This is a genomic window from Streptomyces sp. NPDC101132 (genome assembly GCF_044759225.1).
Taxonomy (GTDB): Bacteria; Actinomycetota; Actinomycetes; order Streptomycetales; family Streptomycetaceae; genus Streptomyces.
This window is the reverse complement of record NZ_JBIVYX010000012.1, coordinates 25989-81234: the sequence shown is the minus strand read 5'-3', so window position 1 is coordinate 81234 and position 55246 is coordinate 25989. Positions and strand designations below refer to the sequence as shown.

At 73.4% G+C, this 55246-nt stretch carries 56 protein-coding genes and 1 pseudogene (1 of these 57 running past the window's edge); 32 read left to right on the top strand and 25 right to left on the bottom strand.

Translation table 11 applies throughout. The features are described from left to right. The 5 genes from ACIQUR_RS26025 to ACIQUR_RS26005 all read right to left on the bottom strand — a co-directional run. On the bottom strand, window positions 1–935 hold the 5' portion of the coding sequence (locus ACIQUR_RS26025) for an ABC transporter ATP-binding protein (RefSeq protein ID WP_403668737.1). It extends 196 nt beyond the left edge of the window; the window shows 935 of its 1131 coding nt (coding positions 1–935); the start codon lies at window positions 933–935; the stop codon falls past the left edge of the window. Continuing rightward, window positions 932–2020: an ABC transporter ATP-binding protein gene (locus ACIQUR_RS26020; RefSeq protein ID WP_403668735.1), complete on the bottom strand. Its 1089-nt coding sequence runs from the start codon at window positions 2018–2020 to the stop codon at window positions 932–934. Before ACIQUR_RS26020 ends, ACIQUR_RS26025 begins: the two co-directional genes overlap by 4 nt. Before the next feature lie 11 nt (window positions 2021–2031). After that, the gene (locus ACIQUR_RS26015; protein ID WP_403668732.1) at window positions 2032–3009 is read right to left on the bottom strand and encodes an ABC transporter permease; all 978 of its coding nucleotides are present in this window, start codon (window positions 3007–3009) and stop codon (window positions 2032–2034) included. Window positions 3010–3109: 100 nt separating this feature from the next. Continuing rightward, on the bottom strand, window positions 3110–4918 hold the full coding sequence (locus ACIQUR_RS26010; protein ID WP_403668729.1) for an ABC transporter substrate-binding protein: 1809 nt from the start codon (window positions 4916–4918) through the stop codon (window positions 3110–3112). A gap of 47 nt (window positions 4919–4965) precedes the next feature. Continuing rightward, a complete protein-coding gene (locus ACIQUR_RS26005) occupies window positions 4966–5997 on the bottom strand; it encodes an ABC transporter permease (protein ID WP_403668726.1) in 1032 nt (343 codons plus the stop codon). Window positions 5998–6539: 542 nt separating this feature from the next. Between ACIQUR_RS26005 and ACIQUR_RS26000 the strand changes: the two genes are divergently transcribed. The 4 genes from ACIQUR_RS26000 to ACIQUR_RS25985 all read left to right on the top strand — a co-directional run bounded on the left by ACIQUR_RS26000 (window position 6540) and on the right by ACIQUR_RS25985 (window position 10506). Beyond that, entirely contained in the window at window positions 6540–6734 is a 195-nt protein-coding gene (locus tag ACIQUR_RS26000) for a hypothetical protein (protein ID WP_399944978.1), read from the top strand. A 24-nt stretch (window positions 6735–6758) separates the two neighbouring features. Then, complete coding sequence (mshB, locus tag ACIQUR_RS25995) at window positions 6759–7652, top strand: N-acetyl-1-D-myo-inositol-2-amino-2-deoxy-alpha-D-glucopyranoside deacetylase (protein ID WP_403668723.1); 894 nt, start codon at window positions 6759–6761, stop codon at window positions 7650–7652. Then, window positions 7649–8023: a DUF6113 family protein gene (locus ACIQUR_RS25990; RefSeq protein ID WP_403668720.1), complete on the top strand. Its 375-nt coding sequence runs from the start codon at window positions 7649–7651 to the stop codon at window positions 8021–8023. The genes mshB and ACIQUR_RS25990 overlap by 4 nt, the downstream gene beginning before the upstream one ends. Before the next feature lie 335 nt (window positions 8024–8358). After that, window positions 8359–10506: a peptidoglycan binding domain-containing protein gene (locus ACIQUR_RS25985; protein ID WP_403668717.1), complete on the top strand. Its 2148-nt coding sequence runs from the start codon at window positions 8359–8361 to the stop codon at window positions 10504–10506. 89 nt (window positions 10507–10595) lie between these two features. Here ACIQUR_RS25985 and ACIQUR_RS25980 read toward each other — a convergent pair whose 3' ends face one another. Next, window positions 10596–11456, bottom strand: coding sequence for an alpha/beta fold hydrolase (locus ACIQUR_RS25980; RefSeq protein ID WP_403668714.1), 861 nt, complete (start codon window positions 11454–11456; stop codon window positions 10596–10598). Between the two features lie 98 nt (window positions 11457–11554). Here ACIQUR_RS25980 and ACIQUR_RS25975 point away from each other — a divergent pair, with 98 nt between their 5' ends. Continuing rightward, window positions 11555–12127, top strand: coding sequence for a CGNR zinc finger domain-containing protein (locus ACIQUR_RS25975; RefSeq protein WP_403668711.1), 573 nt, complete (start codon window positions 11555–11557; stop codon window positions 12125–12127). Window positions 12128–12146: 19 nt separating this feature from the next. Here ACIQUR_RS25975 and ACIQUR_RS25970 read toward each other — a convergent pair whose 3' ends face one another. Together ACIQUR_RS25970 and ACIQUR_RS25965 are read right to left on the bottom strand one after the other, a co-directional pair. Next, the gene (locus ACIQUR_RS25970) at window positions 12147–12962 is read right to left on the bottom strand and encodes a transglutaminase-like domain-containing protein (protein ID WP_403668708.1); all 816 of its coding nucleotides are present in this window, start codon (window positions 12960–12962) and stop codon (window positions 12147–12149) included. Beyond that, window positions 12959–13963 (bottom strand): GNAT family N-acetyltransferase, encoded by a 1005-nt coding sequence (locus ACIQUR_RS25965; protein ID WP_403668705.1) that lies wholly within the window; start codon window positions 13961–13963, stop codon window positions 12959–12961. Before ACIQUR_RS25965 ends, ACIQUR_RS25970 begins: the two co-directional genes overlap by 4 nt. A 117-nt stretch (window positions 13964–14080) precedes the next feature. Here ACIQUR_RS25965 and fdxA point away from each other — a divergent pair, with 117 nt between their 5' ends. Then, window positions 14081–14410 carry a ferredoxin gene (gene fdxA / locus ACIQUR_RS25960; protein WP_399945004.1) on the top strand — a complete coding sequence of 110 codons (330 nt, stop codon included), beginning with the start codon at window positions 14081–14083 and terminating at the stop codon, window positions 14408–14410. A gap of 113 nt (window positions 14411–14523) precedes the next feature. Beyond that, window positions 14524–15630: a succinyldiaminopimelate transaminase gene (gene dapC / locus ACIQUR_RS25955; RefSeq protein WP_403668702.1), complete on the top strand. Its 1107-nt coding sequence runs from the start codon at window positions 14524–14526 to the stop codon at window positions 15628–15630. A gap of 74 nt (window positions 15631–15704) precedes the next feature. On the opposite strand, the gene ACIQUR_RS25950 is transcribed toward dapC, so the two are convergent. Further along, entirely contained in the window at window positions 15705–16073 is a 369-nt protein-coding gene (locus ACIQUR_RS25950; RefSeq protein WP_403668699.1) for an ATP-binding protein, read from the bottom strand. Window positions 16074–16366: 293 nt separating this feature from the next. After that, on the bottom strand, window positions 16367–17278 hold the full coding sequence (locus ACIQUR_RS25945) for a hypothetical protein (protein ID WP_403668697.1): 912 nt from the start codon (window positions 17276–17278) through the stop codon (window positions 16367–16369). A gap of 207 nt (window positions 17279–17485) precedes the next feature. Between ACIQUR_RS25945 and dapE the strand changes: the two genes are divergently transcribed. Next, entirely contained in the window at window positions 17486–18565 is a 1080-nt protein-coding gene (dapE, locus tag ACIQUR_RS25940) for a succinyl-diaminopimelate desuccinylase (RefSeq protein WP_403668694.1), read from the top strand. Window positions 18566–18634: 69 nt separating this feature from the next. Further along, window positions 18635–19390, top strand: a complete 756-nt coding sequence (locus tag ACIQUR_RS25935) for a TIGR00730 family Rossman fold protein (protein WP_403668691.1) — start codon at window positions 18635–18637, stop codon at window positions 19388–19390. Window positions 19391–19448: 58 nt separating this feature from the next. Here ACIQUR_RS25935 and folP read toward each other — a convergent pair whose 3' ends face one another. Continuing rightward, a complete protein-coding gene (gene folP / locus ACIQUR_RS25930; protein ID WP_403668688.1) occupies window positions 19449–20309 on the bottom strand; it encodes a dihydropteroate synthase in 861 nt (286 codons plus the stop codon). 89 nt (window positions 20310–20398) lie between these two features. On the opposite strand from folP, the gene ACIQUR_RS25925 reads away from it, so the two are divergent. Together ACIQUR_RS25925 and ACIQUR_RS25920 are read left to right on the top strand one after the other, a co-directional pair. Then, entirely contained in the window at window positions 20399–20770 is a 372-nt protein-coding gene (locus ACIQUR_RS25925) for a DivIVA domain-containing protein (RefSeq protein WP_403669103.1), read from the top strand. Next, window positions 20767–21336: a DNA-3-methyladenine glycosylase I gene (locus ACIQUR_RS25920; RefSeq protein WP_403668685.1), complete on the top strand. Its 570-nt coding sequence runs from the start codon at window positions 20767–20769 to the stop codon at window positions 21334–21336. Before ACIQUR_RS25925 ends, ACIQUR_RS25920 begins: the two co-directional genes overlap by 4 nt. A gap of 60 nt (window positions 21337–21396) precedes the next feature. Here the strand turns inward: ACIQUR_RS25920 and ACIQUR_RS25915 are convergent, their stop codons facing one another. Next, window positions 21397–22197 (bottom strand): enoyl-CoA hydratase/isomerase family protein, encoded by an 801-nt coding sequence (locus ACIQUR_RS25915; protein WP_403668682.1) that lies wholly within the window; start codon window positions 22195–22197, stop codon window positions 21397–21399. A gap of 346 nt (window positions 22198–22543) precedes the next feature. Between ACIQUR_RS25915 and ACIQUR_RS25910 the strand changes: the two genes are divergently transcribed. Continuing rightward, complete coding sequence (locus ACIQUR_RS25910; protein ID WP_006346801.1) at window positions 22544–22711, top strand: DUF3117 domain-containing protein; 168 nt, start codon at window positions 22544–22546, stop codon at window positions 22709–22711. 140 nt (window positions 22712–22851) lie between these two features. On the opposite strand, the gene ACIQUR_RS25905 is transcribed toward ACIQUR_RS25910, so the two are convergent. Continuing rightward, window positions 22852–23514, bottom strand: coding sequence for an O-methyltransferase (locus ACIQUR_RS25905; RefSeq protein ID WP_403668678.1), 663 nt, complete (start codon window positions 23512–23514; stop codon window positions 22852–22854). A gap of 142 nt (window positions 23515–23656) precedes the next feature. Between ACIQUR_RS25905 and sigE the strand changes: the two genes are divergently transcribed. The 5 genes from sigE to ACIQUR_RS25880 all read left to right on the top strand — a co-directional run bounded on the left by sigE (window position 23657) and on the right by ACIQUR_RS25880 (window position 28420). After that, a complete protein-coding gene (gene sigE / locus ACIQUR_RS25900) occupies window positions 23657–24415 on the top strand; it encodes an RNA polymerase sigma factor SigE (RefSeq protein WP_399945031.1) in 759 nt (252 codons plus the stop codon). Then, on the top strand, window positions 24412–25065 hold the full coding sequence (locus ACIQUR_RS25895) for an anti-sigma factor family protein (protein WP_403668675.1): 654 nt from the start codon (window positions 24412–24414) through the stop codon (window positions 25063–25065). The genes sigE and ACIQUR_RS25895 overlap by 4 nt, the downstream gene beginning before the upstream one ends. A 263-nt stretch (window positions 25066–25328) precedes the next feature. Continuing rightward, complete coding sequence (locus tag ACIQUR_RS25890; RefSeq protein WP_403668672.1) at window positions 25329–26990, top strand: S1C family serine protease; 1662 nt, start codon at window positions 25329–25331, stop codon at window positions 26988–26990. A 93-nt stretch (window positions 26991–27083) separates the two neighbouring features. Next, window positions 27084–27509 carry a sec-independent translocase gene (locus tag ACIQUR_RS25885; protein WP_403668669.1) on the top strand — a complete coding sequence of 142 codons (426 nt, stop codon included), beginning with the start codon at window positions 27084–27086 and terminating at the stop codon, window positions 27507–27509. 113 nt (window positions 27510–27622) lie between these two features. Then, entirely contained in the window at window positions 27623–28420 is a 798-nt protein-coding gene (locus ACIQUR_RS25880; protein ID WP_403668667.1) for a hypothetical protein, read from the top strand. A gap of 51 nt (window positions 28421–28471) precedes the next feature. Here the strand turns inward: ACIQUR_RS25880 and ACIQUR_RS25875 are convergent, their stop codons facing one another. The 3 genes from ACIQUR_RS25875 to ACIQUR_RS25865 are packed head-to-tail and all read right to left on the bottom strand — an operon-like array spanning window position 28472 to window position 31512. Then, on the bottom strand, window positions 28472–29632 hold the full coding sequence (locus ACIQUR_RS25875; protein ID WP_403668664.1) for an Mrp/NBP35 family ATP-binding protein: 1161 nt from the start codon (window positions 29630–29632) through the stop codon (window positions 28472–28474). A 43-nt stretch (window positions 29633–29675) separates the two neighbouring features. Beyond that, complete coding sequence (locus ACIQUR_RS25870; RefSeq protein ID WP_403669100.1) at window positions 29676–30224, bottom strand: DUF1003 domain-containing protein; 549 nt, start codon at window positions 30222–30224, stop codon at window positions 29676–29678. 16 nt (window positions 30225–30240) lie between these two features. After that, complete coding sequence (locus tag ACIQUR_RS25865; RefSeq protein WP_403668662.1) at window positions 30241–31512, bottom strand: magnesium transporter MgtE N-terminal domain-containing protein; 1272 nt, start codon at window positions 31510–31512, stop codon at window positions 30241–30243. A 181-nt stretch (window positions 31513–31693) separates the two neighbouring features. Here ACIQUR_RS25865 and ACIQUR_RS25860 point away from each other — a divergent pair, with 181 nt between their 5' ends. After that, on the top strand, window positions 31694–32452 hold the full coding sequence (locus ACIQUR_RS25860) for a hypothetical protein (RefSeq protein WP_403668659.1): 759 nt from the start codon (window positions 31694–31696) through the stop codon (window positions 32450–32452). Between the two features lie 85 nt (window positions 32453–32537). Further along, entirely contained in the window at window positions 32538–33053 is a 516-nt protein-coding gene (locus ACIQUR_RS25855) for a hypothetical protein (protein ID WP_403668656.1), read from the top strand. A 95-nt stretch (window positions 33054–33148) separates the two neighbouring features. Here ACIQUR_RS25855 and ACIQUR_RS25850 read toward each other — a convergent pair whose 3' ends face one another. Beyond that, entirely contained in the window at window positions 33149–33973 is an 825-nt protein-coding gene (locus ACIQUR_RS25850; protein ID WP_403668653.1) for a BTAD domain-containing putative transcriptional regulator, read from the bottom strand. Window positions 33974–34136: 163 nt separating this feature from the next. Beyond that, the gene (locus tag ACIQUR_RS25845; protein WP_403668651.1) at window positions 34137–35252 is read right to left on the bottom strand and encodes a magnesium and cobalt transport protein CorA; all 1116 of its coding nucleotides are present in this window, start codon (window positions 35250–35252) and stop codon (window positions 34137–34139) included. Window positions 35253–35741: 489 nt separating this feature from the next. On the opposite strand from ACIQUR_RS25845, the gene ACIQUR_RS25840 reads away from it, so the two are divergent. The 4 genes from ACIQUR_RS25840 (at window position 35742) to ACIQUR_RS25825 (ending at window position 38747) form a co-directional block, all read left to right on the top strand. Next, a complete protein-coding gene (locus ACIQUR_RS25840) occupies window positions 35742–36326 on the top strand; it encodes a suppressor of fused domain protein (RefSeq protein ID WP_403668648.1) in 585 nt (194 codons plus the stop codon). Between the two features lie 103 nt (window positions 36327–36429). After that, window positions 36430–37068: a DUF6758 family protein gene (locus ACIQUR_RS25835; protein ID WP_399945066.1), complete on the top strand. Its 639-nt coding sequence runs from the start codon at window positions 36430–36432 to the stop codon at window positions 37066–37068. 102 nt (window positions 37069–37170) lie between these two features. Then, complete coding sequence (locus tag ACIQUR_RS25830; RefSeq protein WP_403668644.1) at window positions 37171–38046, top strand: PHP domain-containing protein; 876 nt, start codon at window positions 37171–37173, stop codon at window positions 38044–38046. 95 nt (window positions 38047–38141) lie between these two features. Next, window positions 38142–38747, top strand: a complete 606-nt coding sequence (locus tag ACIQUR_RS25825) for a MarC family protein (protein ID WP_399945072.1) — start codon at window positions 38142–38144, stop codon at window positions 38745–38747. A 138-nt stretch (window positions 38748–38885) separates the two neighbouring features. On the opposite strand, the gene ACIQUR_RS25820 is transcribed toward ACIQUR_RS25825, so the two are convergent. Further along, on the bottom strand, window positions 38886–39038 hold the full coding sequence (locus ACIQUR_RS25820) for a hypothetical protein (RefSeq protein ID WP_399945074.1): 153 nt from the start codon (window positions 39036–39038) through the stop codon (window positions 38886–38888). Between the two features lie 292 nt (window positions 39039–39330). Between ACIQUR_RS25820 and ACIQUR_RS25815 the strand changes: the two genes are divergently transcribed. After that, window positions 39331–40167 carry an NYN domain-containing protein gene (locus ACIQUR_RS25815; protein WP_403669097.1) on the top strand — a complete coding sequence of 279 codons (837 nt, stop codon included), beginning with the start codon at window positions 39331–39333 and terminating at the stop codon, window positions 40165–40167. Between the two features lie 48 nt (window positions 40168–40215). On the opposite strand, the gene ACIQUR_RS25810 is transcribed toward ACIQUR_RS25815, so the two are convergent. Further along, window positions 40216–41076 (bottom strand): alpha/beta fold hydrolase, encoded by an 861-nt coding sequence (locus ACIQUR_RS25810; RefSeq protein ID WP_403668639.1) that lies wholly within the window; start codon window positions 41074–41076, stop codon window positions 40216–40218. A gap of 146 nt (window positions 41077–41222) precedes the next feature. Then, window positions 41223–43259 (bottom strand): annotated as a pseudogene (locus tag ACIQUR_RS25805) (DEAD/DEAH box helicase); the annotation flags it as partial. Between the two features lie 284 nt (window positions 43260–43543). On the opposite strand from ACIQUR_RS25805, the gene ACIQUR_RS25800 reads away from it, so the two are divergent. Then, window positions 43544–44311 carry a ferritin-like fold-containing protein gene (locus tag ACIQUR_RS25800; protein ID WP_403668637.1) on the top strand — a complete coding sequence of 256 codons (768 nt, stop codon included), beginning with the start codon at window positions 43544–43546 and terminating at the stop codon, window positions 44309–44311. Between the two features lie 122 nt (window positions 44312–44433). Here ACIQUR_RS25800 and ACIQUR_RS25795 read toward each other — a convergent pair whose 3' ends face one another. From ACIQUR_RS25795 to ACIQUR_RS25780, 4 genes are all read right to left on the bottom strand, one after another. After that, the gene (locus ACIQUR_RS25795) at window positions 44434–44706 is read right to left on the bottom strand and encodes a hypothetical protein (protein WP_399945086.1); all 273 of its coding nucleotides are present in this window, start codon (window positions 44704–44706) and stop codon (window positions 44434–44436) included. Between the two features lie 153 nt (window positions 44707–44859). Next, window positions 44860–45087, bottom strand: coding sequence for a DUF3107 domain-containing protein (locus ACIQUR_RS25790; protein ID WP_399945088.1), 228 nt, complete (start codon window positions 45085–45087; stop codon window positions 44860–44862). A gap of 169 nt (window positions 45088–45256) precedes the next feature. Beyond that, on the bottom strand, window positions 45257–45904 hold the full coding sequence (locus ACIQUR_RS25785) for a TetR/AcrR family transcriptional regulator (RefSeq protein WP_403668633.1): 648 nt from the start codon (window positions 45902–45904) through the stop codon (window positions 45257–45259). 181 nt (window positions 45905–46085) lie between these two features. Further along, the gene (locus tag ACIQUR_RS25780; protein WP_403668631.1) at window positions 46086–46301 is read right to left on the bottom strand and encodes a hypothetical protein; all 216 of its coding nucleotides are present in this window, start codon (window positions 46299–46301) and stop codon (window positions 46086–46088) included. 124 nt (window positions 46302–46425) lie between these two features. Between ACIQUR_RS25780 and ACIQUR_RS25775 the strand changes: the two genes are divergently transcribed. From ACIQUR_RS25775 to ACIQUR_RS25745, 7 genes are all read left to right on the top strand, one after another. After that, window positions 46426–47406, top strand: coding sequence for an alpha/beta fold hydrolase (locus tag ACIQUR_RS25775; protein ID WP_403668628.1), 981 nt, complete (start codon window positions 46426–46428; stop codon window positions 47404–47406). A gap of 8 nt (window positions 47407–47414) precedes the next feature. Next, a complete protein-coding gene (locus tag ACIQUR_RS25770; protein ID WP_403668625.1) occupies window positions 47415–49307 on the top strand; it encodes a DUF3152 domain-containing protein in 1893 nt (630 codons plus the stop codon). Between the two features lie 79 nt (window positions 49308–49386). Beyond that, a complete protein-coding gene (locus tag ACIQUR_RS25765; protein ID WP_399945102.1) occupies window positions 49387–49482 on the top strand; it encodes an Ms4533A family Cys-rich leader peptide in 96 nt (31 codons plus the stop codon). A gap of 208 nt (window positions 49483–49690) precedes the next feature. Further along, window positions 49691–51391: an ABC transporter substrate-binding protein gene (locus ACIQUR_RS25760; RefSeq protein WP_403669094.1), complete on the top strand. Its 1701-nt coding sequence runs from the start codon at window positions 49691–49693 to the stop codon at window positions 51389–51391. Next, a complete protein-coding gene (locus ACIQUR_RS25755) occupies window positions 51388–52371 on the top strand; it encodes an ABC transporter permease (RefSeq protein ID WP_403668622.1) in 984 nt (327 codons plus the stop codon). The genes ACIQUR_RS25760 and ACIQUR_RS25755 overlap by 4 nt, the downstream gene beginning before the upstream one ends. Continuing rightward, window positions 52368–53357, top strand: a complete 990-nt coding sequence (locus ACIQUR_RS25750) for an ABC transporter permease (protein ID WP_403668619.1) — start codon at window positions 52368–52370, stop codon at window positions 53355–53357. The genes ACIQUR_RS25755 and ACIQUR_RS25750 overlap by 4 nt, the downstream gene beginning before the upstream one ends. Next, window positions 53354–55066: a dipeptide ABC transporter ATP-binding protein gene (locus ACIQUR_RS25745; protein WP_403668616.1), complete on the top strand. Its 1713-nt coding sequence runs from the start codon at window positions 53354–53356 to the stop codon at window positions 55064–55066. Before ACIQUR_RS25750 ends, ACIQUR_RS25745 begins: the two co-directional genes overlap by 4 nt. The last annotated feature ends 180 nt before the right edge of the window (window positions 55067–55246 follow it).

The window sequence follows — 55246 nt, the reverse complement described above, 5'->3', positions numbered from 1 at the left end:
AACCGGCAGCCGGAGGGCGGCGCGAGGGGCGAGGGCACGTCGCCGGCCAGCCGGATCCGCTCCCGCCCCGCGTGCTCCTCCTCGTCGGTCAGCGCCGCCTCCGGCACCGCCGACAGCAGCGCGTGGGTGTACGGGTGGCGCGGCCGGGTGTGGATCGAGTCCCGGTCGCCCACCTCGATGATCTTGCCGAGGTACATCACCGCGATCCGCTGCGAGAAGTGCCGTACGACGGCCAGGTCGTGCGCGATGAAGAGGAACGCGATGCCCAGCTCCCGCCGGAGGTCCTGGAGCAGGTTGACCACCTGCGCCTGGATCGACACGTCCAGCGCGGAGACCGGCTCGTCCGCCACGATCAGCTTCGGCTCCAGGGCCAGCGCCCGGGCCACGCCGATGCGCTGGCGCTGGCCGCCGGAGAACTCGTGCGGGAAGCGGTTGTAGTGCTCCGGGTTCAGGCCCACCGTCTCCAGCAGCTCGCGGACCCGCCGCTCGCGGCCGCCCGGCGGGTCGATCCGGTTGATCTCCATGGGGCCGCCGATGATCGTGCCCACCGTCTGCCGCGGGTTCAGCGACGAGTACGGGTCCTGGAAGATCATCTGGATCTCGGACCGGATCGGCGCCAGCTGCCTGCGGCCGGCGTGCGTGATGTCCTGCCCCCGGTACGAGATCGTGCCGCCGGTGGGCTCCAGCAGCCGGGTCAGCAGCCGGCCGGTGGTCGACTTCCCGCAGCCCGACTCGCCGACCAGGCCGAAGGCCTCGCCCGCGTGCACGGTCAGGTCGATGCCGTCGACGGCCTGCACCGCCCCGACCCGCCGTCTGAACGGGAAGCCGCCCATGACCGGGAAGTGCTTGGTGAGCCCGGTCGCGGTCAGCAGCGGCTCGCCGGCGGGCCCGCCGTCCGCGCCGCGCTGCGCGGGCAGGGTCGGTTCTGTGCTCATGAGGTGCGGCTCCCGGGGCGGCCCTGGACCAGCCGGGGCCTGATCTGCTCGACGAAGAGGGTGTGCTTCTGTTCCGGAGTCAGGTGGCAGGCGCTCCCGCGCCCTTCCGGCAGCTCGGGGCGTACGTCCGCACAGCGCCCGCCGCCCACCTCCCGCGGGAAGGCGCAGCGCGGGTGGAACGCGCAGCCCGGCGGCGGGGCGAGCAGGCTCGGCGGGCTGCCCGGGATGGGGCTCAGCGCGGTCCCGACGTCCGAGCCGAGCCGGGGCATCGAGCCGAGCAGGCCCCAGGTGTACGGGTGCCGGGGCGCCCGGAGCACCTCGCGCACCGGCCCGCGCTCGACGGCCCGGCCGGCGTACATCACCAGGATGTCGTCGGCGGTGTTCGCGATGACCCCGAGGTCGTGCGTGATGAAGACGATCGCGGTGCCGGACTCCTGCTGGAGGTCCTTCAGCAGGTCGAGGATCTGTGCCTGCACGGTCACGTCCAGGGCGGTGGTCGGCTCGTCGGCGATCAGCAGGTCCGGGTCGCAGACCAGCGCCATCGCGATCATCGCGCGCTGGCGCATGCCCCCGGAGAACTGGTGCGGGTAGTCCCTGGCCCGCAGCGCGGGGTGCGGGATGCCGACCCTGCCGAGCATCTCCACCGCCCGCGCCCACGCCTCCCGCCGGGAGGCGCCGGTGTGCTTGCGGTACGGCTCCGCGATCTGGCGGCCGATCGTGTAGTACGGCGACAGGGCGGTCAGTGCGTCCTGGAAGATCATCGCCATCTTGTTGCCGCGGAGCTTCTCCAGCGTCCGCTCGGGCGCGCCGGTCAGCTCCTGTCCGTCGAGGACGATCTCGCCGGCGACCCGGGTGGTCCGCGGGTCGTGCAGGCCCAGCACGGTCAGGTTGGTCACCGACTTGCCGGAGCCGGACTCGCCGACGATGCCCAGGGTCCGGCCGCGCTCCAGCTCGAAGGAGAGCCCGTCGACCGCCTTCACGACGCCGTCCTCGGTCGTGAACCGGACGTACAGGTCGCGCACCGACAGGAAGGGCCCCGGGGCGGCGGGTGCGGCACCGCCCGCTTCCTTGGTCAGGGTCGTCAACGGAGCATCTCCTAGGCCAGCCGCACGCGCGGGTCGATGAACGCGTACAGGGCGTCCACGATGATGTTGAAGAGCAGGATCATGGCGGCGCCGAAGAGCATCACGCCGAGCAGCAGCGGCAGGTCCGAGTCGGTGACGGCGCGCACCGAGAGGTTGCCGATGCCGGTGAGCCCGAAGGTGTACTCGGTGATGATCGCGCCGCCGAGCAGCGAGCCCAGGTCGATGCCGAAGATCGTGACGATCGGCACCAGCGAACCGCGCCAGGCGTAGCGGAAGAAGACGTAACGGCTCGACATGCCCTTGGCGCGGGCGGTCTTCACGTGCTCCTCCTGGAGCTGTTCGACCATCGTGGAGCGCGCCATGCGGGTGTAGTTGCCGGTGAAGATCGTCGACAGGATCACCCAGGGCAGCAGCAGGCCGGTGAACCAGGCGACCGGGTTCTCGGTGAGGTCGGTGTACTTCGGCTGGGGCAGCAGCTCGGTCTGGAAGACGAAGACCGCGAGCGCCATGGGGCCGAGGAAGTAGATCTGCATCGAGCTGAGCACCAGCGAACCGCCGCTGAAGACCTTGTCGGCGAGCGTGCCGCGCTTCCAGGCGGAGACCATGCCCGTGCCCAGTCCCACCAGCAGGAAGCAGACCGACGCGCCGGCCGTCAGCGACAGCGTGACGGGGAAGCGGTCCAGCAGCAGCTCCCAGACCGGCTCGTTCTTGGAGAACGAGTAGCCGAAGCAGGGGGCGGGGCAGGGCCCCAGGTCGAACTCGCGGCCGAGGAAGAGCCCCTTGAGGAACTCCCCGTACTGCACGGGTACGGGCTTGTCGATGCCCAGGTTCTCGTGGATCACCGCGAGCGCGTCCGGCGTGCAGGTCTTGCCGCAGGCGAGCAGGGCCGGGTCGTGCGGGATGGCGAAGAAGAGGAAGAACGTGAACACGCTGATCAGCAGCAGGATCACGACGGAGCCGAGGGTACGGCGCAGGAGGAATCGCAGCATGGGTGTGGGCAGCTCTCAGCAGCGGCGGCCGGCCGCCCGGCACCGCCCGCCCGCAAGGGTCGCGTGCGGGCGGGCGGACCGGAGGGCCGGTCGGTGAGGGTTACTTGACGAAGAGCTTGCGCGGGTCGATGCCGCCGAGGACGTCGTCGTAGACGACGCCGCCGATGCCCGAGCCGGCGATCTGGACCTGCTTGTAGTAGCCGGTGGGCACCACGTTGACCACCTCGGACAGCAGGTACTCGTTGACCTTGTTCCACTCGGTCGCGGCCTTCGCGGCGTCCGTGATGCCGTTGATCCGGTCGATGTCCGCGTTCACCCGCGGGTCGTTGACCTGGGAGTAGTTCTGCGCGCCGTCCTGGATCTGGCGGCCGTCGTACAGCGGCGGGATGACCGTGGACGCGGAGGGCCAGTCGGCGCCCCACGCGGTGTGGAAGATGTCGTACCGGTTGTTCACCTTGCTGACGACGTCGTAGTACGTGTCCTTCGGGATCTCCTGGCGCTGGACGTCGAAGCCGGCCTTCTTCAGACCCTCCGCCATGCCGTTGGAGTACTGCTGGCCCTCGGGGGTGTTGATGTAGCCGAAGGTCAGCTTCATGCCGACCTTGCCCGCCTCCTCCAGCAGCTTCCTGGCCTTCTCGGGGTCACCCGCGGGCTTGGCCTTCTTCCCGAAGGGGTCGGACTCGCGGTAGCCGCTGACGGTCGGGGAGATCAGGCCGCCGGCGATGGCCATGGCGTCGTCTCCGCCGTAGGCGCGGATGAAGGGGGAGACCGGGAGCGCGTAGGCGATGGCCTTGCGGACCTTGATGTCCTTCAGCTCCGGCTTGCGCAGGTTGATGTTCATCTGGCCGACGTAGGGCTGGAAGCCGTCGACCGAGCGGGCCCTGAGCCCGGCGTCCGCCCTCACCTTGGCCAGGTTGGTGGCGTCCACCTGGTTGTTGAAGCTCAGCGCGGTCCGGTTCTCGCCGGTGTCGGCGATCAGGCGGCGGCTGGAGTCCTCGTACTGGTGGTTGAAGGTGATGTCGAACCGGTCGACGTACGCGTTGCGGATCGGGTCGGTCTTCGGGTCCCAGTTCTCGTTCCGCACGAGCGTCATGGACTTGTCGGCCTTGAACTCCTTGATCCGGTACGGGCCCGAGGTGACCGGCGCCTTGTCGTACGCCTTCCGGGTGTCGCCCTTCGCCGAGACCACGCTGTACCCGGACATCGCGAGCGCGTAGGGCAGGTCGCCCTTCGGCTGCTTGAAGTGGAAGACCACCGTCTTGTCGTCCGGGGTGTCCAGCACCGTCGCGGGCAGGTGGGCGCCCTTGTACGGGCCGTCCGGCAGCAGCTTGCGGTACTCGGCGCCCGGCTTGTCGGCCAGCCACTGCTGGACGAAGGTCGGGCCCTCGGTGATCACCTGCGAGAACAGCCGCTCGAAGGTGTGGCGGAAGTCCTTGGAGGTGATCGGCGTGCCGTCGGCGAACCTGATGCCGTCCTTGAGGGTGTACGTCCACGTCCGGCCGCCGTCGGAGGGGGTGCCGCTGTCGGTGGCGAGGTCCCCGACGATGGTGTGCCCCTTGCCGGTCGCGTCGGCCTTGTAGCCGGTCAGACCGCGGTGGATGAGCGAGGCGAGGGCCTGCTCGTCGGACACGTAGATGTTGCCCGGGTCGAGGTGCGCGTAGCTGTCGCGCTGGAACACGGAGACGGTCCCGCCGGTCTTCGCGCCCGCGACGGGCGCGGCCGGACCGGTGGACGCGGCCTCGTCGCCGAACCTGATCTGCGCCTGCTGGCGCTGGGCGTTCTCCCGGTCCTTCCTGCCGTCGTTCTTGTCCCCGCCCGCGCCGCCCCCGCCGCAGGCCGTGAGCGCGAGGGCTCCGGCCGCGACCGCCGCGATGGCGGCGTACGCTCTGCGTCCACCCTGAGGAGTCACTGTGTCCACCTATCCGTCCGTCGTCGAGGGGATGTGCCTGGCGGTGATCAGCGCGCGGCCTTGGGATCGAAGGCGTCCCGGACCGAGTCCCCGAGCAGGTTGAACGCCACGATGAAGACGATCATCGCGATGCCGGGGAAGAACATGTACGTCAGATCGACCTCGTAGACGGACGCCGCCTTCGCGAACATCGCCCCCCAGTCCGGGGTGGGCTCCACGACCCCCACGCCCAGGAAGGACAGCCCCGCCTCGGCGGTCACGAAGTTGGGCAGCATGAAGGTGCCCTGGACGAGGATCGGTGTGACGAGGTTGGGCAGGATCTCCTTCCGGATGATCCGCCACGGCGAGGCGCCGCTGACCTTGGCGGCCTCGATGAACTCGCGTTCCCGCAGGGTGAGCGTGGTGCCGCGGAGCAGCCGGGCCAGTCCCATCCAGCCCAGGAACCACTGCACGGCGATCAGCGCGACCACCCGGACGTACGTCGGCGTCTCGTCCTGCGGGTCCACGAAGAGCGAGACGACCACCGGCATCGACGCGATGAAGAACAGCTGCGCGGGAAAGGCCAGCAGGAGGTCGATCAGCCGGCCGATCCAGTAGTCCGTCCGGCCCCCGAGGTACCCCGCGGCCACGCCGAGCAGGATGCCGGTCAGGACGGTCGCCACCGTCACCGCCAGCGAGATCATGAGCGAGGTGCGGATGCCGTAGAGCAGCTTGGTGAAGACGTCGTACCCGTTGCCCGGTTCCAGGCCGAACCAGAACTCGGAACTCATCCCCCCGTTGGGGCCGAGGGGGGTGCCGGCGCTGTCGAACAGCTCCATCCGCTCGTCGGCCCAGACGGTGTACGGGTCCTTGCCGTACAGCTTCGAGATCACCGGCGCGAGCAGCCCGACGGCGAAGAAGAAGAGCACCACGTACGCGGAGACCATCCCCGCCCGGTCGCGGCGGAACCGCCGCCACATCAGCTGTCCGGGTGAACGTCCGGTCAGCTCCCGGGCTTCCGCGGGGTCGATCTTCGCGAGGGGGTCCAGCGGTGGCGGAGTCCCGGAGGAGCCCGCCTCGGCCTGGGAAGGACTGGTCATCGAGTGAAGCCCCCGCGCTCTGTGTGGGAATTGAGCGGAACTCTCATCAGTGGCGGGGGGCCAGTCAAGGGGGCCGACACGCCGGACCGGGCCGGGCGCCACAACTTGAGCAAAGGGAGTTCCGATCGCCGCCGTAATGTGCTTGACGAGGTGTCAGTCCGTGCTGACATGGGCGATAAATACCCATCAACTTCGTTAACAAGCAGGCAACTTCACTGTCGCAACACCGATATGTGAACGCGACAGGCTGGACAGCGTACGGCCGTGCGGGTGCCGTCGGCCGGCCGGGGGACCCAGGTCCCCCGGCCGGCCATCCGCGCGCCGTCCCGCGCAACCACGCGCCCCCGTCCGGCGGGAGCCATGCGCCCCCTCGTGCACCCGTGCTCCGAAGGATGCGTTCCAACGGAAAGTTATGATCCGTAGCGCACGGTGGGTATGACTCCGCCAAGTGCTGTCCGTCGCGTGCGCGGCGGACAGGGTGAGCACGCTGAGAACGCTGACAAGCCGTCCGGGTACGCGAACACATGTGGAGGTGAACCGCCGTGGCACTCTCGATTTCGGCGGTGGTGCTGCTGGCGATCGTCGTCTTCCTGCTGGTCCGCAAAGCGGGCCTGAAGGCGGGACACGCGTTTGTCTGCGTGCTGCTCGGGTTCTACCTCGCCAGCTCTTCCATCGCCCCCACCATCAGCGAACTGACCTCCAACGTGGCAGGCATGATCGGCGGCCTGAAGTTCTAGTCCGGGACTCGTAGTCTGTCCCCCATGAACGGTCTTCCCGCCCGCCGGCTGCTCCTGGTGCACGCGCACCCGGACGACGAGTCGATCAACAACGGCGCCACCATGGCCAAGTACGCGGCCGAGGGGGCCCACGTCGCCCTGGTCACGTGCACCCTGGGCGAGGAGGGCGAGGTCATCCCGCCCGAGCTCGCCCACCTGGCGGCCGACCGGGACGACACCCTCGGCCGGCACCGGATCGACGAGCTGGCGGCGGCCATGGCCGAACTCGGCGTGACCGACCACGCCTTCCTGGGCGGCCCCGGCCGCTTCCGGGACTCCGGGATGATGGGCGTCCCCCAGAACCGCCGCCCCGGCGCCTTCTGGAACACCGACGTGGACGAGGCCGCGCCGTACCTGGTCGAGGTGATCCGCCGGGTCCGGCCGCAGGTCATGGTCACGTACGACCCCAACGGCGGGTACGGGCACCCCGACCACATCCAGGCGCACCGCGTCGCCATGCGGGCCGCCGAACTCGCCGCGGAGAAGGCCTTCCGCCGCGACCTCGGCGAGCCGCACGAGATCCGGAAGATCTACTGGAACCGCATCCCGCGCTCCGTGGTCGAGGAGGGCTTCGAGCGGCTGCACGCGAAGGGCGAGGAATCGCCCTTCCCGGGCATCGCGACCGTCGAGGACGTTCCGGGCGTCGTGGACGACTCGCGCATCACCGCCGAGATCGCCGCGGACGCGTACGGATCCGCCAAGGCCGCCGCGATGCGGGCGCACGTCACCCAGATCGCCGTCGACGGCCCGTTCTTCGCCCTCTCCAACGACCTGGCGCAGCCGCTGTTCGTCAAGGAGTACTACGAGTTGGTCAAGGGCACCCCGGGCGTCCCGGCCGGCGAGCGCGAGCACGACCTCTTCGCGGGGGTGGACGGGTGACCTCGCTGCCCGGCCGGATCGCCGCCGCCTCCGGTCTGTTCGTCGCCGGCCTGCTGACCGGGCTCGCGGGCGCGCTCGTCGTCGACGCCTGGTTCCCCGGCGGGCTGTTGCTCGCCCTGCTGGCCACGTTCGGCTGCTTCCTCGGCGGGCGGATCGCCACCGGGGGTGTGCTCGGTGCCGGTGCCGCGGCCGCCGGCTGGTTCGTCGCCTTCCTGCTGTTGTCCACCCCGCGGCCCGAGGGCGACGCCGTCTTCGTCGCCGGAATCAGCACGTATGTCTACATGCTGGGTGGAATCGTCGCCGTTGTGATCTGCGCCACCCTCCGCCCGGCCGCGGAACGACCCGTTCCGGCCGCTGGGTCCGGCAGGTGACGTGCCGTTCGGGCCGACGCCGGGACCTCGTCCGGGGGTTGTGAGAACGGCGCCCGCCCGGGCCCGGCGGCGTACGCCGGAACCGGGCTGCCACATGCGGACAGTTGCGTTCCGGCGGTGGCCAGTATGGTGGACGGCGCCGCCGAGCTGCCCGCGCACGGTACGACGGGCGGCGGAGCCAACCGGGAGAACCTGCCTTGAGTCGTGAAACTGACAGTTCGTCCTCCGGGCCCGCGGGGCGCGGTGGAGCCGCCTACCCCTCGGGTACGCCGCCGTACGGATCCCGCCAGAATCCGGCCACGGACACCGGGGCGAACGCTCCGGAGGAGCAAACGATGACTTCGAAGCCCGCGCCGTCCTCCCTGGAACCGGACGAGCCCAAGACCGAGACCACGCTGACGACCCGGATCCGGATCAACATCCCGGGTTCGCGTCCGATCCCGCCCGTGGTCGTCCGCAAGCCGGTCGCCGCCGAGGACGCCCCGGCGGAACCGGAGCCCGCCCCCGCGGCGTCGCAGAACGAGGAGCCGCCCGCGGCCCCGGCCGCGGCGGAGGCGCCCAGGCCGGAGCCCACGAGCGACTGGTTCGCCCCGCGCAAGGGCGCGACCCCGCCTCCGGCGTCCCGCCCCGCCCTCCCCGGACCGGGCGCGGCCCCGGCTGCCGGGTCCCCCGCGGGGGGCTCGGACAACGGGGGAGCGGACATGAACGGACAGGGACCGGGCCAGCGTTCCGGCGGCCCGCGCGCGGGCCTGCCCCAGCGGCCCGTCGGCCGCGGGCCGGGTGCCCCCGGCAGCCCGGCCGCACGCGGCGCGGGTGCCTTCGGCGCCGGCGCCCCTGCCCCGGGTACGCCGCCCCGCGCGCCCGGCGGCCGCCCCGGCGGCCCGGCGGCGGGCAACGGCTTCGGCCCCGGCGCACCCGGCGCTCCCGCCGGCAACGGCTTCGCCCCCGGTGCCCCCGCGGGCCCGGCGGCGGGCAACGGCTTCGGCCCGGGCGGCCCCGGTGTGCCGGCTGCCCCCGCGGCGCCCGGCGGCCCCGGCTTCCCGCCGCCGGCTCCGGGTGCGGGCAGCGCGTACCCGCAGGGCGGCCCCGGCGACGGCGCCCCGCGTCGGCCCGCCGGCCCGACCACCGGACCCGGCCTCGGCACCATGCCGGTCGCGCCCCGCCTCGACGACGACACCAGTGCCTTCACCCCGCAGTGGCCCGGCCCCGACCTCGGCGACGACGCGCCCACCAGCGCGCTGCCGGTCGTGCCGCCGATGCCGCAGCCCGGCGCGCCCGCCGTCGAGAACCCCGGCTTCGACACCTCCGCCTTCGACACCCCCGGCGTCGACACCTCGGCCTTCGACCGCCCGGCCTACGACGCCCCCGCGTTCCCGCAGGGCCCGGCCGCCGGCACCGGTCCGGGCCGCCCCGGCCCGGCCGGACCCGGTACGGCGGGACCCGGCCCGTCGGGACCCGGTACCGACAGCCCCGGCCTGAGCAGCCCCGCCGCCGCGCCCCGGCGCCCGGTGCCCAAGCCGAAGAAGGCCGCGGCGGCCCGCAAGGGCGGCTCGAAGCTGGTGCTGGCCTGCTCCGGCGCGGTCGCCCTGCTCGGCGTCGCCTACGGAGCCGGCCTGCTGCTGAACCACTCCGACGTGCCCAAGGGCACCACCGTGCTGGGCGTCGACATCGGCGGCAGCAAGGAGGAGGCGCTGGGCAAGATGCAGCAGGCCTTCGGCGGCCGGGCCACCGCGCCGATCCAGCTGACCGTCGGCGGCCGGCAGGTCGAGCTCAAGCCGGAGAAGGCCGGGCTCAGCCTCGACAGCCAGACCACCGTCCGCAACGCCGAGGGCAGCGACTACAACCCGCTCTCCGTGATCGGCTCGCTGTTCGGCAACGAACGCGCCGCCGACCCGGTGGTCCACGTCGACGAGGAGAAGCTCCAGGTCGCCCTGGAGGACCTCGCGGGCGGCTCGGGCTCCGTGGTCGAGGGCACCATCAGGTTCGAGCCCAACAAGGTCACCGCCGTCCCCGGCAAGGCCGGCAACGCCCTCGACGTCGACAAGTCGATGGCCGCCGTCGAGCAGGCGTACCGGAAGCAGCTGGAGACCGGCCGCGCCCCCGCCGTGGACCTCCCGGTCACGTCGAAGGAGCCGGTCATCGACCAGGCCGAACTCGACCGCATGATGAAGGAGTTCGCCGAGCCCGCGATGTCCGGCAAGGTCATCGTCAAGGCCGGCGGCAAGTCGATCCCCTTCGGCCCCGCCCTGTCGCTGCCGAAGATCCTCGGCGTCAAGGCGGTGGACGGCAAGCTCGTCGACACGTACGACCTGGTGGCCCTCAAGGAGCTGTACGGCGACACCTTCGACGGCGTGCTGATCACCCGCGGCACCGGCGAGAAGACCCCGGTCAAGCCGGAGGACGTGGTCGGCGTGCTCCGGCAGGCGCTGCGCGGCAAGACCGCCGCCGAGCGCACCGCCGAGATCGAGCTCGACCCGAGCTGACCCGCGACGCCCCTCCGCGCGAGGAGGGGCCCTCGCGCCTGCGGGCCGGGCTCCGCCCGCCTGCGCCCGGCGGGAGCTGCGCGGAACGGCTACGCCAGGTCGCGCAGGAAGTCCGCGACCAGCGGGGCGATCTCCGGCAGCCGCTCCTCCAGCGCGAAGTGGCCCGTCTCGAAGAGGTGCAGCCGCGCCTCGGGCAGGTCGCGCAGGTACGCGCGGGCGCCGGGCGTGCTGAAGAACGGGTCGCCGGTGCCCCAGACGACCAGCGCCGGCGGCGCGTACGCGCGCAGCCAGGCCTGCCACTCGGGGTAGCGCGCCACGTTGGAGCGGTAGTCCAGGGCCAGGTCCACCTGGGCGTCCTTGCGGCCGGGGAGTTCCAGGAAGTGCTGGTCGAGGGTCCAGCTGTCGGGGTCGAGGCGGGCCGGGTCGGCGGCGCCGGTCTCGTACTGGAAGCGGGTGCCCTCGGGGGTCAGCAGGCCCCTTATCCGCTCGACGTCGCCCGGGACCTCGCGGCGCAGGGCGATGAACCCCCGGGCCGCGTCGGAGAGTCCGTCCTCGTACGCGTTGCCGTTCTGCACCACCAGACCCGTGATCCACTCGGGGCGGCGGACGGCGATCCGGAAGCCCACCGGCGCCCCGAAGTCGAAGACGTAGAGGGCGAAGCGCTCCAGGCCGAGGGCGGTGACGAAGCCCTCGGTGACGTCGGCGAGCCGGTCGAAGGTGTACGTGAACCCCGCGGGCGCCTCGGTGCGGCCGAACCCCGGGTAGTCCGGGGCCACCAGGCGGAACTCGCCGCCCAGGGTCTCCATCAGGCGCCGGTACTGGTGGGAGGCGGAGGGGAAGCCGTGCAGCAGGAGCAGGACGGGCGCGTCGGCCGGCCCGGTCTCGCGGTAGAAGACCCGGACCCCGTCGACCTCGACGTACCGGTGGACGATCTGCGCCGAGCCGCTCATCACATGCCTCCACGAGGAAAAGACCCATTAGCTGCCGGGTGGCTCCCAGCATCGGCGATCACTTCTAACGTGTCAATGGGTCGCTGTAGCATTAGGGCATGACCGCACCGTTCCCCCTCACCGGCGAACCGCTCGCCCTGGACCTGGTCAACACCCGCGTCCTCGACGGCACGGTGGACCTCATCGCCACCCCGGAAGCCCTCACGGCCTGGCTCGGCACCCAGGCCGACCGCCTCGGGGAACGCCCCGGCGCGGGACCTGCGGAACTCGCCGCCGTCCACGCGGTACGGGACACCGCCGCCCGCCTCATCGGCGCCGCGCGCTCCGGAGCCCCCGCCGCCCCCGAGGACCTCGCGGCGCTCAACGGAACCCTCGCGGCCGCCCCCGCCCACCGGCACCTCGGCCAGGACGCCGACGGCGGCTTCACGGGCGGCACCCGGCGCCCCGGCACCCCCGCACAGCGTCTCGCGGCCGAACTCGCCGAGGCCGTCGCCGAGCTGCTCCTCGACCCGCGCCTGGGGAAGGTCCGCCAGTGCGAGGGCCACGACTGCGTGCTGCTCTTCCTGCCCGCCCACCCGCGCCGCCGCTGGTGCGTGCCGTCCGTCTGCGGCAACCGGGCCCGGGTTGCCCGCTACTACCAGAAGCACAAGGACCGCGACGACGAGCGGTGAAGGGCCGGTCCCCGACGGGTCAGTTGAGCATCGCGCGGGCCGCTGCCGCCTCCGCGCGGATCCGCTCCGCCGCGGCCTCGTCCACCGCGCCCATCACCTCGGCGTACCCCTCCAGCTCCGCCGCGCCGCGCAGGAACTCGCCGCGCTGCACCAGCAGCTGGGCCCGCTCGTAGCGCAGCCGGGCCGGGTGGGACGGCAGCAGCAGCGACAGCTCCGTGGCCGCCAGCTGCACCCCGCACTGCTCGGGCCGGGCCCCCGCCCACGCCCGTACGTTGTTCAGGATCCGCAGCACGATCTCCAGCGGGGGAGCGGGCTCCAGGTGCCCGGGGGCCAGCGGCGCGCCCGTCGCGCTCACCACCAGCAGCTCCGCGTCCGCGCCGGTCAGCGGCCGGCCGCCGGAGAACGGGTCGGCCAGCACGTGCTCCGACGGGTCGCCGAAGCCGACCACGAAGTGCCCCGGCAGGGCGACCCCGTACACCGGCGCCCCGGCCCGCCGCGCGACCTCCATCCACACCACCGACAGCAGGATCGGCAGTCCGCGCCGGCGCCGGAGCACCTCGTGCAGCAGCGAGGAGTCCAGCCGCTGGTAGTCCACCGGCACGCCCTGGAAGCCGTACCGGCCGCCGAGCAGCGCGGCCATCGCCGAGGCCCAGCGGCCGCCGCCGCGCAGCCCGTACGGCAGCTCGCCGGCCAGCCGGTCCAGCTCCATCTCGGCCTCGTCCATCCCGCGTTCGTCCAGCGCGGGGTCCAGCTCCGCCGCCAGCAGCAGGCACAGCCGCGCGAGGTCCGGCCGCTCGGACCGGGCCTCCCGGGCGAACTCCTCGCGGCCGCTCACGGCACCGCCGGGGCGCGGAAGTGGTGGTACGCGTGGTGCGGGGCGAAGCCCAGGCCGTCGTACAGGGCCAGCGCGCCCGCGTTGTCCGTCTCGACCTGCAGCCAGGCGGCCGAGGCGCCCTCCTCCAGCGCCCGCCGCGCCAGCGCCGCCATCACCGCGCTCGCCAGCCCCTCGCGGCGGCGCTCCGGCGCGACCTCCACGGCCATGAACCCGGCCCACCGCCCGTCCACGACGCACCGGCCGATCGCCGCGGCCTCGCCGTCCTCGGCCGTCGTGGTCGCGAACCACACCGAGGGCCCGGCCGACAGCACCTTCACCACCTCGGGGGACGCCTCGCCGGAGCGCTGGTAGCGGGCCATCCAGGCCGCGTCCGCGGTACGGGACAGCCGCACCCGGGACACGTCCGCCGCGGCGTCCGCGATCGGCGCCAGCGCGGCGATCCGCACCTCGGCCGACACCTCGCGCACCCAGCCGCGCCGCTCCAGCTCCACGCAGAGCGCCTCCTGCGTTCCCTCGGCGCCGGTGGCTACCTGTGCGTACGCCGGAAGTCCCCGTTCCGCGTACCAGGAGGTCACCCGGGCGAGTGCATCGTCGAGCGGCACCCCCGGATCACCGAGCGGCAGCACCGAGTTGGCACGCCGGGTGAATCCGGCGGCTGCCCGCAGCTCCCACTCGCCCAGGCGCTCGCTCTCCACCGGCTGCCAGGCCCGGGCGGAGACGGTCGCGAGCTCCTCGAAACCCGCCGCAGGACCGCGTCGGCGCGCCGGGGCAGGGGGCACAATCTTGCCCGCGACCAGCGTCGATTCCGCGATGCGGACGGTTTCCCCGGTCCGCCGTGTGATCAGCAGCACACCCTCGTTCCAGGATGTGAGAACACCGACCGTGTCAGTGAAGGTGCCCGTGCCGTCCCGCTCGGGGTTCAGGCGGCGTACAGAGACGCGTTTACCCACGTCAGCCGGGGTGATGCGCACTTCAAACCGTCCACCGGCAGTGATTTCCACAGCTCTGTACGCCCCTCCTGTTCGGATCGTGCCCCGGAACGGAGATACTAGGTGCGGGCATCGACGACGCCGCGCTCCCGCGCGATTTGGACAGCCCTACCGAGGAGGAACGAGAGCGTGACCTACGTCATCGCGGAGCCTTGTGTCGACGTCAAGGACAAGGCCTGTATCGAAGAGTGCCCCGTCGACTGCATCTACGAGGGTTCCCGGTCCCTTTACATCCACCCCGACGAGTGCGTCGACTGCGGTGCCTGTGAGCCGGTCTGCCCCGTCGAGGCGATCTTCTACGAGGACGACACTCCGGAAGAGTGGAAGGACTACTACAAGGCGAACGTCGAGTTCTTCGACGAGCTCGGTTCGCCCGGTGGTGCTTCCAAGCTCGGCCTGATCGAGCGTGACCACCCGTTCATCGCGGCCCTCCCGGCCGACATCAACGCCGGTCACTGAGGTGACACCCCCGGTCCTGTACGGCCCCGCCGTACAGGACCGGCGTGTTTTCCCGCCCCGTACCGCCACTACGAGGCGCTCCGAAGCCCGTACGAGAAAGTGAGCAGCGCACCGTGCCCGCAGTATCGTCCCGCCTCCCCGTCTTCCCCTGGGACAAGCTGGAGCCGTACAAGGCGACCGCAGCGGCCCACGCGGACGGCATCGTCGACCTCTCGGTCGGCACCCCGGTGGACCCGGTTCCCGACCACATCCAGCGGGCGCTGATCGCGGCCGCCGACTCCCCGGGCTATCCCACGGTGTGGGGCACGGCCGAGCTGCGCGACGCGATCGCCGGCTGGGCGGAGCGGCGCCTCGGCGCGGCCTCCGTCGCGCACACCAACGTCCTCCCGGTGGTCGGCTCCAAGGAGCTGGTGGCCTGGCTGCCGACCCAGCTGGGCCTCGGCCCGGGCGACAGGGTGGCGTACCCCCGGCTCGCCTACCCGACGTACGAGGTCGGTGCCCGGCTGTGCGGTGCCGAGCCGGTGGTCTACGACGACCCGACGGAGCTGGACCCGGCGGGGCTGAAGCTGCTGTGGCTGAACTCGCCGTCCAACCCGACGGGCCGCGTGCTGCCGAAGGAGGACCTGGTCCGGATCGTGGCCTGGGCCCGCGAGCACGGCGTGCTGGTCTTCTCCGACGAGTGCTACCTGGAGCTGGGCTGGGAGGCCGACCCGGTCTCCGTCCTGCACCCGGACGTCTGCGGCGGCTCCTTCGACGGCCTCGTCGCCGTCCACTCGCTCTCCAAGCGCTCCAACCTGGCCGGCTACCGCGCCGCCTTCCTGGTCGGTGACGCCGCGGTGCTGGGCGAGCTGCTCCAGATCCGCAAGCACGGCGGCATGATGACCGCCGCCCCCGTGCAGGCCGCCACCGCCGCCGCCCTCGGCGACGACGCGCACGTGGCCGAGCAGCGCGAGCGGTACGCCGCCCGTCGCGCGGCCCTCAAGGGCGCGCTGGAGGCCCACGGCTTCCGGATCGAGCACAGCGAGGCCAGCCTCTACCTGTGGGCCACGCGGGACGAGCCGTGCTGGGACACCGTGGCGTACCTCGCGGAGCTGGGCATCCTGGTGGCGCCGGGCGACTTCTACGGCACCGCGGGCGCCGGCTTCGTCCGGGTGGCGTTCACCGCCACCGACGAGCGGGTGGCCGCCGCCGTGAAGCGGCTGGGCGCGGCCGCCGCGTAACGGCCCCTGGTCGTGCCGAAGGCCCCGGAGCACGCGCTCCGGGGCCTTCGGCGTCCCTGGCCGAGGAGGGGGTGTCAGCCGAGGGGGGACGGGACGGGCAGCTGGCCGGTGGCGACACCGCCGACCGGCAGTCCGCCCAGGGAGGGCGGGGCGGCGGGCAGCTTCCCCGCGACCCCGTCGGCGGCGGGGAGCTTCCCCGCGACTCCGTCGGCCGCGGGCAGCCCGCTCTCGGACGCCTGGCCGGCGGTCTCGCCGAGCAGGGAGGTGGCGCTGCCGGTGAGGCCGCTGGCGGACTCCTCGGCGGTGGCGGTCAGCGAGCCGAGCTGGGGGGCGGTCGTGGCCTCCGCGGCGCTCGCCGCGCCGGCCGCACCGACCACGGGTGCCGCCCCGGCCGCGAGCAGCAGCGCGGTGCGGGCGATCCGGCGGGTCAGGGGGAGGGACATGGTGCTCCTTGAAGCTGGGGGATCGTGCCGTACGCCGTGACAACAGCTCGCGGGGCGGGGTTGGTTGCGGTGACCACAGGTAAAGGATTGGTAACGCATCGCATTATCGGCTGCGGTGAAAACCGTACGAGCACCTGGTCAGGGCGGTGCCGAACCCTTCCGGCACGCCTCCGGGCCGCTGCTCCCTGAGGGTGACCGCCCGGACGTCCGTACGGCCGGCGCCGCCGGACCGTGCCCTTCGGACCGGGCCGGGCCGGACCGGGCCGTGTGCGGGGCCGGGGGAGGGGGACGACCTAGCGGCGGGGGGTGACCGTCAGGAGGATCTCGTCGCGCGGTGCCGTGCCGGCCCGCCACGTGCCGCCGTGGCGGCCCGCCGTCCACACCTTGCCGTCGAACTCCACCCGGTCCAGACGCAGCTCCGCCGCCCGCGCCACCGCCCAGTGCGCCACCGCCCAGCCCCGCCGCTCCGACGGCACCGTGACGGACAGCGGAGCGCCCGGCGCGGACGCGCCCTTCGCGCCGCCCGGCAGCACGCCGGGCCCGAAGTCCCGCACCAGCTCGGCCCGCACCCTGCCCGCCGACCCCTGCTCCTGCCCCGCGGGACCACCGCAGCGCAGCGTCGCAGGCTCCCGCCCGGTCAGCGCGCCGGCCAGCAGCTGCGCGTCCGGCTCGTGCTTCGCGTACGCCTGCGGGAACCCGCTGAGCTGCACCTTCTGCGCGGCCACCGTCAGCGGCAGCCGCGAGTAGCCGCGCACCTTCACCAGCCGGTCGTAGAAGATCCCGGCCGAGTACACCGGGTCCATGATCTTTTCCGGGGTGCCCCAGCCCTGCGAGGGCCGCTGCTGGAAGAGGCCCAGGGAGTCCCGGTCGCCGTGGTCCAGGTTCCGCAGCCCGGACTCCTGCATCGCGGTCGCCAGCGCGATCGTCACCGCACGCTCAGGCAGCGCCTTGCGCGTGCCGACCGCCGCGATCGTCGCCGCGTTCGCCGCCTGCTCCGGGCTCATCTCGTACGCGGCGCCCTCGCCGCTCCCGCCGCCCGCGGCCCGTACCGTGCACCGCGGGGCACCGCCGCCGCCGTTCGACGCGTACTGGACGGCGAAGTACCCGGCCAGGCCGAACAGCACGCAGACGGCCGCGGCGATGCGCAGCGGACGGCGTCGGCGTCGGCGGTGCCGGCGGTCGGGCGACAGGCTGGATTCGGGCACGTCGCCCACCGTACTTGAGGCTTCCTCGGGCCCCGGTAGTCGCCCGCGGCCACCATGACGCCCCTGCCCGGCGGGCCCGCCGGGCCCGGGGAGGCCGCCGGGCAGGTCCCCGGGGGCACCGCCCGCCCCGCCCGCCCCCGCCGCACCGCGCGTCCACCGGCCGGACGGCACCGGTCCCCCACCCGGTGGGGCGCTAGGGTCGGAGACATGCCCGATACCGCGCTCGACCTCAGTCTGGACGCAGCCGAACTCACCGCACGGCTCGTCGACATCCCGTCCGTCAGCGGCACCGAGAAGGTCCTCGCCGACGCCGTCGAACACGCGCTGCGCGCCCTGCCGCACCTGACCGTGGACCGGTTCGGCAACAACGTGGTGGCCAGGACCGGCCTCGGCCGCGCCGAGCGCGTCGTGCTCGCCGGGCACCTCGACACCGTGCCGATCGCCGACAACGTGCCCTCCCGGCTCGACGAGAACGGCGTCCTCTGGGGCTGCGGCACCACCGACATGAAGTCCGGCGTCGCCATCCAGCTGCGCATCGCCGCCACCGTGCCGGAGCCCAACCGCGACCTCACCTTCGTCTTCTACGACAACGAGGAGGTCGCCGCGCACCTCAACGGCCTGGGCCACGTCGCGGAGGCCCACCCCGACTGGCTGGCCGGCGACTTCGCCGTGCTCCTGGAGCCCTCCAACGCCCAGGTCGAGGGCGGCTGCCAGGGCACGCTGCGGGTGCTGCTCAAGACCCGGGGCGAGCGGGCCCACTCCGCCCGCAGCTGGATGGGCTCCAACGCCATCCACGCGGCCGGCCCGATCCTGGCGAAGCTCGCCGCGTACGAGCCGCGCCGGCCGCTGATCGACGGCCTGGAGTACCACGAGGGCCTCAACGCGGTGCGGATCGAGGGCGGCGTGGCCACCAACGTCATCCCCGACGCGTGCACGGTCACCGTGAACTTCCGCTACGCCCCCGACCGCACGCAGGAGGAGGCCCTGGCGCACGTCCGCGAGGTCTTCGCCGACTGCGACGTCGACGAGTTCGTCGTCGACGACCACAGCGGCGGCGCCCTCCCGGGCCTCTCGCACCCGGCGGCCGTGGCGTTCATGGAGGCCGTCGGCGGCCTGCCCATGCCCAAGTTCGGCTGGACGGACGTGTCGCGCTTCAGCGCCCTCGGCGTCCCGGCCGTGAACTACGGCCCCGGGGACGCGCTGCTCGCCCACAAGGTCGACGAGCGTGTCGAGACCAAGGCCATCCTGTACTGCGAGGAACGACTCCGCGCCTGGCTGACCGCCTGAATTCCGCCTCCGGCAACCCTTGTGTGCCTACTCTGAACGATCCGAACGATCAGCAGGAGGGAGCACGCAATGGGCAACCCGGAGGGCAACCGGCGCAAGCCGGAGGAGCAGCAGCTCGGCCCGGTGCTGCGGCGGCGGAACCAGGTCCAGGCGGGCAGCACCACCGACCAGCGGCTGCTGGACTCGGCCGGACCGACCGAGTGGGTGCACACCGATCCGTGGCGGGTGCTGCGGATCCAGTCGGAGTTCATCGAGGGCTTCGGCACCCTGGCCGAGCTGCCGCCCGCGATCAGCGTGTTCGGCTCGGCCCGTACTCCGGCGGGGTCGCCGGAGTACGAGGCGGGCGTCCGCATCGGCCGCGCGCTCGTCGACGCCGGCTTCGCGGTGATCACCGGCGGCGGCCCCGGCGCCATGGAGGCGGCCAACAAGGGCGCCCGCGAGGGCAACGGCATCTCGGTCGGCCTCGGCATCGAGCTGCCCTTCGAGCAGGGCCTCAACCCGCACGTCGACCTCGGCCTGAACTTCCGCTACTTCTTCGTCCGCAAGACGATGTTCGTGAAGTACGCGCAGGGGTTCGTGGTGCTGCCGGGCGGACTCGGCACGCTGGACGAGCTGTTCGAGGCGCTCACCCTGGTGCAGACGCAGAAGGTCACGCGCTTCCCGATCGTGCTGTTCGGGTCCGCGTACTGGAACGGCCTGATCGACTGGCTGCGGAACACCGTCGTGGCCCAGGGCAAGGCCTCGGAGCGTGACCTGCTGCTGTTCCACGTCACGGACGACGTGGACGAGGCGATCGCCCTGGTCACCAAGGAGGTCGGCAAGTAGCGCGGACCGCGAGCGGCGCGGACGCGGCCGGCGCCGGAACGGGTGGCGCCGGCGTACGTCAGGCCAGTCCCCGGCGGGTCGCCGCCGGGGGCCGGTGGCCCTGGATCGAGGCCACCATGTCGAGGATCTGCCGGGTCTCGGCCACCTCGTGGACCCGGTAGACCTGCGCGCCCAGCCAGGCCGAGACGGCCGTGGTCGCCAGGGTGCCGAGCAGCCGCTCCTTGACCGGCTTGTCGAGGGTCTCGCCGACGAAGTCCTTGTTCGAGAGCGAGACCAGCACCGGCCAGCCGGTGGCCGTCATCTCGCCCAGCCGGCGGGTGGCCTCCAGCGAGTGCCGGGTGTTCTTCCCGAAGTCGTGGCCCGGGTCGATCATGATCGCGTCCCGGCGCACGCCGAGGGCCGCGGCCCGCTCGGCCAGCCCCACGGTCACCCGCAGGACGTCCGCCATCACGTCCTCGTACTCCACCCGGTGCGGCCGGGTACGCGGCTCCGCGCCGCCCGCGTGCGTACAGACCAGGCCCGCGTCGTACCGGGCGGCCACCTCGGCCAGCTTCGGGTCGACCCCGCCCCACGCGTCGTTGAGCACGTCGGCCCCGGCCTCGCAGACCGCCTCGCCGACCTCGTGCCGCCAGGTGTCCACGCTGATCACCACGTCGGGGTGGCGGCGGCGCACCTCGGCGACGAAGCCGACGGTACGGCGGACCTCCTCGGCGGCGTCGACGTGCTCGCCCGGCCCCGCCTTCACCCCGCCGATGTCGATGATCGCGGCGCCCTCGGCGACCGCCTGCTCCACCCGGTCCAGGGCCGGCGCGTCGCGGAAGGTCGCGCCCTGGTCGTAGAAGGAGTCCGGGGTCCGGTTCACGATCGCCATGATCACCGGCTCGTGCGTGGCGAACTCGCGCCTGCCCAGTCGCAGCACCCTGTTTTTCCTCCTCGTGTCCCTGCCCTCGACCTTAACGGTCGGTGGCTCATGGCACGATCGTGACCGGACAGTCCGGCACTGGGGAGTTGATCGTGTTCTGGTTCTTGCTGATCGCGTTGGTCGTGGTCGTCGCCGGGGTCACGCTCGCCGTCGTGGGCGGGGGCGAGGAGGCCGTGCTCCCCGAGGCGGAGCGCGAGGTGGTGGCGGACGCGCTGCCCGAGACCCGGCCCGTGACCAGGGCGGACATAGACGCTCTGCGGCTGCCGGTCGGCGCCCGGGGCTACCGCATGGCCGAGGTGGACGACGTCCTGTCCCGGCTGGGCGCCGAGCTCGCCGAGCGGGACGCGCGGATCGCGGGCCTGGAGGCCGCGCTGGCCGGCGCCCAGGCCACGGCGGTGGGCGGCCCGGACCTCTTCAAGCGGGACCGCGCCGAGGGCGAGGAGGGGGAGCGGCGATGAGCGGGGCGGTCGCGGGCGCCGACGGCCTGCTGCGCTGTCCCTGGGGCCTGTCCACCGAGGACTACGTGGCGTACCACGACGAGGAGTGGGGCAAGCCGGTCCACGGCGACGACGCGCTGTACGAGCGGCTGTGCCTGGAGGCCTTCCAGTCCGGGCTCTCGTGGATCACGATCCTGCGCCGTCGCGAGGGCTTCCGGACGGCCTTCGCCGGCTTCAGCATCGCGGCGGTCGCGGAGTACGACGAGACGGACGCGGCCCGGCTGCTCGCGGACCCCGGCATCATCCGCAACCGCGCGAAGATCGAGGCGACCCTGGCCAACGCCCGGGTGCTGGCCGGGTGGGAGCCCGGGGAGCTGGACGAGCTGATCTGGTCGCACGCGCCCGACCCGGCCGGGCCGGCCCCGCTGTCCCTGGCGGACGTGCCCGCGGTCACCCCGGAGTCCACGGCCCTGTCGAAGGCCCTGAAGAAGGCCGGTATCCGCTTCGTCGGGCCGACCACGGCGTACGCGCTGATGCAGGCGTGCGGCCTGGTCAACGACCACCTGGCCGACTGCTCGGCGCGCTGAAGGACGGGCCGGCGACACGCGGCCGGGGGTGGGGCGGGGAGCCCGCACCCCCTCGCCGGCTCAGCGGCCCAGGAACTTCGGCCGCTCCTTGGCGACGAACGCCTGCACCGCGATCGTGTGGTCCTCGGAGGCACCGGCCCGGGTCTGGAGCTCGTCCTCCTTCTCCAGCGCGTCGGCCAGCTGCGCGCCGGCACCGAAGGCCAGGGCCTCCTTGATGGAGGCGTACGCGACGGTCGGCCCGTCCGCGAGGCGGCGGGCCACCTCGGCGGCCGTGGCGGCCAGCTCCTCGGCGGGCACGAGACGGTTCACCAGACCCAGCTCGTCGGCCTCCCGGGCGGAGATCGACCGCGGGAAGAGCAGCAGGTCGGCGGCGCGGCCGGCGCCGATGAACCGGGGCAGGGTCCAGGAGAGGCCCGAGTCGGAGGACAGGCCGACCCCGGCGAAGGCGGTGGTGAAGCTCGCGCTGTCGGCCACCACCCGGTAGTCGGCGGCCAGCGCGAAGCCGAAGCCCGCGCCCGCCGCGACGCCGTTGACCCCGGCGACGACCGGCTTCGGCATCTCGGTGATCGCCCGGACGATCGGGTTGTAGTGCTCGCGCACCGTGCTCAGCGCGTTGCCGGAGCCCGACTCGCGGGTCGCCGCCAGGGCTCCGATGTGCTCCTTCAGGTCCTGGCCCACGCAGAAGGCCCGGCCGGTGGCGGTCAGCAGGACCGCGCGGACCTCCGGGTCGGAGCCGGCGGCCAGCAGGGTGTCCCGCAGGGCGACCTTCAGCTCCGTGTTGAGCGAGTTCATCGCTTCCGGCCGGTTCAGCGTGACCGTCGCGAGCCCGTCGGTCACGTCGTACAGCACGGTGTCTGCCATGGCAGGTGGTGTCCCCTCCGTCGCGGACCCGGCCAGCGGATCGGTACTGGCCGGTACAAGGGTCAGCATGGCGGAGATCCCCGGAGGCGGGCATGTGATGTGCGTCAAAGAATCCGGTCGCGCCGTGGGTCACGTCCCGGACACGCGGCGGCGAAGTATCGCAGCTGGATCCCCGAAATGAGTGGTTTTGGCCAAGCGCGTTGCGCAAGCGTTCCCGGCCGATGTTGGTCATCGGGTCCTGACATGCGGGATAATGGCTGGGAAGCAATGTGTTCGATGCCGGGTACTAGGCGCCTGAATGGGGCCGTCGGCTGACGATGAGCTGGTTTCAGGAAGGGGAACGAGCATGGCGGCCATGAAGCCGCGGACGGGTGACGGCCCGCTCGAGGTGACCAAGGAGGGGCGGGGCATCGTCATGCGCGTTCCGCTCGAAGGCGGCGGTCGGCTTGTCGTCGAGCTGACCCCGGACGAGGCCGAGGCCCTCGGTGACGCCCTGAAGCAGGTCGTCGGCTGACGCGTCGGCCCTTTTGATCTTCCGCTGCCCCGGTCGTGCCCCGCACGGCCGGGGCGGCGTCGTTCCCGGACCTCTGCCGTTCCCGGACCCGTACCGCCCGGGGCGCGTCGTCCGCCCCGTACCGCTCGCGCCGGCGCGCGTCAGCGGCGTACCGCGCACAGCAGGCCGTCGCCCACCGGCAGCACCGCCGCCTGGAGCGCCGGGCTCTCCCGGACCGCCCGCAGCAGCTCGCGCACCCGCAGCACCTCGACCGTCGCCGTGGCGGAGTCGACCGTCCTGCCGTCCGCGAAGACGCCCTCGAAGCACACCAGGCCTCCGGGTCGCAGCAGCCGCAACGATTCAGCGAGGTAGTCCAGCGACTCCGCCGGATCGCCGTCGCAGAAGACGAGGTCGTACCCGCCGTCCGCGAGGCGGGGCAGGACGTCCAGGGCGCGGCCGGGGATGAAGCGGGCCCGGTTGCCTGCGAAGCCCGCCGCCCGGAAGGCCTGCCGGGCGAAGGCCTGGCGGTCGGGCTCGGGGTCCACCGTGGTCAGCACGCCGTCGGGGCGCATCCCGTGCAGCAGGTGGATGCCGGAGACGCCCGTACCGGTACCGATCTCCGCCACGGCCTTGGCGTCCGCGGTGGCGGCGAGCAGGCGCAGCGCGGCGCCGGTGCCGGGGGTGACGGAACGCAGGCCCGCCTCCCTCGCCCGGTCGCGGGCCCACCGCAGCGCGTCGTCCTCGGCGACAAACGCGTCGGCGAACGCCCAGCTCGTCTGCCGGTTGCCGCTAATGACCCTCTCCTGTCCCCGTAGTTGGCGCAACGGTGACTGTATCCGTTGGCCATGGGAACCCGCAGATGGGACCGGCCGTTGAGAGGACGGGGAGCGGCGGTCCGACCGGCCCGCGGCACCCGTGCAAAGTTCGCGTAAAAACACTTATCCGGAGCTGACGGACGGGGTGGCTATGGTAGGGGCTCCACTGGACACCACCAGAGCCGACAGGGGAGGTGCGGCTGCGCCTGTGGATCGTGGGGGCGTGATCAGACGCCTCTTCAGGTCGGCGGGTGAGCCGAAATCCGTGACTGACATCGCTGACCGTTTCCACTCCGCTCCGACCGCAACCACCGCGACCTTCGCCGCAGATGCGGGCACGCAGGTGTGGACTCCGCCCTCGTGGGAGGAGATCGTCAGCACCCACAGCGCGCGCGTCTACCGGCTGGCCTACCGCCTCACGGGCAACCAGCACGATGCCGAGGACCTCACGCAGGAGGTCTTCGTCCGTGTCTTCCGGTCGCTGTCCACGTACACGCCCGGCACCTTCGAGGGCTGGCTGCACCGGATCACCACCAACCTCTTCCTCGACATGGTCCGCCGCAAGCAGCGGATCAGGTTCGACGCGCTCGCCGACGACGCCGCCGAGCGGCTGCCCAGCCGCGAGCCCTCCCCGCAGCAGGTGCTCCACGACACGCACTTCGACGCCGACGTCCAGCAGGCGCTGGACACCCTGGCGCCGGAGTTCCGCGCGGCCGTCGTGCTCTGCGACATCGAGGGGCTGTCGTACGAGGAGATCGCCGCCACGCTCGGCGTGAAGCTCGGCACCGTGCGCAGCCGCATCCACCGAGGCCGTTCGCACCTGCGCAAGGCGCTCAAGCACCGTTCCCCGGAGGTCCGGGCGGAGCAGCGCGCACTCGCGGCAGTGGGAGGAGAGGGCGGAAACGAGTGAGCGGAGTCAGTCCCTCTCCTGCCGAACACCACCTGGGCGACCGGCTCGCCGCCCTGGTGGACGGGGAGCTGAACCACGACGCGCGCGAGCGCGTCCTCGCCCATCTGGCCACCTGTCCGCGCTGCAAGGCCGAGGCCGACGCGCAGCGGCGGGTGAAGAGCCTGTTCACCGAGACCTCGGTGCCGTTGCCGTCCGAAGGGCTGCTGGCCCGCCTCCAGGGACTCCCCGGCGGCGGAATGCCCGGCGGCGGTGACGGCGGGTACCTCACGCCGGCCGACGGAGGGTTCCCCACGGCCGCGCCGGCCCCGCGCCCGTCCGCGGACGCGGGCCGCCGGGCGCCGTTCGCCGCGGAGTACACCGCCCCCGCGACCCGCGGGCGCCGGTTCGCCTTCGCCGCGGCCGGTGCGGTGTCGGTCGCCGCGATCGCCCTGGGCGGAGCCATGCCCATGGACCCGGTCGCGGAGCCCGCGCAGCGGGGCGACGGGGTCACCCCGGCGCGCTCGGGGATGCTGTCGGTCGCCGACGAGCGGCTGCGCGAGCGGGTGGACCGCCCGGTGCGCGCCCCGCTGCTCACCCCGGCGGCCTCGTACCCGGCACAGCTGCCCCCGGTGGTCACGCCCGCGCCGAAGCCGGTTTCGCTCACGCGCTGAGCGCGGGGGCACGCGGGGCGCTCCGGCTGCCGGGGAGGGCCGGCCGGAGACGCGCCCGGATCCGGGGCGTCGCCACGTCCGGGGCCGCGGCGCGGTCCCCGGGGGCGCGACGGGGAGCCGGCGGGCCGAGAGCGGCGGAGGCGAGCGCTTCGTGCGCGGCCGGGAACCGCCCCCGAGGCGGGACCCGGGGGCCCGGACCTGGTTGAATCCTGGTCGGGCACGCTCGACCGGGTGTGCGGTCCGGATCCCGCGGGGAGTAGCGCATGAACGACGGCCGTCCGACCCACTCGGATCCCGTGCCGCAGCCGCGGTGGTGGAGCCGGCCGGGGTCGCCCACGCCGCCGCCCCGCGAGACGCTCCCGCCCCCGCGGACCTCCGCCGACGCGCCGGAGTCCCCGGCCGCCGGGGAGCCCGTACCCGCATCCGCGCCCGCGCAGCCGGCCGAGCCGGTCGCAGCCGTGGAGGCCGCGACCGTCCCGGCCACCTCAGCCGAGGCGCAGGCCGCACCGGCCGGGACCGCCGAGGCGCCGCCCGCGCCGGAAGCGCCCGCGCCCGCCGCGCCCGCGCCGGCCGGGTTCGCCGCGCCCGGGGCCGCCCCCGCAGCGCACGGCGCTCCGGCACCGCAGGCCGGCCCCTCGCCGTACGCCGCGCCCCCGGCAGACCCGTACGCCGCCCCGGCGGACCCGTACGCAGCGCCCCCGGCCGACCCCTACGCCTCGCCCTACGGCGCCCCGGCCCCCGCCGGCACCCGGTACGACCCCTGGGCCTCCCCGCTCCAGGTCGCCGACGGCGGTTCCGTGCCCGCCCGCACGGGACGCCCCGGACGGGCGGTCGCCGGCGCCGTGCTGATCGCCCTGCTGGCCGGCGGTCTCGGCGGCGGCATCGGCGTCTGGGCCGAGCGCAGCGCCACCACCAGCATCGAACTCCCGCAGGCCGCCCCGGAGCGGTCCGACCGCGCCCCGGACAGCGTGGCCGGCATCGCCGCCCGCGCCCTGCCCGGCGTGGTCACCCTGCACGTCCAGGGCGGTGGCCAGGCCGGCACCGGCACCGGCTTCGTGATCGACGGCCGGGGCCACATCCTGACCAACAACCACGTGGTCGACGCGGCGGCCGGCAGCGGCCGCATAACGGTCACCTTCAGCGGCGGCGAGACGGCCGCCGCGACCATCGTGGGCCGTGACGCCGGCTACGACCTGGCCGTCGTCAAGGTCAACGGGGTCCGCGGCCTCAAGCCGCTGCCGCTCGGCAACTCCGAGAACGTCCGCGTCGGCGACCCCGTCGTCGCCATCGGCGCCCCCTTCGACCTGTCCAACACGGTCACCGCGGGCATCATCAGCGCCAAGGAGCGCCCCATCACCGCGGGCGGCGACAAGGCCGACGGCAGCGACGTCTCGTACGTCGACGCCCTCCAGACGGACGCCCCGATCAACCCCGGCAACTCCGGCGGCCCGCTGCTCGACGCCAGCGGCCGCGTCATCGGCATCAACAGCGCGATCCGCGCCGCCGGCGACTCCGGCGAGGGGGACGACGGCAAGCAGCACCAGTCCGGCAGCATCGGCCTGGGCTTCGCCATCCCCGTCAACCAGGGCAAGCGCGTCGCCGAGGAACTGATCGCCAAGGGCACCGCCACCCACCCCGTGATCGGCGTCACCCTCGACATGCAGTACACCGGCGACGGAGCCCGCGTCGGCACGAAGGAGCGCGACGGGAAGTCGCCGGTCACGCCCGGCGGACCCGGAGCCACGGCGGGCATTCGCCCCGGCGACGTGATCACCAAGGTGGACGGCACCCGGGTGCACAACGGCGAGGAGCTGATCATCAAGATCCGCGCCCACCGGCCCGGCGACCCGCTGACCCTGACCCTGCTCCGCGGCGGTCGCGAGCAGACGGTACGGGTGGTGCTCGGCTCGGCCAACGGGTCGTGACGAAGGGGTGAAGCATCACACGGAGTACCGGCCGCCGAGCGGCGCCGGGTACCGTTGTGCGGGCCCGCACGAAGAGAACCGAGGAGCGGCAAGGTGTTCACTGACATAGGCGCACTCGAGCTGGTCACGCTCGTGGTCCTCGCCGTGCTCATCTTCGGCCCCGACAAGCTCCCCAAGGTGATCCAGGACGTCTCCCGGTTCATCCGCAGGATCCGTGAGTTCTCGGACAGCGCCAAGCAGGACATCCGGTCCGAACTGGGCCCCGAGTTCAAGGACTTCGAGTTCGAGGACCTGAACCCCAAGACGTTCATCAAGAAGCAGCTGACCGAGAACGAGGACCTGAAGGAGATCCGCAGCAGCCTCGACCTCCGCAAGGAGATCAACGACGTCGCGGACTCGGTCAACGGCCGCGAGCCCGAGACCGCCGCGCCGTCCGGCGGCGCCGGTCCCGACCTCGTGAAGAAGCCCGCCGAGCCGGCCGGCGACCAGCGCGCGCGGTTCGACATCGACGCCACCTGATTCCGCTCCTGCCCGGCGTGCCGGACTCGGATGGCTATCCTCCATCTGTCCGGATCCAGGACGCCCGAGGGGGGCGGGCCGCTCCGGACACCACGGAACGAGAGGCGGCCCTGATGGAGACCACGAGTCGGGTAGGGGTTCAACCGGCGGAGCAGCCGGTGCGTACGGCGGACCAGGCCGGCACCCTTGACCAGGTGCGTACGGCCGACCAGGCGCGTACGGAGGGCGAGCCCCCGCCCCAGGAGGCCCCGGGGCCCGAGGCCCCCGGACGAAATACCACCGAGCCCAGGGCGCAGGAGGCCGCGGCCGTCCCGGCCGCCCGCCGCAACGCGGAGGGCTTCCTGCGCGCCGGCTTCCCCTGGTACGGCCTGGACGAGGCCTTCACCGGCCCGCGCTGGCTGATGCAGGTCGGCACCGGCGCGGACGGCACCGTCGAGCACGGGTCCGTGGGCCACGGCGACGAGCCGTCGGTCCGCGGCGAGATCGGCAACGGGGAGAAGGAGCGCTTCGCGGTCGTCGTCACCGTCGCCAGCAACCCGCTGCGGCGCAGCGGCGACGGCACGGGCGTCCTGGAGGCCACCTCGGTCTCCTCCGCCGCCTGGCTCGCCGGCTCCGGGCTGCTCGCCTTCACCTGGCCCGGCCAGATGGACCACTCCCTGCGCAGCGACTGGCTGGACCAGCAGACCGAGACCGCCTGGGAGCTGGCCGACGACCTGGAGGGGCCGGACTGGTCGACGCTGTCGCTGCCGGTGGACGGCGTGCCGACGGTCTTCCACTACCGCGAGTCCGAGTTCGGCTGGGTGCTGGCCGGCTCCACCGGCGCGGGCGTCCACCTCGGGGCGTACGGGCGCGGGATGAGCGCGTACGGGCTGGCCTTCTCGGCGGTCGGGGACATCACCGCGTACCAGTAGCCGGGTACGCCGAAGGGCGCCGCTCGCGGAGCGGCGCCCTTCGGCCGGTGCTCAGAACTTGTTGCGCGGGGTGATGCCCAGCGACATGCCCGACAGGCCGCGCTGGCGGCCGCCCAGCTTGCCGGCGATGGCGCGCAGCGCCGATCCGGCGGGGGAGTCCGGGTCCGCCAGGACCACCGGCTTGCCGTTGTCGCCGCCCTCGCGCAGGCGGACGTCGATCGGGATCTGGCCCAGCACCGGCACCGTGGCGCCGGTGGTCTTCGTCAGGCCCTCGGCGACCAGCTGGCCGCCGCCCGTGCCGAACACGTCGACCATCTCGTCGCAGTGCGGGCACGGCAGCCCGGACATGTTCTCGACGACGCCCACGATCTTCTGGTGGGTCTGTACGGCGATGGAGCCGGCCCGCTCCGCCACCTCGGCGGCGGCCTGCTGCGGGGTGGTCACGACCAGGATCTCGGCGTTGGGCACCAGCTGGGCCACGGAGATCGCGATGTCGCCGGTGCCCGGGGGCAGGTCCAGCAGCAGCACGTCCAGGTCGCCCCAGAACACGTCCGCCAGGAACTGCTGGAGGGCGCGGTGCAGCATCGGGCCGCGCCAGACGACCGGCGCGTTGCCCGGGGTGAACATGCCGATGGAGATGACCTTCACGCCGTTCGCGGACGGCGGCATGATCATGTTCTCGACCTGGGTGGGCTTGCCGTCCACGCCGAGCATGCGGGGCACGCTGTGGCCGTAGATGTCGGCGTCGACCACGCCGACCTTCAGGCCGTCGGCGGCCATGGCGGCGGCCAGGTTGACCGTGACGGAGGACTTGCCGACGCCGCCCTTGCCGGACGCGACGGCGTACACGCGGGTCAGCGAGCCGGGCTTGGCGAAGGGCACCTCGCGCTCGGCGGTGCCGCCGCGCAGCGTGGCGGCCAGCTCCTTGCGCTGGGCGTCGCTCATGACCTCCAGCGACACCTCGACCGAGGTGACGCCGGCGACCTTCAGCGCGGCCTCGCGGACGTTCTGCGTGATGGTGTCCCGCATGGGGCAGCCGGAGACCGTCAGGTACACGGTGACGGCGACCGACCCGCCGTCGCCGATCTCCACCGATTTGACCATCCCGAGCTCGGTGATCGGCCGGTGGATCTCAGGGTCGTTGACCGTCGCCAGCGCGTCCAGGATCGCGTCCTGGTCCGGCACGGCGGCGGAAGGGGTGTCGGTAGCCATGCCCCCGATGGTACGGCCGAGTAGCACGCCCGAGGAAAGGCGGTCAGCGGTCGCCTTCGTCACTCTCGAGCGGGAATAGACGGCGTTCGTCCATCTCCTTGATCAGGTCCTGGAACTCGGACCGGATCCAGTCGCGGGTGGCGACCTCGCCGAGGCCCATGCGCAGCGCCGCGATCTCCCGGGTCAGGTACTCGGTGTCGGCGATGGACCGCTCGTTCTGCTTGCGGTCCTGCTCCAGGTTGACCCGGTCGCGGTCGTCCTGGCGGTTCTGCGCGAGGAGGATCAGCGGGGCCGCGTACGAGGCCTGGAGCGACAGCGCCAGCGTCAGGAAGATGAAGGGGTACTCGTCGAAGCGCAGGTGGGCCGGGGCGAACACGTTCCACAGCACCCAGACGATGATGACCAGGGTCATCCAGACGATGAACCGGCCGGTGCCGAGGAAGCGGGCGATCTTCTCGGAGAAGCGGCCGAAGGCCTCCGGGTCGTACTCGGGCAGCAGCGACAGGCGCGGCGCCTTCGGGAGGTCGAGGCGCACGCGCGGGCGCGAGGGGCTGCCGCCCTGCTTCTCGGAGCGGTCCGGTCGGTCGGGCACGGACTCCCTGCCGCGGTCAGTGCCCACGTACGTTCTCCTCGGAGTGGAAGTCGGTCTCCCGCCAGTCCTCCGGCAGCAGGTGGTCCAGCACGTCGTCGACGGTCACGGCCCCGAGCAGCGAGCCGCTCTCGTCGACCACCGGCGCCGCGACCATGTTGTACGCGGCGAGGTAGCTGGTGACGGCGGGCAGCGAGGTGTCCGGCCGCAGCGGCGGCAGGTCGGTGTCCACGATGGAGCTGACCAGCGTGAACGGCGGGTCGCGCAGCAGCCGCTGGAAGTGCACCGTGCCCAGGTACTTGCCCGTGGGCGTCTCGTCCGGCGGCCGGCACACGTACACCTGCGCGGCCAGCGCGGGGGAGAGGTCCTGCTGGCGGACCCGCGCCAGGGCGTCCGCGACCGTGGCGTCGGGGCGCAGCACGATCGGCTCGGTGGTCATCAGGCCGCCGGCGGTGCGCTCCTCGTACGACAGCAGCCGGCGCACGTCGGCCGCGTCGTCGGGCCGCATCAGCGTCAGGAACCGCTCCTGGTCGTCGGCGGGCAGCTCGGAGAGCAGGTCGGCCGCGTCGTCGGGGTCCATCGCCTCCAGGACGTCGGCGGCCCGCTCCTCCTTCAGCTTGCCGATGATCTCGATCTGGTCGTCCTCGGGCAGCTCCTCCAGGACGTCCGCGAGCCGGTCGTCGTCGAGGGCGCTGGCCACCTCGGCCCGGCGCTTGGGCGGCAGGTGGTGCAGCACGTTGGCCAGGTCGGCGGCGCGCATCTGCTCGAAGGTGGCGAGGAGGTTCTCGGCGCCCTGGCCGTGCTCCTCCAGCGAGAAGCCGGTGACGGCGGACCACTCGACGGTCAGGGTCTCGCCGCGGCGCCGCAGCGGCCCCGCCTTGCCCTTGCGTACGAAGATCCGGTCGATCTCCCAGTCGCGGCGGGCCGGCAGCTGCTGGATGGCCACGTCGAGGACGGTGACCTCCTCGCTGGTGGCCACCAGGGTCACCCGGCGGTCGAGCAGCTCGCCGAGGACCAGGCGCTCGGTGGGGCGCTGCTCGAAGCGGCGCATGTTCACCACTCCGGTGGTGATCACCTGACCGGACTCGACGCCGGTGACCCGGGTCATCGGCAGGAAGATCCGGCGCCGGCTGACCACCTCGACGACCAGGCCGAGCAGCCGCGGCGGGCGGCCGCCGACGCGGAGCATCGCGACCAGGTCGCGGACCCGGCCCACCTGGTCCCCGTTGGGGTCGAAGACGGGAACGCCCGAGAGGTGCGAGACGAAGACCCGGGGGGCGCCTCCTGCCATCCGTGCGCCTCCTTGCGAACCGTTTCTGCGGTGTACGGGTCCCTGTCGGCCTTCAGGCTAGCCCGTGGCAGTGCCGGACGCCCTGGTGGGGACCACCGGGAGGGCCCCACCGGCGTGGCCGCCCGGAGGTGCCCCGGTACGCTGCCTGCTGCAGTTCTGACAGACGAGAGGCAGCCCGCCCGTGACCGTGTTCCCCCCGGCCGTACGGCTCCGCCGCGCCGCTCTCCTCGGCGCACTGTGCGCGGGGCTGACCGTCGCAGGCGCCACCGGCTGTGGTGCCGACCCCGACGAGGGCACCAACGGGGTCGGCAAGCTGTCGGCCGAGAAGATCGAGGGCAAGGCCCGCCAGGCGGCCGCGGACGCCGACTCGGTGCGGCTGTCGGGCACGGTGGTCAGCGCGGGCCGCACGTTCACCATCGACATGCGGCTCAAGGCCGACGGGGCGAGCGGCGAGGTGAAGTCCAAGGAGACCACCTTCCAGCTCCTGCGCGTCGGCGAGCGGCTGTTCCTCAAGGCGGACGCGGCCTTCTGGAGCCGGCGCGAGAAGTCCGGGGACGAGGCCCCGTCGGCCGACGCCACCGCCGCCGCGGACAAGCTCGGCGACAAGTACGTGAAGGTGCCCGAGGGCGACGCGACGTACAAGCAGTTCCGCGGGTTCACCGACATGGACGTGCTCCTGGGGCTGCTGGGCCTGCACGGGAAGCTGGAGAAGGGCGCCTACACGAAGGTCGGCGGCACCCGCACCATCCAGGTCACCGGCGACCAGGGCCAGGGCGGCAAGCTCGACGTCTCGCTGATCGGCACCCCGTACCCGCTCCGCCTGGAGCGGGCCGGCGGGGCCGGCGTGGTCGAGCTGAAGGACTGGGACGAGTCCTTCACGCTGACCGAGCCGGCCAAGGAGGAGACCGTCGACTACGGCACCCGGCTGCCCGAGGAGTGACGGCCGCGGCCCGGGCCGCCGCCCGGGGCGTCCGCCCGGCGGACCGGTACGGGAACGCCGGCCGCGACCGCCTACGCTGACCCCCATGACGCTGACGTTGCTCGATCAGGCCCTCGTCGAGGAGGCCACCAAGAAGTCCGGCCTCATCTGGGTCGAGGGGACCGCACCCGCCCGGGGCCTGTGGCACGCCTGGGTGGACGGCGCCGCGCACGTCCTGGGCGACGGCCCCGGCGAGCAGCCCTTCCCCGGCCTGGCCGACGGCGCCACCGCCGAGGTCACCGTCCGCAGCAAGGACAAGGGCGGCCGCCTGGTCGGTTGGACGGCGCAGGTCACCGAGGTGCCGGCCGGCAGCGAGGCCTGGGAGGCCGCGGTGGCGGAGCTGAAGGGCAAGCGCCTGAACGCCCCCGACTCCGAGCAGATGACCGCCCGCTGGGCGCGCGAGTGCCGGCTGCTGCGCCTGGAGCCCGTCACCGTGCACGCCGAGGCACCGGCCGGCTCGCTCGCCGAGCAGCCCCGCCCGACCCCGGTCACCACGCGCCGGCCCGTCCCGGCCGCCCTGCCGAAGCTGCTGCTGAAGCGCAAGAAGAAGCAGCGCGGCTGACCGGAGCCGCCGCGCCCCCGCGCCGGGTCCGGTGCGGGGGCGCTCTCCGTTCCGCCGGTCGAGCGGGCAGGCCCGGCAGCGGGGCTGACGCCCGCTCAGCCCGGCACCGCCGCCCGGCTGGCCGGCGCGTCGTGGCACCGCTCGTGCCCGCGCGGGGGCGGGAACGGCCCGTCCCGGAGCGTGCCGGTCCGCTGCCCGGAGCCGGCCTGTGCCTGCACCAGCAGCTCGGGGAAGCCCTCGTACAGCGGGTGCCGCGCGCACAGCTCGCGGAGTTCCGCCACCACCTCGCGGGCCCGCCCCGCGCAGAGGTCGGCGCCGATCCGCTCGTACAGCACGCCCAGTCGTTCCCCGGACAGCCGGAGCGCGTAGTGGGGCGGCAGGCAGGCCTGGCCCAGGTCGCCCAGCGGCAGTCCGCGCCACAGCGCCAGCGCCGAGCGGAACGCCGCACCGGCGGCCGCACAGTCCCCGCCGGCCAGCAGCTCCCGGCCCCGGGCCGCGCGGGCCCGGAACAGGTCGAGGTCGAGCTCCCCGGGCGCCACGGCCATCAGGTAGCCGGAGCCGGAGGTGCGCAGCACCGGGTGGCGCCGGGCGTCGCCGCCGCCGAGCCGGTGGCCCGGGGCGAGGACGCGGCGCAGCGCGGACACGTACATCTGGAGGGTGGCCACGGCGGACCGGGGCGGGCGGCCGCCCCACAGCTCGGCGACGAGGGTGTCCACCGACGCCGGCCGGTTGGCGTGCAGCAGGAGCAGGGCCAGCAGGGCCCGGTGCTTGAGCGGGGTCGGTGTGCAGGGCAGTCCGCCGCGGCGCAGCTCCAGCGGCCCGAGGACCAGGTACGTGGGCGCGCACCCCCCGGCCGCCTCCGCTTCCGGTGGCCCGGGGGCCGTCGGCGGGGGCGCGGACGAGGACTGCTCGGCTGACACTGCGGGACACCCCCACCGTCCGGCGCCGGGTGGGCGCCCCTGGACCTGACCGGCGCGGCGGCGGTTGCCGCCGGACGCCATGCACAGGGTCCGGGTTCCGGTACGGCCTGTCAGCGGGGCGAACCAGCCAAAGGCGCGACGGCCGCCCCGGTCATGTACCGCGCTACAGCCAGCCGTTGCGCCGCAGCGCCCGGTGGATGGTGAAGCAGATGCCGACGATCGTGCCCATCACCATCGGGTAGCCGTACCGCCAGTGCAGCTCCGGCATGTGGTCGAAGTTCATCCCGTACACCCCGCAGATCATGGTGGGCACGGCGATGATGGCCGCCCAGGCGGTGATCTTGCGCATGTCCTCGTTCTGGGCGACGGTGGCCTGCGCCAGGTTGGCCTGGAGGATGGAGTTCAGCAGCTCGTCGAAGCCGATGACCTGCTCGTGCACCCGCTCCAGGTGGTCCGCCACGTCCCGGAAGTACTTCTGGATGTCCGGGTCGACCAGCCGCATGGGCCGCTCGCTGAGCAGCTGCATCGGCCGCAGCAGCGGCGAGACCGCCCGCTTGAACTCCAGTACCTCGCGCTTGAGCTGGTAGATCCGGCCGGCGTCGGTGCCGCGCGGGGAGCCCTTGGCGGGTGCCGCGAAGACCGCGTTCTCCACCTCGTCGATGTCGTCCTGCACGGCCGCCGCCACCGCGATGTACCCGTCGACCACGTGGTCGGCGATGGAGTGCAGCACCGCCGAGGGGCCCTTGGACAGCAGCTCGGGGTCGTCCTGGAGACGGTGCCGCAGGCCCTTGAGGGAGCCCTGGCCGCCGTGCCGGACGGTGATGACGAAGTCCCGGCCGGTGAAGCACATCACCTCGCCGGTCTCCACGACCTCGCTGGTCGCGGTCAGTTCGGCGTGCTCGACGTAGTGGATGGTCTTGAAGACGGTGAAGAGGGTCTCGTCGTACCGCTCCAGCTTGGGCCGCTGGTGGGCGTGGACCGCGTCCTCCACGGCGAGCGGGTGGAGCCCGAACTCGGCCGCGATGCCGGAGAACTCCGCCTCGGTGGGCTCGTGCAGCCCGATCCAGGCGAAACCGCCGTCCTCGCGCACCCGGCGGATCGCCTCACGCGGCGTCAGCCGCGCGTCCGTCTGGACCCGACGCCCGTCGCGGTACAGCCCGCAGTCCACGACGGCGCTGCTCGCCGAGGGGTCGCGGGTCGGGTCGTACGCGCTGTAGGCGGGGCTGTTCTTGCGCAGGACCGGGCGCACCGCCGCGCGCAGGTCACGGATCATCGACATGGCAGGCTCCTTCGCGCGGCATCACACCGCTGACGGGAGACCTCCCGCCCCGGCGTGCGGGCGGCGGCGGAAGGCAGGGCGGTCGGGAGGGTGTTCCGTCGCTCTTCCGTCGCGCGTGCGGCCGTACGGGTGACCACCGGGAGCCGGGGATCGCCGTACGACGTGCCGGGCCGTGCCTGGATGTGCCCGGAATGCGAAAACGCGTGCGTCCCCGCCCGTACGTCCCCCTGGGACAGGCGTGGGAGGAAGCCGGTCAGACCTGAAGACCGGCCGGGTGGCAGCACACGGCGGAAGAGCGGTTGGTACTGCACGATCGACTTCGGTCCACCGCAGCCCCACCTCCTCCGGCCGGTCCCCCGTGGGGGATGACGTCAGGCGGGGCTGAGAGCGAGCTTCTGCACGCTGCCCCGACCAGCGGTCAACAGTATCAGCCGACTGTCCCTCAGATGCGCGCCTTTACCCTCCCAATAGCCGTTCTATGCTCACCGCATGGCAGAAGTTCTGGCTCTTGTGGAAGCCCGGCTGCGCAGCGCCCTCGGCGAACCCGACGCGCGCGCCTCGATCACGTTCCTCGGCACGGACCGGATCGAGGTGCTCCGCTTCACCGAGGGGGACGTGGTCCGGTACGCCACGCTCGGCATGTCCGAGCGCCCCATGTCCGACCCGACGGCCGTCGTGGCGGACCCGCTGCGCGGCCCGCGCGCCGAGCTGGTCCTCTCCGTACGCGCCGGACTCGCCGACACCGACAAGGTGCTCCGCCCGCTCGCGGTGCTGGCCGCCTCCCCGCAGGTGGAGGGCCTGGTCGTGGCCCCCGGGGCGTCTCTTGACACGGGCGAACCCCTCTGGCCCGGGGCGCCGTTCACCTCCGTGCTGGTCGCCGAGCCGGGCGGGCTCGTGGAAGACCTGGAGCTGGACGAGCCGATGGAGCCGGTGCGGTTCCTGCCGTTGCTGCCCATGACGCCGAACGAGGCGGCGTGGAAGCGCGTGCACGGCGCGGCCGCTCTCCAGGAGCGCTGGCTCTCCCGCGGAACGGACCTGCGCGACCCCCTGCGTTCCGCCGTACTGCTGGACTAGTACGCCGGTATGTGACTGGGACCGGCCACAGGGGGTACGCATCGGATCCGGACGGGTGATCGTCCCTTGACGAGGCGGCGGCCGGGGAGGAGCGTGGAGCCCTATGAGGGGCGAACCGAGTTGCCCGAAGTGCGGTGGCCGGGTCAGGGCGCCCGGTCTCTTCGCGGACTCCTGGCAGTGTGCCGTGCACGGTGCGGTCCAACCCCTGCAGCCGGTCATCCCGCCCAGCGTCGAGGGCCTCGCCGTCGTCGTGAACCGGGCCCAGGTGCCCGTGTGGATGCCCTGGCCGCTCCCGCTCGGCTGGCTGTTCACCGGTGTCGCCGCGGCCGGCGACGACCGCAGCGGCGGCCGGGCCACCGTGGTCGCCTGCTCGGGCCCCGCCCCGCTGGGCGGCGTCGGTGAACTCCTGCTGGTCGCGGAGGAACTGGGTGTCGGGCTGGGCGCGCGGTACGCGGGCATCGAGGGCCCCGACCCGGGCCCGTACATCAACGTCTCCATGCCCCCGCACGCCAAGGTGGTCGCCGCGGGCCGCCCCACCCCCCTCTGGCACCTCGCCGGCACCCCCGAGGACCGGGCGGTCTTCGCGGGGGAGGCGCGCGGGATGTGGCTGTGGGCGGTGGTCTGGCCGGAGCACTCGGGTCTGCTGATGTACGACGAACTCGTGCTGACCGACCTGCGCGAGGCCGGTGCCGAGCTCGACCTGCTGCCCTGCGGCGCGCTGAGCCCGCGGATCCTGGACTAGGGGACCTCCGGGCCCGGGGCGCGGGCCGGGCGTCCCGAGGGCCTGTACACCCCGGTTATGCTGGAGTGTCCCCCCGTCCGTCCTGCCCCTGGAGTCCGCGCCGTGCGCATCGACCTGCACGCCCACTCCACGGCGTCCGACGGCACGGACACGCCCGCCGAGCTGGTCCGGAACGCGGCCGCCGCCGGGCTGGACGTGGTGGCGCTGACCGACCACGACACCGTGGGCGGGTACGCCGAGGCCGTCGCGGCCGTCCAGGCGCTTCCCGAGGGCTTCACCCTGGTCACCGGCGCCGAGCTGTCCTGCCGCCTCGACGGCGTCGGGCTGCACATGCTGGCGTACCTCTTCGACCCCGCCGAGCCGGAGCTGGCCCGGGAGCGGGAGCTGGTGCGCGACGACCGCGTGCCGCGGGCCCGCGCGATGGTCGGCAAGCTCCAGGCCCTCGGCGTGCCGGTGACCTGGGAGCAGGTGGCCCGGATCGCCGGCGACGGCTCGGTCGGGCGGCCGCACATCGCGACCGCGCTCGTCGAGCTGGGCGTGGTGGGGAGCGTCTCGGACGCCTTCACCCCCGAGTGGCTCGCCGACGGCGGCCGCGCCTACGCCGAGAAGCACGAACTGGACCCCTTCGAGGCCGTCCGCCTGGTCAAGGCGGCCGGCGGGGTCACCGTCTTCGCCCACCCGGCCGCCGTGAAGCGCGGCCAGTGCGTGCCGGAGAGCGCGATAGCCGAGCTGGCGGCAGCGGGCCTGGACGGCATCGAGGTCGACCACATGGACCACGACGCGGCGACCCGCGACCGGCTGCGGGGCCTCGCGGCCGACCTCGGCCTGCTCACCACGGGGTCCAGCGACTACCACGGCAGCCGCAAGACCTGTCGCCTCGGGGAGTACACGACCGACCCCGAGATCTACGGCGAGATCACCCGCCGCGCGACGGGCGCCTTCCCGGTGCCGGGCGCGGGCGGACGTACCGGCGCCTGAGCGCGCGTACGCGTACCTCCGTGCCCGCGCGCTCCCGCTGAGCGCTTCCCCCGGCATCCCCTTCTTCGTACGACTCTTCCTGCAAGGCCATCACTGTGTTCGACTTTGCCGTTTTCGGATCCCTCTTTCTCACCCTTTTTGTGATTATGGACCCCCCGGGGATCACGCCGATCTTCCTCGCGCTCACCTCGGGCCGCCCCGTCAAGGTCCAGCGCCGCATGGCCTTCCAGGCCGTCTGCGTCGCCTTCGGCGTCATCGCCGTCTTCGGCATCTGCGGCCAGCAGATCCTGGACTACCTGCACGTCTCGGTGCCGGCGCTGATGATCGCCGGTGGTCTGCTGCTGCTCCTGATCGCGCTCGACCTGCTCACCGGCAAGACGGACGAGCCCAAGCAGACCAAGGACGTCAACGTCGCGCTGGTGCCGCTGGGCATGCCGCTGCTGGCCGGTCCGGGTGCGATCGTGTCGGTCATCCTCGCCGTGCAGAAGGCGGACGGGGCCGCCGCGCAGGTGTCGGTCTGGACCGCGATCATCGCCATGCACGTCGTGCTCTGGCTGACGATGCGCTACTCGCTCGTGATCATCCGGATCATCAAGGACGGCGGCGTGGTCCTGGTGACCCGGCTGGCGGGCATGATGCTCTCCGCCATCGCCGTCCAGCAGATCATCAACGGCGTGCTCCAGGTGGTCCGGGGAGCCTGATCCCCCGCGCGGGCGGCGCCGCACGCCGTCCGCGAACGCGAAGCGCCCCCGCGCCGGGAGTCCCGGTGCGGGGGCGCTGTCACGTGTGGGCGCGGTGCGCGTGACGGGCCCGGTGGGCGCCGTGGCGCGGTGTGCGCGTTACGAGGCCGTCGACTCGGCCGGCCGGATCCAGATGCGCTGGCCAATGGCGGCGGCCCGCTGCACGATCCCGTTGACGGAGGCGGCGTCGACGACGGTGCGGTCCACGGGGGTGCCGTCGACGTCGTCCAGGCGCAAGATCTCGAAGCGCATGGCTTCTCCCTTCGTCCGTTCGCTGTTTGCACTGGGCACAACGAAGTGTAGGGGGCAAACAGCGCCCTACGCTAAGGAAATTTTTTCACTGGCTAAATACCGTCGCGCCGGGCGACCTCCAGTGTGGCACCGGTCACAATGATGTGGCTATGTGGAGGCGCCCATGGACCACGACCACGCGCAGGACCGAGCGGCGGGCCGGGAGCACGCGCAGGACCCCGAGAGCCCGGCGGAGCCGGCCGACGGCGGTCTCGCCGCCCGCCTGGACGAGACCAACGAGCTGCTCCGGCGGATGCTCGCCGAGGTGGCGAAGACCCCCTCGACCCACGCGATCTTCGTCGACGCCGGCTACGTCTACGCCGCCGTCGGACGGCTCGTCGCCGGCACCGAGGACCGCCGCTCCTTCGACCTCGACGCCGAAGGCCTGATCGAGGCCTTCATCGACACGGCCCGCACGATCTTCGCCGACAGCAGGCTGCTCCGCGTCTACTGGTACGACGGCGCCCGGCGCCGCATCCACACCGCGGAACAACAGGCCGTCGCCGAGCTGCCCGACGTCAAGGTGCGCCTGGGCAACCTCAACGCCAACAACCAGCAGAAGGGCGTCGACTCCCTCATCAGGACCGACCTGGAGTCCCTGGCCCGGCACCGCGCCATCAGCGACGCCGCCCTCGTCGGCGGCGACGAGGACCTCGTGCCGGCCGTCGAGGCCGCGCAGGGCTACGGGGCGCGGGTGCACCTGTGGGGGATCGAGGCACTCGGCGGGCGCAACCAGGCCGAGCCGCTGCTCTGGGAGGTCGACAGCCAGCGCGTGTTCGACCTGGAGTTCTGCAAGCCGTACGTGACCCGGCGGGCGCTGGTCGTCGAGCCGGACAACGAGGGCGTGCCCCGGCCCGGCCGCGAGGACGTCCGCTTCGTCGGGGCGCGGATCGCCGCCACCTGGCTGGCCACGCGGGGCCCGGAGCAGCTCGCCGGGCTGCTGCCGGGGCACCCGTACCTGCCCGGCGGGGTGGACCAGGAGCTGCTGACCGAGGCGGAGGCGCTGCTGCACTACTCGCTGCGCGGCCAGGCCGACCTGCGGCGGGCCCTGCGCGACGGCTTCTGGAACCACCTGCAGGGCCAGTTCTGACGCGCGGTCAGCCGGTGCGGCGCCGCCGGGCGCCCGGGCCTGCCGGGGTCAGTGCGCGTCCCAGAAGGCGGCCAGGGCCGCGGCCGTGGCCGCCGGGTCCTCCGCGTTCGGGGAGTGCTCGGTGCCGGCGATGACCGTGCGATGGGCGCCGAGCCGGTGCGCCATGTCGTCCATCAGGGGGACCGGCCAGGCGTAGTCCACCGCCCCGGACAGCACGTGCTTGGGCAGCCCGGGGGCGGCCGCCAGCAGCTCCGCCACCCGGTCCGGCTCGCCGATCAGCTGCCGGCCGGTCGCGATGAGCTGCTGCGGGACGGTGCCCAGCCAGCGCCGGTGCAGGAACTCCACGAGCTCCGGCGAGTCCTGCGGGGTGCCCTCCGGGTCCTGGGCGCGCATCGCCTGCCAGACGGCCTCCATGTCGTCGCCCAGCATCTCCAGGGCGGCCACCAGCAGCTTCGTACGCTCCTGCTGCGCCTCGTCGATCGCCGCGGGGCCGCTGCTCATCAGGGTGAGGGTGCGGAAGCGGTCCGGGGCGCGCAGCACGGCGGCGCGGGAGATCAGGCCCCCGAGGGAGTGCCCGAGGAGGTGTACGGGGCCGTCCTGGACGGCGTCGGCCTGCGCAAGGACGTCCGCGGCCAGCCGGTCCTGCGCGTACGCGGCCTCGTCGGCCGGGCCGGGGCTCTCGTGCTGGCCGCGGCCGTCCACGGTGACGACGCGGTACCCCGCCGCGGAGAGCGGCTCCAGCAGCCCGATGAAGTCCTCCTTGCTGCCGGTGAACCCGGGCACCAGCAGCGCGGTCCCGCGCGGCTCCCCGGCCGGGAGGGCCTCGTGCACGGCGAACTCCCCCCGCGCGGTGACGAGACGGCGGGCGACGGCGCGGGGCGGCAGACTGAGCCGCGGCGGCTTGCTCATGCCCTTACGTTACTGGCCGGTCGCAAGCGCCCGCCCCACCCCTGTCCCGTCCGCCGGGGCCCCGGACCCCGCGTCCCCCCGGCGGGGCGGGAACGCCAGAGGCCCGGCCCCCGTGTGGGGGGCCGGGCCTCTGGGCGGGGGCGTTACGCCTCCGGGGTCGGTTCCGCGGTCTTGCGCGTGCGGCGGCGCACCGGCTTCGCCGGAGCCTCCTCCGTGGTCGCGGGCTCCGCCGGGGCGGCTTCCGCGGTCTTGCGGGGCGCGCGGCGGCGGGCCGGCTTGGCCGGGGCCTCCTCCGCGACGACGGCGGCCTCGGCGACCGGGGCCTCCACCACGGCGGCGTCGGCCACCGCGGCGGCCGGCTTGCGGGTGCGGCGGCGGGTCGCCGGCTTCGCCTCGGCCTCGGGGGCCTCGGTGACCGGGGCCTCCGCGACGGGCGCCTCGACGACCGCGGCCTCCGCGACGGCCGTCGCGGACGACGAGCGGGTGCGGCGTCGGCGCGGCTTGGCCGGGGCCTCCTCCGCCTCGGCCGCGGGGACGGCCTCGACGACCGCGGCCTCCGCCACGGCGGTGGCGGCCGCGGCACCCCGCGTGCGACGGCGGCGCGGGCGCTTCGGCTCCGAAGGAGCCTCCGTGCCCTCGGCCACCTCGGCGGCCGGAGCCGCCGTGGCGTCCGCGGTGACCTCCGCGCCGCCCCGGGTGCGGCGCCGCTGGCGCGGCGTGCGCGTACGGGCCGGACGCTCGGTGACGGCGGGCGCGGCGGACTTGCGGCGGCCGCCCGGCTCGCCCAGGTCCTCCAGCTCCTCGGCCGCCAGGCCGGCCCGCGTGCGCTCGGCGCGCGGCAGGACGCCCTTGGTCCCGGCCGGGATGTTCAGCAGCTCGAAGAGGTGCGGCGACGTCGAGTACGTCTCCTCGGGGTCGTTGAAGTTCAGCTCCAACGCCTTGTTGATCAGCTGCCAGCGCGGGATGTCGTCCCAGTCCACCAGCGTGATCGCGGTACCCGACGCGCCCGCGCGGCCGGTGCGGCCGATGCGGTGCAGGTAGGTCTTCTCGTCCTCGGGGGACTGGTAGTTGATGACGTGCGTCACGCCCTCGACGTCGATGCCGCGGGCGGCGACGTCGGTGCAGACCAGCACGTCGACCTTGCCGTTGCGGAACGCCCGCAGGGCCTGCTCGCGCGCGCCCTGGCCCAGGTCGCCGTGGACGGCGCCCGAGGCGAAGCCGCGGCGCTCCAGCTGCTCGGCGATGTCGGCCGCCGTGCGCTTGGTGCGGCAGAAGATCATCGCCAGCCCGCGGCCCTCGGCCTGCAGGATGCGGGAGACCATCTCCGGCTTGTCCATCGAGTGCGCACGGAACACGTGCTGCGTGATGTTCGCGACGGTCGCGCCCTCGTCGTCCGGCGAGGTGGCGCGGATGTGCGTCGGCTGCGACATGTAGCGGCGGGCCAGGCCGATGACCGCGCCCGGCATGGTCGCCGAGAACAGCATGGTCTGGCGCTTCGCCGGAAGCAGGTTGATGATCTTCTCGACGTCGGGCAGGAAGCCCAGGTCGAGCATCTCGTCGGCCTCGTCCAGCACCAGGGCCTTGACGTGCGACAGGTTCAGCTTCTTCTGGCCCGCGAGGTCCAGCAGGCGGCCCGGGGTGCCGACGATCACGTCGACGCCCTTCTTGAGCGCCTCGACCTGGGGCTCGTACGCGCGGCCGCCGTATATGGCCAGGACGCGGACGTTGCGCACCTTTCCGGCGGTCAGCAGGTCGTTCGTGACCTGCGTGCAGAGCTCGCGGGTCGGTACGACGATCAGCGCCTGCGGGGCGTCGGTCAGCTGCTCGGGGGTCGCGCGGCCCGCCTCGACGTCCGCGGGGACGACGACGCGCTCCAGCAGCGGAAGGCCGAAACCGAGCGTCTTGCCGGTTCCGGTCTTCGCCTGGCCGATGACGTCCGTGCCCGAGAGGGCGACGGGGAGGGTCATCTCCTGGATGGGGAAGGGGGACACGATGCCGACGGCTTCCAGGGCCTCGGCGGTCTCGGGAAAGATCCCGAGCTCTCGGAACGTAGTCAGGGTGCTGCCTCTTCTGTGAGACGCGGCGCGAGGCGGCGAGGGGGGTCTTACCGTGCCGTGCTGTGCTCCTCCGGTGTTTCCGGAGGTGCCTCCGGCTGCAGCTCGAAAAGAGCCGCATCGCCGGATGGCGCGGGACCACTGCCTTCGCTCAAGCGCTCGTACCGCTGAGGGGGCCCCTCATGGGCGGCGGCACGCGGAGACGTACGCGCCACACCGAGGGCGGTCGGTTGGAGCCGATCGGGCCACCGACCGGGCATCCTCATTCGGATGGCCCGCCGAGTATTCGGCAGGCGCTTTACCACTGTACCCCGGAATCGCGCAGGTGTGTCGGGCGAATTCACCGGGGCGGCGTGTTCCGCGTGACTGACCAGGCACTTCCCCCACCCCCCGGGCGGGCTATTGTGCGCTGCATGGAGACCGCTGAAAACGCCGAGCACGCCGAGAACTCGTCCGCCACCGCGGAGGAAGAGCCCACCGGGATCGCCGCCCAGGACTGGGCGACGGCCTCCGCCTCGCCGCAGTACCGCGCCGCCGTGATCGACCTGCTGGGCGCCCTCGCGTACGGCGAGCTCGCGGCCTTCGAGCGGCTCGCCGAGGACGCGAAGCTCGCCCCGACCCTGGCGGACAAGGCGGAGCTCGCGAAGATGGCCTCCGCCGAGTTCCACCACTTCGAGCGGCTGCGCGACCGGCTGGCCGCGGTCGACGCCGAGCCGACCGCCGCCATGGAGCCCTTCGCGAAGGCCCTGGACGACTTCCACCGCCAGACCGCCCCCTCCGACTGGCTGGAGGGCCTGGTCAAGGCGTACGTCGGCGACTCGATCGCCAGTGACTTCTACCGCGAGGTCGCCACCCACCTCGACGCCGACACCCGGGCGCTCGTGCTCGGCGTGCTGGACGACACGGGCCACGGCAACTTCGCCGTCGAGAAGGTCCGCGCCGCCATCGAGGCCGACCCGCGCGTCGGCGGTCGGCTCGCCCTCTGGGCGCGCCGCCTGATGGGCGAGGCCCTCTCCCAGGCGCAGCGCGTGGTGGCCGAGCGCGACGCGCTCTCCACGATGCTGGTCGGCGGGGTGGACGGCATGGCCGCCGGGTTCGACCTGGCCGCCGTCGGTGAGATGTTCACCCGCATCACCAAGGCGCACACCAAGCGGATGGCGGCCCTCGGCCTCGCGGCCTGACGCCCGCGCCGGTACGGCGCCCGCGGCCCCCGCGCCGCACGGCCGGCGGGACGCCCGCGGCCCCCGCGCCGCACGGCGGCTACGTCACGGGCCCCGGGGGTACGTCACCCCGAGGCCCGTGGTCATCCCCGGGAGGCGACCGGAAACGGCGTCCTCGTCCGCAGCAGCAGCGACAGCCCGGCCGCGGCCACCAGGACGGCGCCCACGAGGGACGCGGTCAGCGTGCGGTGCCCCGGGCCCAGCGCGTAGTGCGTCAAGTACGCGCCGAACAGCGCCCCGAGCGCGCCCGTGGTCAGGACCACGCGGGCGGACGGCAGCCGGCCGGGCAGTCTTCTGACGGCCACCCAGGACAGGGCGAGGCCCAGGACGGCCGAGCCGAACGCTTCCACGAGCATGGGTCCCTCCCACACAGCCAAGGGCAAATCGGGTCGTAGGCGGTCCTACCCGGAGCGGGCGGCACACAACCCTCAACCGCCCCTGCGGGCACGGAAACGGCCCGGTGGGAGCAACCACCGGGCCGTTTCTCTCAGTTGTGGGTGACGCGCGCCTTACGCGGGGCCGAAGCCGACCTTGCGGGACGTCGGCTCGCCGATGTCGACGTACGAAAGCCGGTCGGTCGGCACCAGGACCTTGCGGCCCTTGATGTCCGTCAGGCTGAGCAGCTGCGACTTGCCCGTCAGCGCGTCCGTCACGACCGCCTCGAGCTCCTCGGCGCTCAGTCCGCTCTCCAGCACGATCTCCCGGGGTGCGTGCTGCACGCCGATCTTGACCTCCACGGCTATGTCCCTCCGACGGTCCGAGTCGCGCGATCACCGCGCCGTACCCGGACACATTAGCCCGGAGAGGGGACGGGAACCGCCCGTCAGGGCCACGCTGGAAGCGAACAGGGGCCCCGCGGGGCCCCCGTCTCGTCCCCGGCCGTCACGGCCGGCACCCGTAAGGGTGTCAGTGCGGCTGCTGCTCGGTCCCGTGCAGCGGGAAGCCGGCGATGCCGCGCCACGCGAGCGAGGTCAGCAGCTGCACCGCCTTGTTCCGCTCGACCGGGCTCTCGCTGGAGAGCCAGTAGCGGGCCACGACCTGGGACACGCCGCCCAGGCCCACGGCCAGCAGCATCGACTCGTCCTTGGACAGCCCGGTGTCCTCGGCGATCACGTCGGAGATCGCCTCGGCGCACTCCAGGGACACCCGGTCCACGCGCTCGCGCACCGCGGGCTCGTTCGTCAGGTCGGACTCGAAGACGAGGCGGAACGCGCCGCCCTCGTCCTCGACGTACGCGAAGTAGGCGTCCATCGTCGCCGCGACGCGGAGCTTGTTGTCGGTCGTCGAGGCGAGCGCCCCGCGGACCGCCTGCAGCAGTGCCTCGCAGTGCTGGTCCAGCAGCGCCAGGTACAGGTCCAGCTTGCCGGGGAAGTGCTGGTAGAGCACCGGCTTGCTGACACCCGCGCGCTCGGCGATGTCGTCCATCGCGGCCGCGTGGTACCCCTGCGCGACGAAAACCTCCTGGGCCGCGCCCAGGAGCTGGTTGCGTCGGGCTCGGCGCGGCAGGCGTGTGCCCCGCGGGCGCGCCGCCTCGGTCTGCTCGATGGCTGTCACGCCGCCTCCCACTTTCTCTCTGTACACAGTGCGCTGTGCGCCGCGCCCGCCATCGTACTTTTCGGTAACCGAATCTGGGGGGTCCAGGCCGAGTTTTCTCGGTCTTCGGACAGTCACCGACACCGTGCGGACCTGTGCGAATGCGCTCGGACAGGAGCGAAATCGGTCACCTCGGCGGCGGTCAGCGGTAGTCGTCCTCGTCGAGGGCCACGACCCGGGCCTGCTCCGCGGCGTCCCCGTCCGCGGCCTCGCCCCGGTCGTGTCCGGTGGGGGGCTCGTCCTCGCTCGGGGTCAGCTCGGTGTGCTGCTCGGCCGCGTCCGCCTCAGGGGCCTCCGCGTCCAGCGTCTCCCCGAGCTCGTCCTGGAAGGTGTCCGGCTCGGTGGGGTCGGCAGTCATGTGGCTCCCCTCTTTTCTCTTTTCCCTGTCAGTACGAGCCTAGGAGAGTCGCGGGTGCGCCGCTACGCGGATCTGTGAGCGCGAACACACGGGTCCCGGCGTGATCCTCTCGTAACATTGGCCCATGTCTTCGACCGAGCTGCCGGGTGTCCGCACCACCGCCGCGGTGTCTCCCCAGGTGAGCGCCGTGCGGGTGGCCGAAGGAGAGCAGCTGCGGAGGGTGACGCTCCCCGGGCTGACGCTGAACGTGCGGTTCCGTCCGCCGGCCCGCCCCGACCTGCCGCCCGCCCTGTACGTCCACGGGCTCGGCGGATCCTCGCAGAACTGGTCGGCGCTGATGCCGCTGCTGGAGGACGTGGTGGACGGCGAGGCCGTCGACCTCCCGGGCTTCGGCGACTCCCCGCCGCCGGACGACGGCAACTACTCGGTCACCGGCCTGGCCCGCGCGGTCATCCGGCACCTCGACGCCGCCGGGCGCGGTCCCGTGCACCTCTTCGGCAACTCCCTGGGCGGCGCCGTCACCACCAGGGTGGCCGCGGCCCGCCCGGACCTGGTGCGCACCCTCACCCTGATCTCGCCCGCGCTGCCGGAGCTGCGCGTGCAGCGCTCGGCGGTGCCGACCGCCCTGCTCGCGGTGCCGGGCGTGGCCTCGCTCTTCTCCCGGCTCACGCAGGGGATGAGCGCGGAGGAGCGCACCCGTGGCATCCTCGCCCTGTGCTACGGCGACCCGTCACGGGTCACCCCCGAGGGGTTCCGCCACGCGGTGGAGGAGATGGAGCGGCGCATGAGGCTGCCGTACTTCTGGGACGCGATGACGCGGTCCTCGCGCGGGATCGTCGACGCCTACACGCTGGGCGGCCAGCACGGGCTGTGGCGCCAGGCGGAGCGCGTGCTCGCGCCGACGCTGCTGGTGTACGGCGGGCGCGACCAGCTCGTGTCGTACCGGATGGCCCGCAGGGCGGCCGCCGCCTTCCGCGGCTCCCGGCTGCTGACGCTGCCGGACGCGGGACACGTCGCGATGATGGAGTACCCGGAGGTCGTCGCCACGGCCTTCCGTGACCTGCTGCGGGACACGCGTGCCGCCGCCGAAGCGGGCGGGGGCTGAGGGTTCCGGTGGGACGACATAGCAGGAAGGGCCCGGCCGCTCCCGCTCCCTCCCAGGGGGACGCGGGCTCCGGCAGTACGGGCGCCGGCGGCGCGGCCGGTGCCGCCGGCTCGGGGGATTGGACGGCCGACGCCGCGCCGGGCACGGTGTACGGCGACTGGCACGGCGTACCGCGCGTCGCCGATACGGGTGGTTTTCCGCGGGTGCCGGACGCCGGGGGCCACGCCGCCGGGGGACACGACACCGGAGCCTTCCCCTACGTACAGGACACGGGCGCCTTCCCGCGGGTCGAGCCCGCGGGGGCGTACTCCGGCGGGTACGCGGCGGGCGGGTACGACGCGCTGTACGACACGGCGGGCTTCGCGCTGCCGCAGGACGCCGGCTTCGCCCCGGCCCACGACACGGGGACGTACCCGCGTGTCGCGGAGACCGGGGGCTTCCCGGGCGTACCGCGGCCGGGAGGCCACCCGGGCGGCGGGGACACCGGGGCCTTCCCGCGGCTCGCCGACACCGGCGAACACCCGGTGGTGCACGAGACCGGCGGGTACGACGCGCTGTACGACACGGGGGGCTTCGCGCTGCCCCACGACACCGGGGCGCACCCGCACACGGCGTACGCCGGCGGCCACGCCGGGACCCGGCACCCCGGCGACCACGCGGGCCCCCGGGACACCGGCGGCTTCCCCGGCACCCACGACACCGGCACCCACGACACCGGCGCGCACCGCCGGGTCACCGGCACCGGTGCGTACCCCCGGGTCGCCGGCACCGGCGCCATCCCGCGCCTCGCCCGGCCCGGCGTGTACCAGCGCCTCGCGGACACCGGCGCGATGCCCCGCGTCACGGACACCGGCCGGCTGCCCCAAGTCGGCGACTCCGGCGGCTTCGACGCCGTGCGGGACAGCGGGGCCGTACCCCGCGTCACCGTGACCGGCGGGCCGCCCCGCACCACCGGCACCGGCCCGCAGCCCCGCGTCACGGAGGCCGGCGGGGCGGCCATACCGCGGCCACGGCGCGAGGACGACGCCGTCGGAGCGACCGGCTCGCACCGCCGGGCCGCCGTACCCGCCGAGCGCAAGGGCGGGCGCGGCCGGACGTACACCGGCATCGCCGCGGCCGCGGTCACCGTGCTGCTCGCCGTGATCGTCGCCGGGCAGGTCACCGGCGACCAGACCCGCACCACCGGCGTGCTGTCGGCCGACGGCGACACCGGGCAGCGCGGCGGCGCCGCGTCGGCCGCCTCGCGCTCCGAGGAGCGGCCCACCCCGAAGCAGCAGCCCGCCGCGCCGGCCGCCGAGCCGACGTACGAGCAGAAGATGGCCGCCCGGTACCCCATCGACCCCAAGCTCAAGGGCCCGGGCGACTTCGAGACCGTGCCCGGCGTCGCCAAGGCCCCAGGCAAGGGCCGCCTGGTGCGGTACCGCGTCGACGTCGAGAAGGGCCTCGACCTGGACGCGCAGCTGTTCGCCGAGGCCGTCCAGCGCACCCTCAACGACAAGCGCAGCTGGGCCCACGGCGGCGAGATGACCTTCGAGCGCGTCCCGTCCGGCGAGGCGGACTTCGTCATCACCCTCGCCAGCCCCGGCACCACCGGCACCTGGTGCGCCAAGTCCGGCCTGGACACCACCATCGACAACGTGTCCTGCGACTCCGCCTCCACCGAACGCGTCATGATCAACGCGTTCCGCTGGGCGCAGGGCTCCGCCACCTACGGGCCGGAGCGGATGTTCGCGTACCGCCAGATGCTGATCAACCACGAGGTCGGCCACCGGCTCGGACACGGGCACGTGAACTGCCGCACACCCGGCTCACTCGCGCCGATCATGCAGCAGCAGACGAAATCCCTGGATATCGACGGCGTGAAGTGCCAGCCCAATCCCTGGGTTTATCCCGGAAGTTGACAAGAGGAACGCCGGAGATCTGACGTATCGTCGGACAATCGCGTTGACATCGGTCAGCCGATCGGTAATTGTTCTCGGCATGTCGTCCTTCCACGCCGCCTCCGCGAGCGCCGCCATCGAGCTGGCGCTGCTCGGCGTGACCGCGCACAGCGTGGCCGACATCTTCTGTAGCTGACCGCAGCCTGAGCGCGCGCGTCGACACCCCTGTCCGTCTTCCGACGGTTCCCCGTTTCCGCCGCGCCCGGGCCCCGCACGCCCGTGGGCGCGGCTCGGCGTTTCCCCCATTCCGCTAGTCGCTCTCGCGTGGCGTAACGAATTCACCGATTCCTTCACGCCGAGAGGTCCCTTTTCCGATGCGTTTCCAGTCCGCCACATCGCGCCGCATGGCCGCGGCCGCCGTCAGCCTCGTACTGGCCGGGGGCGCCGCCGCGTGCGCGGGGCCCCAGGACGGTACGGAGAAGAACGGCGCGGAGCCCGGTGCCGCCGGCGCGCCCCGCAAGGGCGGCACGCTGACCGTCCTCAACGCCGAGCCGCAGAACGACTTCGACCCCGCCCGCCTCTACACCTCGGGCGGCGGCAACGTCCCGTCGCTGGTCTTCCGCACCCTCACCACGCGCAACCGCGAGAACGGCGCCGAGGGCACCAAGGTCGTCCCCGACCTCGCCACCGACACCGGCCGTCCCAACGCGGACGCCACCGAGTGGACGTACACGCTCAAGGACGGGCTGAAGTACGAGGACGGCACCCCGATCACCAGCGCCGACATCAAGTACGGCATCGAGCGGTCCTTCGCCGCCGAGCTGTCGGGCGGTGCCCCCTACCTGCGCGACTGGCTGGTGGGCGGCGAGAAGTACCAGGGCCCCTACAAGGACAAGAAGGGCCTGGACTCGATCGTCACCCCGGACGAGAAGACGATCGTCTTCAAACTCCGCAAGCCCGAGGGCGAGTTCCCCTTCGTCGCCACCCAGACGCAGTTCGCCCCCGTGCCCAAGGCCAAGGACACCGGCGCCAAGTACGAGGAGCACCCCGTCTCCTCGGGCCCGTACAAGGTCGTGAAGAACGAGAACGACGGCGAGCGGCTGGTCCTGGAGCGCAACCCGCACTGGTCCGAGGCCACCGACGCCGAGCGCAAGGCCTACCCCGACACCATCGACGTCCGCTCCGGCCTCGACTCCGCCGTCATCAACCAGCGCCTGTCCACCAGCTCGGGCGCCGACTCCGCGGCCGTCACCACCGACACCAACCTCGGCCCGGCCGAACTCGCCCAGATCACCGGCAACAAGGAGCTCGCCTCCCGCGTCGGCACCGGCCACTTCGGTTACACCAACTACCTCGCCTTCAACCCGAAGGTGAAGCCCTTCGACAACCCCAAGGTGCGCCAGGCGATCTCGTACGCCGTCAACCGCACCAGCGTGGTCAACGCCGCCGGCGGCTCCGCCCTCGCCGAGGCCGCCACCACCTTCCTGCCGGAGCAGAAGTCCTTCGGCTTCACCCCGTACGACCACTTCCCGGCCGGCAAGACCGGTGACCCGGCCAAGGCGAAGGAGCTGCTCAAGGAGGCCGGCTTCGCCAACGGCCTGACCATCACCCTGACCCACTCCACCGCCCAGAACCGCCAGACCAGCCCCGAGGTCGCCACCGCCGTCCAGCAGGCGCTGGCCGCCGCCGGCATCACGGTCAAGCTGGAGGGCCTGGAGAACAACGCCTTCAACGAGCGCCGCTGGGACGCCAAGAACACGCCCGGCTTCTTCCTCTCCCGTTGGGGCGCCGACTGGCCGTCCGGCGGCCCCTTCCTGGCGCCGATCTTCGACGGCCGGCAGATCGTCACCAACGGCTCCAACTACAACCACGCGCAGCTGAACGACCCGGCGGTCAACAAGGAGATCGACGAGATCAACAAGCTGACCGACCTCGACGCCGCCGCCCTGCGCTGGGGCGCCCTGGACAAGAAGATCGGCGAGCAGGCGCTCGACGTCCCGCTCTTCCACCCGGTCTACAAGCGGCTGGTCGGCAAGTCCGTCAAGAACGTCGTGATCAGCGACTGGACCGGCGTCCTCGACATCTCCCAGGTAGCCGTCAAGTGACCTCCGTACACCAGGCACTGGCGCCCGCGCCGGGGGTCACCGCCCCCGGCGCGGGCGCCGCCCGCCAGGTCTGGCACCGGCTGCGCCGCCGCCCCGCGGCCCTCGCGGCCGCCGCCGTCCTGGCCCTGCTCGTCCTCGTCGCGCTCGCCGCGCCCCTGCTCGCCCACCTCGCGGGCCAGGACCCCAACGCCTACCACGACGACCTCGTGGACTCGGCCCGCGGCGGCGTCCCGACCGGCTCCTTCGGCGGCATCAGCGCCGACCACTGGCTCGGCGTCGAACCGGGCACCGGACGCGACCTGTTCACCCGGCTCGTCTACGGCGCTCGGGTCTCCCTGCTCGTCGCCGCCGGCGCCACCGTCGTCAACGTCACCGTCGGCGTCCTCGCCGGCCTCGCCGCCGCGCTCGGCAACCGCTTCCTCGACAGCGCCATCAGCTGGGCCACCGACGTGATGATCGCCCTGCCGACCCTGGTCCTCGGCATCGCCCTCACCGCCGTCGTCCCGCCCGACTTCCCGCGCCCGCTGCTGCTGGTGATCCTCATCGGCCTGCTCGGCTGGGGCGGCACCGCGCGGATCGTCCGCGCCCAGACCCTGAGCCTGCGCGAGCTGGACTTCGTCGCCGCCGCCCGCCTCTCGGGCAACGGCCCCCTCCGGGTGGCCCGCCGGGAGCTGCTGCCCTCACTGGCCGCGCCCGTGATCACGTACGCGGCGATCCTGCTGCCCGTGAACATCGTCGCCGAGGCCTCGCTGTCCTTCCTCGGGGTCGGCGTCAAACCGCCCACCCCCTCCTGGGGGCAGATGCTCTCCACCGCCCAGACCTGGTTCCTCGCCGACCCGGCCTACGTGCTCCTCCCGGCCGGTCTGCTGTTCGTCACCGTGCTCGCCTTCACCGTCCTCGGCGACGCCGTGCGCACCGCGCTCGACCCGCGCGAGGCCGGCCGGCTGCGGGTGGGCACGAAGAAGGGAGGCGCGAAGTGACCCGCTTCGTCCTCAAGCGCGCCGCCGGCGCCGTCCTGGTGCTGCTCGTGCTCTCCGTCGCCGTGTACTTCCTCTTCTACCTCGCACCCGGCGACCCCGCCCGGCTCGCCTGCGGGGAGCGCTGCAACCCGCAGCAGATCGCCCAGGTACGCGAACAGCTGGGCCTGAACGAGTCGGTCGTCGCCCAGTACCTGCACTTCCTCCAGGGCCTGGCCGCCGGCCGCGACTACTCCGCCGGCACCGGCGTGCTGCACTGCGACGCGCCCTGCCTCGGCTTCTCGTACCAGAACGACCAGCAGGTCACCCGACTCCTGCTGGAGCGGCTGCCCGCCACCCTCTCCCTCGCCCTCGGCGCGCTCGTCATCTGGCTGGTCGTCGGCGTCGGCACCGGACTGCTCTCCGCGCTGCGCCGCGGCGGCCCCACCGAGCGCGTCCTCACCCTGGTCACCCTGGCCGGCACCGGCACGCCCGTCTTCATCCTCGGCCTGCTGCTGCTCATGCTGGTCTGCGCGTACCTCCAGTGGCTGCCCTTCCCGACCTACGTGCCCTTCTCCGAGGACACCGAGCAGTGGGCCTGGAACCTCCTGCTGCCCTGGGTCACCCTGGGCTTCTTCGAGAGCGCCAAGTACGCCCGCCTCACCCGCAGCTCCACCCTGGAGACCCTCGCGGAGGACCACATCCGCACCTTCCGCGCCTACGGGGTGGGGGAGCGCGCGGTCGTCGCCCGGCACGCCCTGCGCGGGGCCGTGCCGCCGGTCATCGCGCTCAGCGCCATCGACCTCGGCACCATGATGGGCGGCGCCGTGCTGACCGAGTCCCTGTTCGGCATCCCCGGCCTCGGCAAGACCCTCATCGACGCCGTGCGGGTCGTGGACCTGCCCGTGGTCGTGGGCGTCGTCCTGGTCATCGGGACCGCCGTCGTCGTCGCCGGCGCCCTCGCCGACCTCCTCTACGCCGCCGCCGACCGAAGGGTGGCCCTGGCATGACCGAGCACCGCACGGAGCCCCTCGTCGAGGTCGCGGACCTCACCGTCGAATTCCCGGTCGGCGCGCCCGGCTCGTACGTACGGGCCGTCGACGGCCTCTCCTTCACCCTCGCCCCGGGCCGCGCCCTCGGCATCGTCGGCGAGTCCGGCAGCGGCAAGTCCACCGTGGCCGCCGCCCTGCTGGGCCTGCACCGCGACACCGGCGCCCGGCTCACCGGCACCGTCCGGGTCGGCGGCACCGACGTGGCCGCCGCCGGGCCCGCGGAACTGCGCGCCCTGCGCGGTTCCACCGCCGCCATGGTCTTCCAGGACCCCCTCAGCTCCCTCGACCCGTACTACGCGGTCGGCGACCAGATCGCCGAGGTCTACCGGGTCCACCACGACGTCCCGCGCCGGGCCGCCCGCGCCCGGGCCGTCGAGGTGCTCGACCGGGTCGGCATCCCCGACGCGGCCCGCCGCTCCCGGTCCCGCCCGCACGAGTTCAGCGGCGGCATGCGCCAGCGCGCCCTGATCGCCATGGCCCTCGCCTGCGAACCCCGGCTGCTGGTCGCCGACGAGCCCACCACCGCCCTCGACGTCACCGTCCAGGCCCAGATCCTGGACCTGCTGCACGGCCTGCGGGAGGAGCGCGGGCTGGCCCTGCTGCTGGTCACCCACGACGTGGGCGTCGCCGCCGAAAGCGTGGACGAACTGCTGGTGATGCGCTCCGGCGCCGCCGTGGAGCGGGGGCCGGCCGCGGACGTGCTGGCCGCGCCCGGGCACCCGTACACGAGGGCGCTGCTCGGCGCCGTACCCCGGCTGGACGCGCCCCGGGACCGGCCGGCCGCCGCGGTGCCGCGCCCGCCGGCCCGCGACGGGAGCGCCGCCGGCGGCGAGTCCCCGGCTCCCGCGGCCGGCCGCCCCGCGGACGCGGCCGGCGCGCCCGTCGTCGAGGCCGTCGGACTGCGGCGGGAGTTCGGGCGCGGACGCTCCCGGGTCACCGCGGTCGGCGGGGTCTCGCTCGCCCTGCGCGCCGGGGAGACCCTCGGCGTCGTCGGCGAGTCCGGCAGCGGCAAGAGCACCCTGGGCCGGATGCTGGTCGGACTGCTGGAACCCACCGCGGGCACCGTGCGCCACGACGGCCTCGCCGTCACCGGCATCGCCCCCGGAGCCCAGATGGTCTTCCAGGACCCCACCTCCTCCCTCAACCCCCGCCGCAGCATCGGCGAGTCCATCGCCGACCCCCTGCGGGCCGCGGGGGAGCGGGACGAGACGGCGATCCGCGCCCGGGTGGCCGGACTGCTGGAGCGCGTCGGCCTCGACCCCGGCCACTACGACCGCTACCCGCACGAGTTCAGCGGCGGCCAGCGCCAGCGCGTCGGCATCGCCCGCGCCCTCGCCCCCCGGCCCCGACTGATCGTCTGCGACGAACCCGTCTCGGCGCTCGACGTCACCACCCAGGCCCAGGTCACCGCCCTGCTCGCGGAGCTCCAGCGGGAGCTGGGACTGGCCCTGGTCTTCATCGCCCACGACCTCGCCGTCGTGCGGCAGGTCAGCGACCGCGTCGCCGTGATGCGCGGCGGGCTGGTCGTGGAGGAGGGCCCGGCCGAGCAGGTGTACGGGGCGCCGGCCCACGCGTACACCCGGCAGCTGCTGGCCGCCGTGCCCGCCCTCGACCCCGCGCTCGCCGCCGAGCGGCGCACCGCCCGCCGGGTGCCCGTACCCGCGTAACGGAGGCCCGGCGGGCCTTTCTACCGCGCCGGAACGCGGTGCGCGCACGAAAGTTACGACACTTCACCCCTTCCGGTGGCGGGGGGGGCCCCCCCCCCCGCCCCCCCCCCGGCCACCCCCCGGGGGGGAAGACCCCCGGCGGCGCCCCCCCCCCCCCCCCGGCCCCGACCGGCCCGTCGG

Excerpts from the sequence above, each read along its gene's own strand:
- ACIQUR_RS26015 (WP_403668732.1), bottom strand. The coding sequence starts at position 3,009 with ATGCTGCGATTCCTCCTGCGCCGTACCCTCGGCTCCGTCGTGATCCTG.
- ACIQUR_RS26005 (WP_403668726.1), bottom strand. The coding sequence starts at position 5,997 with ATGACCAGTCCTTCCCAGGCCGAGGCGGGCTCCTCCGGGACTCCGCCA.
- mshB (WP_403668723.1), top strand. The coding sequence starts at position 6,759 with ATGAACGGTCTTCCCGCCCGCCGGCTGCTCCTGGTGCACGCGCACCCG.
- ACIQUR_RS25985 (WP_403668717.1), top strand. The coding sequence starts at position 8,359 with ATGACTTCGAAGCCCGCGCCGTCCTCCCTGGAACCGGACGAGCCCAAG.
- ACIQUR_RS25980 (WP_403668714.1), bottom strand. The coding sequence starts at position 11,456 with ATGAGCGGCTCGGCGCAGATCGTCCACCGGTACGTCGAGGTCGACGGG.
- ACIQUR_RS25975 (WP_403668711.1), top strand. The coding sequence starts at position 11,555 with ATGACCGCACCGTTCCCCCTCACCGGCGAACCGCTCGCCCTGGACCTG.
- ACIQUR_RS25950 (WP_403668699.1), bottom strand. The coding sequence starts at position 16,073 with ATGTCCCTCCCCCTGACCCGCCGGATCGCCCGCACCGCGCTGCTGCTC.
- dapE (WP_403668694.1), top strand. The coding sequence starts at position 17,486 with ATGCCCGATACCGCGCTCGACCTCAGTCTGGACGCAGCCGAACTCACC.
- ACIQUR_RS25935 (WP_403668691.1), top strand. The coding sequence starts at position 18,635 with ATGGGCAACCCGGAGGGCAACCGGCGCAAGCCGGAGGAGCAGCAGCTC.
- ACIQUR_RS25920 (WP_403668685.1), top strand. The coding sequence starts at position 20,767 with ATGAGCGGGGCGGTCGCGGGCGCCGACGGCCTGCTGCGCTGTCCCTGG.
- ACIQUR_RS25915 (WP_403668682.1), bottom strand. The coding sequence starts at position 22,197 with ATGGCAGACACCGTGCTGTACGACGTGACCGACGGGCTCGCGACGGTC.
- ACIQUR_RS25910 (WP_006346801.1), top strand. The coding sequence starts at position 22,544 with ATGGCGGCCATGAAGCCGCGGACGGGTGACGGCCCGCTCGAGGTGACC.
- sigE (WP_399945031.1), top strand. The coding sequence starts at position 23,657 with ATGGTAGGGGCTCCACTGGACACCACCAGAGCCGACAGGGGAGGTGCG.
- ACIQUR_RS25890 (WP_403668672.1), top strand. The coding sequence starts at position 25,329 with ATGAACGACGGCCGTCCGACCCACTCGGATCCCGTGCCGCAGCCGCGG.
- ACIQUR_RS25880 (WP_403668667.1), top strand. The coding sequence starts at position 27,623 with ATGGAGACCACGAGTCGGGTAGGGGTTCAACCGGCGGAGCAGCCGGTG.
- ACIQUR_RS25875 (WP_403668664.1), bottom strand. The coding sequence starts at position 29,632 with ATGGCTACCGACACCCCTTCCGCCGCCGTGCCGGACCAGGACGCGATC.
- ACIQUR_RS25865 (WP_403668662.1), bottom strand. The coding sequence starts at position 31,512 with ATGGCAGGAGGCGCCCCCCGGGTCTTCGTCTCGCACCTCTCGGGCGTT.
- ACIQUR_RS25855 (WP_403668656.1), top strand. The coding sequence starts at position 32,538 with ATGACGCTGACGTTGCTCGATCAGGCCCTCGTCGAGGAGGCCACCAAG.
- ACIQUR_RS25845 (WP_403668651.1), bottom strand. The coding sequence starts at position 35,252 with ATGTCGATGATCCGTGACCTGCGCGCGGCGGTGCGCCCGGTCCTGCGC.
- ACIQUR_RS25840 (WP_403668648.1), top strand. The coding sequence starts at position 35,742 with ATGGCAGAAGTTCTGGCTCTTGTGGAAGCCCGGCTGCGCAGCGCCCTC.
- ACIQUR_RS25835 (WP_399945066.1), top strand. The coding sequence starts at position 36,430 with ATGAGGGGCGAACCGAGTTGCCCGAAGTGCGGTGGCCGGGTCAGGGCG.
- ACIQUR_RS25820 (WP_399945074.1), bottom strand. The coding sequence starts at position 39,038 with ATGCGCTTCGAGATCTTGCGCCTGGACGACGTCGACGGCACCCCCGTG.
- ACIQUR_RS25815 (WP_403669097.1), top strand. The coding sequence starts at position 39,331 with ATGCTCGCCGAGGTGGCGAAGACCCCCTCGACCCACGCGATCTTCGTC.
- ACIQUR_RS25810 (WP_403668639.1), bottom strand. The coding sequence starts at position 41,076 with ATGAGCAAGCCGCCGCGGCTCAGTCTGCCGCCCCGCGCCGTCGCCCGC.
- ACIQUR_RS25800 (WP_403668637.1), top strand. The coding sequence starts at position 43,544 with ATGGAGACCGCTGAAAACGCCGAGCACGCCGAGAACTCGTCCGCCACC.
- ACIQUR_RS25795 (WP_399945086.1), bottom strand. The coding sequence starts at position 44,706 with ATGCTCGTGGAAGCGTTCGGCTCGGCCGTCCTGGGCCTCGCCCTGTCC.
- ACIQUR_RS25780 (WP_403668631.1), bottom strand. The coding sequence starts at position 46,301 with ATGACTGCCGACCCCACCGAGCCGGACACCTTCCAGGACGAGCTCGGG.
- ACIQUR_RS25775 (WP_403668628.1), top strand. The coding sequence starts at position 46,426 with ATGTCTTCGACCGAGCTGCCGGGTGTCCGCACCACCGCCGCGGTGTCT.
- ACIQUR_RS25765 (WP_399945102.1), top strand. The coding sequence starts at position 49,387 with ATGTCGTCCTTCCACGCCGCCTCCGCGAGCGCCGCCATCGAGCTGGCG.
- ACIQUR_RS25760 (WP_403669094.1), top strand. The coding sequence starts at position 49,691 with ATGGCCGCGGCCGCCGTCAGCCTCGTACTGGCCGGGGGCGCCGCCGCG.
- ACIQUR_RS25745 (WP_403668616.1), top strand. The coding sequence starts at position 53,354 with ATGACCGAGCACCGCACGGAGCCCCTCGTCGAGGTCGCGGACCTCACC.